Here is a 57,671-nt window from a genome sequence, read left to right as displayed (position 1 = left end):
GCCCTTAATCAAACTATCCAGACTTACATTAAACAACTCGCTCAGTTGAATTAACCGGTCAATGTCAGGATATGCGGTCGCCAATTCCCACTTTGAAATGGCTTGTGAGCTTACATTAATTTTTTCTGCCAAATCATCTTGTGTCCAATTCTGATTTTCACGCTCTTCTTTAATACGTTGTCCCAGCATCATCGTTAACACATCCTCTCTACACCCTAATTCTATTATATTAAGCGCTTTCAGTCACGATATATGCTGTTACAATTTCGCAACTACCAGTAGCATCAGGATAATAAAGTCAGACATAGAAAAAGCCGAAATCCAACTATTGGATTCGACCTTTTATTAATATTTTTGATCAGGATTTTGTTGCTAGTTCTTCAATTAATGCGTCAACTAATTTAATACGACTTGGTGCCCTGACTTATTCCTCCCTACTAAGAGCCTAATCAAATTTAACCTTGTTCCTATTATACTTAATTAGTCGGTTGAACTAGTCGCTAAAATAACCGTTATCGTGAAATTCCCCACAAAAAAACGATCCTAGGCTAATCCCCAGAATCGTTTGCTTTAACATCCTAAATAATTACATGTATTATTTACGACGCTTATTCTTTTTAATTCTCTTTTTCTTATTTTTCTTCATTCGACGAGCCATCGTGTTCATTGCCATTTTGCCCATTCGACCGCCTGGCATACTACCACCCATCAGGCCTTCCATGCCAGACATATTACCGTTAGATGCCTGTTGCATCATCTTTTTCATTTCACCAAACTGTTTAATCATACGGTTTACTTCGTGAATTGGCCGCCCTGATCCAGCAGCAATTCGACGACGGCGAGAAGGATTTAATATTTCGGGCCTCTCACGCTCAGCGGTAGTCATTGAATAAACAACCGCCTTTGTATGCTCAATGTCCTTAGGATCCATCTGAACGTTCTTCAATGCAGGATTATTTGCCATTCCAGGAATCATCTTAATCAGATCTTCCATTGGTCCCATGCTTTGAATCTGCGTCATCTGGTCAAGAAAATCATTGAAGTCAAACGTGTTTTCACGCATTTTTTCGGTTAATTCCTGCGCTTGCTTATCGTCAAACTTTTTCTGCGTTTTCTCAATCAGAGAAAGCATGTCGCCCATTCCTAGAATTCGAGAAGCCATTCGATCGGGATGGAAGACGTCTAAATCAGCCATCTTTTCGCCTTGGCCGACAAATTTAATTGGCTTGCCAGTTGCTGCACGAATAGAAAGGGCCGCACCACCACGTGTATCGCCATCTAACTTCGTTAAAACAACACCCGTAATATCAAGTTTCTTATCAAATCCTTCAGCTGTTGCAACGGCATTTTGACCAGTCATTGCATCAATCACAAGCAAGATTTCATCAGGATGTGCCAATTCTTTAATATCTGAAAGTTCCTGCATCAGTTGTTCATCAATTTGTAATCGACCAGCTGTATCAATAAAGACGTAATCATTGTGATCTTCGGCAGCTTTTTCAAGCCCTTTTCGTACAATTTCAACTGGATTAACATCAGTTCCCATTTCAAAAACGGGCACATCAATTTGTTCACCCACTTGCACCAACTGATCAATGGCAGCTGGTCGGTAAATATCGGCGGCAATCATCAATGGTCGCGCTTTCTCATCAGTTTTTAGCTTGTTTGCTAATTTCCCAACGGTAGTCGTTTTACCGGCACCTTGAAGACCTGACATCATGATAATCGTCGGAATTTTATCGGACTTATTAAGTGGGACGGCTTCCTCACCCATCGTCTTCGTCAATTCTTCATCGACAATTTTGACGATTTGTTGAGCCGGGTTCAGACCCTCTAAGACTTTAGTTCCAGAAGCACGGTCTCGAACTGTTTTAACGAAATTTTTCACCACGTCAAAATTAACGTCGGCCTCTAACAGAGCGAGTCGAATTTCACGCATTGTTTCTCGTAAATCAGCATCGGTTACTTTTCCTTTTCCCCGAATCTTCTTCATTGCATTTTGTAATCGTTCAGTTAAACCTTCAAATGCCATTATTACACCTATCCTTATTCTTCCAATGTTTCAAGATGATTGACTAATTCAGTTAGCGTTTTATCATCTGAATAATTTTCTTTTACATAACTTTGTATTCGATCTGCCTGATCATTTCGTGCATGATAAGCCTTTAGTAAGTGTAGCTTTGCCTCATACTCTTCTAGAATTTTTTCAGTCCGGCGAATATTGTCATAAACGGCTTGACGACTAATTTCGAATTCCTCAGCTATTTCGCCAAGTGAAAAGTCATCCGCATAATACAGTTGCATGTATTCATCCTGCTTTTTGGTTAGTAACGGTTGATAAAATGCTAACAACGAATTGATTCGATTATTTTTTTCAATTTCCAACCGCTATTCCTCCAATTTAATCCTAGACACCTTCTAAGATTACCGATTTTTAGCGTTCTAGTCAACTATCCGATTTTAAAAATAAAGCCAGTGTAGTTTACCTACACTGACTTTATCAGAATTTATGCTTCAATTAACCCTTTAAATAAACCGTAAACAAAATCTTGCGGCTTAAATGGCCGTAAATCATCCACTTGTTCGCCTAACCCAACGAACTTAACTGGCAAGTGAAGTTCATTTCGAATTGGGAGAACAATCCCACCTCGAGCAGTCCCATCCAGTTTAGTTAAGATAATGCCGGTGACATCAGTCGATTCTTTAAATAACTTTGCCTGGTTCAAAGCGTTTTGTCCCGTAGTTGCATCTAGAACCAGTAAAACCTCATGTGGTGCTTCTGGAATTTCCCGAGTAATAATTTTTTTCATTTTCGATAGTTCATTCATTAGGTTGACTTTATTTTGTAGTCGACCCGCTGTATCAACGAAGAGCACATCATAATTATCCGCTTTTGCCTTTTTAACACCATCAAAAACAACGGCAGCGGGATCGCCCCCCTCCTTGTGCTTAACAATGTCAACGCCGTCACGAACTGCCCACTCGTTCAATTGTTGAATTGCACCAGCTCTAAAGGTATCAGCTGCAGCAAGGAGCACTTTTTTACCTTGTTTCTTATACATAGCAGCCATTTTACCGATAGTCGTTGTTTTACCAACTCCATTTACCCCAACGAATAAAATTATAGTTGGTCCCTCAGGCGCAAATTCAATTTGATTGTTCTCGTTTTTTCCAGCTTCTTCGTAAATATCAACTAATTTCTCAATCACAACATTTTGAACATCTTGAGGGCGTTTCGCATTTTGAATCTTAACTTCTTCCCTCAAAGAGTCACTAATCTTCATTGCGGTTTCAAATCCAACGTCAGATTCGATGAGCGCTTCTTCCAAATCATCAAAAAAAGCTTCATCTACGTGGCGGAAGTTTGCAAGTAATCGGTTAAGGCGACTTCCAAACGTCGAACGCGATTTTTCTAAACCACGATCATACCGAGCTTCTTCATCAGTATCAGTTGTTTCATCAGCCTGTGATTCTGCTTTATCTTCCGTATTAGCTGGTTCAGTAACCGGCTCGTCATCCTCGCTCGTTTCTTCGGGAGTCGGTTCAGAGACCGGTTGGTCAACATGTGAAGGTTCTCCATCATCAGTATCTGATTCTGAAGCTGGTTCCGGTTTTTCAATACTCTCAGTTGATTCTTGATTGTCGTCAGTTTTTGATTCTTCAACCTCAGGAGACGTTTCTTTGTTTATCGTCTTTTCACTTTCATCAACAGTCGCTTGCGTAGATTCAACATTTACCTGCGCTGGTTCGTCACTTTTAGGTTCAGACTTTGGTTCATCTTTATGAGTTGATTTTTTCTTTAAGAAATCAAATAATCCCATTATTACTCTCCTTTAGCTAACAAGTTCATCTAAATTGACCGACACCATCTTAGAAACGCCTGACTCTTGCATCGTAACGCCATATAGAATGTCTGCATAAATCATCGTTTCTTTTCTGTGGGTAATCACAATAAATTGCGTCTCCCCGTTAAAGTTACTCAGGTAGTCGGCAAACCGCTCAACATTGGCTGGATCCAATGCCGCCTCTGCTTCATCCAAGATACAAAATGGAATTGGTCTAACATTTAGTATAGCAAACAATAGGGTGATTGCCGTTAACGAGCGTTCTCCACCGGAAAGCAGTCGCATATTTTGAAACTTCTTTCCAGGTGGTTGCGCCATAATATCAATGCCAGAAGTTAATAGGTGATCAGGCTCAGTTAAAATGAGCTTGGCCTTCCCGCCACCAAACATCTGAACAAAGGTTTTTTCAAATTGTGCCGCAACTTCATCAAAGCTTTTCTTAAACCGTTTTTGAACTTCAACATCCATTTTGTCCATGGTTGATAAAAGCTGCTGCTTCGACGCCAAAAGGTCATCTTGCTGCTTGATTAAAAAGTCATGTCGCTCTTTGACCCGTTTGTATTCCTCAATCGCACCAACATTGACCTCTCCAATTTCATCTAAGCCTCGTTTTAAAAGCTTCAGTTGGGCCATTACGGTCTCAATCGGTTCATCAGCGACTTGATTACGAATATCAGCATAACTGACATGGTAGGTCTCCGCCAATTTGTCCATTTGCTGATTGCTGACCATGTCTAACCTAGCCAGTTTTGTTTCAATTTTTTGGACCTCATCAGTCGATAATTGCGTTAATTGTTGGCGCTTTTCAAGTTCCGTATTCTGGGCAATTAATTCTAATTTCACTGTGTTAAGAGTTCGTTGACCATCGTCCAAATAGGCTTGAATTTCCATTTTTTGAGTTGCAGCCCGTTTAATAGCTAGCTCAATTTTACTAACTTCATCCTGATTAGTGCCGTCTTCCAATTGCTGAAGTTCGGTTTTTAAAAGCTTTGAATTTTTAATTGCATCCGCTAACTGATTACGTTCAGTGTCCCCAGTACGCTGCAACTGCTGATACTTTTCGTTAGCAATTGCGTATTCCTCATGTGCCGCCTGAAAATCATTGGTAACCTTATCGCTCAATGTCCGTTTCTCAGCTAATTGCGTTTTAAATTCAGTCATTTCCTGCTGGTTTTTACTTAGATTCAACTCAATTTGATCTAGTGCATGCTGATTTTTCTCAAGTTGTTCCTTTGTCGTTAAACTAGCGGATTGCTGTTCTTTTTCAAACGCATATGCCTTGGTTTGCCTATCTTGTTCATTGAGTCGCGATTCAAGCAATGCTTTTTGTGATACCAGATCCCGTTTGGAATTTTGAGTTTCATTATAATCTTTTTCCAGAAGGTCTAAGGACTTTTGTCCCTCATCTTGCTTGGCCTTTAATTCTTTTAAGTAATTTTCCTGCTCAGTTAATTTGGTGGACATCTGCTGGACACTGCTCTCGAGATCCGTCAGTTCCTGATTTTGTTCTAAAATTCCGGCCCGTTGTTTTCGATTTTGACCACCCGTAATCGACCCATTGGCGCTTAAAATATCCCCCGTTAAGGTCACAATTCGATTTTTGTAATGAATTTGCTTGGCTATAACGGTTGCGTGTGCCAACGTATCACAAATAATGGTTGTGCCTAACAAATGGTCAATGACTGTTTGATATCGAGGCTTAACACTAATTAACTGACTGGCAATTCCAATGAATCCACTCATGCTCTTTAATTGCGTTAATGTGCCTGTTGAAATTTGATAAGTTTTGATTGTCGTTAGGGGTAGAAACGTTGCTCGACCTAAATGATTTTTACTTAAATAGCTAATGATTCTTTGAGCGGCGCCGTCATCTTCAACTATGATTTGTTGGACTTGATTTCCCAAAGCAAACTCAACCGCAGTCGTGTATTGTTTATCAACCTTCAAGATTTCCGAGACGGGTCCAATTAATCCTGAAAATTTCTTCCGATTTTGTAAGACGCTTCTGACCCCTTGGTAAAATCCCGAGTACTCATTGGAAACCGTTCTCAAACTATTTAACTTGGCTTGAGCCTTTTGGTAAATCTCAAGTGCTGCAAGCCACTTATTTTGCAGATCGTTCCCCTTTTGATTGCTCGTTGAAATTGATGTACCCAATGAGTCTCGTTTTGTTTGCAACTCGGTCAATTTTTGACTGACTTGCTGTACTTTATCCTCAAGTCCTTTTAACTCTCCTTGGAGATCACGCATCAATTTTGTTGAGGTCGTTAAATTTTCATCAATTCGTTTTAATCGCTGGTCGGCCGTTTGCTGATTTTTAGTCAGATACTGTTGATCATTATGTAAACCTGCCCTTTGCTGCATCAAATCCACGTATTCGTTTCGTTTGTTTTCAATTTGCTTTTCCAAGTTCTGAATTTGCTTCTCAAAACTTGCTTTATCTGAGTTCTGTAAGTCAGACTTCATGTCATTAAGACGTTGCTTTTGAGTCAACAGATCCTTTTCAGTAATCGCAATTTCTTGCTTGAGTCCTGTCAGCTTAATGGTCTGTTCTTGAATTTGATCTTTTAATTTTGTTTTAGATTCCAAAAGATGTGAACTTCGCTCTTTTGAAATTTCCTTTTTCCCAACTAAACTTTCATATTCGCTTGTTGCATTGACCAGATCATCTTGGAGCTGGTCTTTTGTTTTAAGCAGCTTTGATTCTTTTCGAGATAATTCACTAATTGAATTTTTTGATTCAGCTACCTGAACAGAAATTTGCTTAAGGGTCTGCTTCGCCTGATTTTGCTGCTCAGTTAAAGTCGTCTTTTTTGATTCTGATTGATTAATCTCGAAAGCCAAACGTTCTTGATCGTATTTTTCATAGCGTTTCTGTTGATCTAAATAGTCCGTGGCTAGACTACTTTGTTCCTCTAAAGGTTTAATCTGGGAATTTAGTTCATTCAAAATATCATTAATTCTGTCCAAGTATTCGTCAGTATCTTGAAGTTCACGTTCTGCTTTTTGCTTATGCTTCTTGTATTTAAAAACACCAGCTACTTCCTCAATGATGACCCGACGATCTTCAGGTTTGCTGTTAAATATTGATTCAACCCGACCTTGAGAAATAATTGAAAATGAATCGCCACCCAAGCCAGAATCCATGAATAATTCTAAAACGTCCTTTAAGCGACAGGACTGTTCATTAATCAAGTATTCACTTTCACCTGTTCGGAATAGTTTTCTAGTAACGGTTAGTTCAGAAAAATCGCTATTCAAATAGTGATCAGAATTATCAAAAGTAATCCTTACCTGTGCCCGGTTTAATGGTTTTCTATCTGCAGAACCAGCAAAAATAACTTCCGGCATCTTATTTCCTCGTAAGCTTTTAGCTGACTGCTCACCAAGAACCCAACGAATGGCTTCACTAATGTTACTTTTGCCACTTCCGTTGGGTCCAACAATCCCGGTCATCCCTGGTAGAAATTCAATTTTAGTAAAATCAGCAAATGATTTGAATCCGCTTATTTCCAAGGACTTTAATTTCATTTTCCTGGCCCCTATCTAAAAATCTTACATTTTCCGTTTTAATTGATCCAATGCCACTTTGGCAGCTCGCTGCTCAGCATGTTTCTTGGAATGGGCTTCTCCTACTCCTAATTCCACTTTGTTCACTAGAACCGCAACTTTGAAAACGCGATCGTTCTCGGGTCCATTTTCGTCAAGTAACTGATAATCAATGCTGACGGGGCCGTTCTTTTGAACCATTTCTTGTAGCTCTGTTTTATGATCAAAATAGTCATCAAATCGGCCTTCATCCAGCTTAGGATAAATGACTTGTTCCGCAAAGGTGATGACCTTTTTAATTCCTTGGTCCATATAAACTGCTCCGACAAAGGATTCAAAAATATCACATAGCAATGAATCTCGCTCGCGCGCATTTGCCAATTCTTCTCCCTTACCTAGGCGAATATAATCATTGAAATGACATTCTCGCGCAAAACTGGCAAAGCTTTCTTCATTGACCATTGCTGCTCTAAGACGCGTTAGTCGTCCTTGGGGTAGCTGTGGATAACGTTTGAAAATATATTCAGAAACCACAAACTGCATAACGGCATCCCCTAAAAACTCAATCCGTTCATAAAATTTTAAATTTTGATTGGGATGCTCATTTACATACGATGCCTGAGTTAATGCTTCATCCAACAATGACTCATCTTTGAATACGATATTGAAATTTTCAGCAAGTGCTTTGTCAACTTTACTATCCACGCTTAAACCTCTTCCTTTATTTATAACAAAAAACGATTACTCTCATTGTTAGTAATCGCTCCAAATTTACGGTCCTTAATTGTTGTTCGCGATGTAATCAACGACTTCACCAATTGTATTTAAGTTCTCGGCGTCCTCATCTGATATTTCCGCATTAAACGTGTCCTCTAATTCTAGAACGAATTCAACGAAATCAATTGAATCAGCGTCTAAATCTTTTTTGAAATTCAATTGTTCAGTGATGGTACTTTGTTCGACTTCAAAACGATCCGCAATAATAGCGGCAATTTTATTGAAAATTTCTTCTCTTGACATTATTCATCCCTCATTCAACTTAATTCATAAATAGTCTAACATAAGTTAATCCTTTGTGATACCGCCTTAAGCGTTCTCTTCTTCATTTGCTGCCTTTTTTGCTTGGTCATCGAAGTAGGAAATGACGTTTTGAACACTTTGCGTATCGATCATGGATTTAATTTGCGAAATCGTATTAACAACCGTTTCCGCCTTACTTGAACCATGTGTTTTAACAACGGGCGCTTTAACACCTAATAACACTGCTCCGCCATATTTTGAGTAGTCCATTTGGTTTCTAACTTCATTAAAGGTTCCTTTTAGCATGGCTGCGCCAAGTTTGCCACCAACGCCACCGCTCATAATAGAGCCTTTAATCATCTTGAACATGGACAAGGCGGTTCCTTCAACAGTTTTCAAAACGGCATTGCCGGTAAATCCATCGGTAACAACAACGTCAGCTACACCGTTGAGCAATTCCCTAGATTCAACATTTCCAATAAAGTTAATATTTTCTGTTTCTAATAATAGATCATGAACTTCACGATGGACCTTATCGCCCTTATCAGCCTCGGTTCCATTATTCAGCAAACCGATTCTTGGATTGGTAATATTCATCACAGATTCAGCGTAATACTTACCCATTACGGCATATTGAACCAAATTAGCAGGCTTAGAGTCCGCATTTGCTCCGATATCAAGCATGACGAAACTATCCTGATCCTTTTTAGTAATAACCGGCAGTGTCGTTGTTAGTCCAGGTCTGTCAATTCCCTTAATCCGACCAATAATTAAAAGCCCTGCAGCCAAGACGGCACCTGTATTTCCTGCTGAAAAGAAAGCATCTGCTTTTCCTTCTTTAACGGCCTGTGCTGCCAAAACAATACTTGACTGTTTCTTGCGACGAATGGCACGAACGGGTTCATCTCCCATTTCAATGACTTCATCAGCTTGAACAATCGTAATATGCGAATTGTCTTTTAAAAATGGTGTGATTTTGTCAGTCTGACCAAATAGTAAAAATTCAATATCTGAATGTTGATCTCGCGCTAACTCAACACCTTTTACGATTTCCTCTGGGGCGTAGTCGCCACCCATTGCATCAATTGCAAGTTTCATCATTCAATCTCCCCTTTAATCAAAGGCCATGTGCCCTTTCCAGTTTTCATTCAAATAATTGCCAAGCACCTGGTTATCAGGTTCACGCTCCCAATTTTCATCATCGGTAATTTCATTAGCCTCTTCTTGCGCAATTGATAACATTTTCAAATCGGCTACTGGATCGCCCACGTTAAATTCAGGTAATCCGGATTGCTTGTTTCCAAGGATATCACCCGATCCTCGAAGTTCTAAGTCACGTTGTGAAAGGACAAAGCCATCATTCGTTTTCGTCATAACTTCCATTCGCTCGATTGCTTGTTGATTCTTGGGATCAGCAATTAACAAACAGTATGAAGCAAGATTTGAACGACCAACACGACCTCGTAACTGATGTAATTGAGCTAATCCAAAGTGATCGGCATCGTAGATCATCATTACGGTAGCATTTGGCACATCCACACCAACTTCAATGACGGTGGTTGCCACTAGTACCTGAAATTCGTTTGCTTTAAATGCGCGCATAACGTCTTCTTTTTCATTGCTCTTCATTCTACCATTAAGTAACCCAACCTTATACGCTGGTTCAAAATCAGTCCTTAACCGGTCGTAAATGGCTTGGGCATTTCGCATATCCATGACTTCAGATTCTTCAATTAAGGGTGTCACCACATATATTTGGCGGCCCAAAGTTAATTGGTCTCGAACGAAGCGTAGTGCTTTATCGGTTTCATTACTCCGCAACCAAGTTGTCTTAATCTTTTTCCGACCCGCTGGTAATTCATCAATGACCGAAATATCCATTTCACCATAACTTGTAATCTGGAGCGTTCTAGGAATCGGAGTCGCCGTCATCGCCAATACATTAGGGCGCTCGCCTTTTTCTCTCAATATTTGTCTTTGATGCACACCAAACCGGTGTTGTTCGTCAATGATGACCAGTCCCAGTTTATGGTACTGAACCTCATCTTGGATTAGCGCATGTGTCCCAATAATTAGGTTAACTTCACCATTTTTTATTCTGGGTAAAATCTGCTTTCGTACGGCAACCTTTGTAGAACCGGTTAATAGCACGATGTTTACTGGGAAGTCCTTAAACGTTTTTTGCAAATTTTCAGCATGTTGTTCAGCCAAAATTTCCGTTGGTGCCATTAGTGCCGTTTGGTACCCCGCCGTGATGGTGGCGTACACAGCTAGTGCAGCTACAATCGTTTTGCCACTCCCAACATCTCCTTGTAAAAGGCGGTTCATATGGGTTGGTCGCTTTAAATCCACACATATTTCATTCACGACCCGCTTTTGAGCATCGGTCAATTCAAACGGTAAACTCGCAATTAAGTCAGTAAGTTCAGAAATTTTATAATCAATTGAAAGTCCATCTTCGAGTCGATCTGCCTGCTTAACAAGCTGAAGTCGCATTTGAAAAATAAAAAATTCTTCAAACTTTGCTGTCCTTCTCGCTAATTTTGCTGCATATTGGCCATCGGGAAAATGCATGTCATGAATCATTAGTTTACGATCCATCAGCTTGTACCGTTGTCGAATTGCACTAGGAATAATTGTTTGAATTTCATTTTGATACTTATCCCAAGCCACTTCAATCAGATTTCTAATAGTTGACTGCCGAATTGATTTGGAAGCTGGATAAATGGAATCCATCCCCTCCGCTGCTTTAATAATCTTCATACCACTTAGCGTTTTTTTGTTACCATCAAATCGGCCGTAAACGGCAATTTCTTCGCCAACAACCACTTGCTTATCTAGCCAAGGTTGGTTAAAAAAAGTCACCGGAACGACATCATTTTTAATTAATAGGCGAAAAACAAGGCGATTTCTGTGGCGACCAAAGTATGAAACAACCGGTTCAGAGGCAACCGTTCCACTTAAAGTCACTTTTTCATCATTTTGAATTTCGGCAAGCTCTTTGCTTTTAAGGTCATCATATCGGTATGGAAAATAGGTCAATAAATCTTCAATTGTACTGATTCCTAAATCTTGCAGTGCTTCAAGACGTTTAGGCCCTACACTCGGCAAAACTTGTACTGAATCACTTAATGCCATCTCCATACCTCCTCATCAAATTAAAATGAAATGACCAATACTTCCGAATTATTCGGAAAAGTAATAGCCATTTAATTATACCGTATTTTTATAAGTAGAAGTTATTCAACTGAAATGACGAATGGATAGACGGGCTGATCTCCCTCATGAATCTCAACTTCGAGATCACCATCTATAGCCATAACAGCATCTTCAATTTTATTTGCTTCTTCTTCCGTTGCATCAGTTCCATAAATAATTGTGACAATTTCGCTATCTTCATCTAGCATGCTTTGAACCATTGCAACACTAGTATCAATCATATCTGGTCTAGTTACTTTAATTTTTCCATCAACGATTCCCATGAAGTCACCCTTTTTAATCTGGATGCCGTCTAATTCAGTATCGCGAATAGCGTGGGTCACCTCACCACTCTTCACGGTACTCAAATTCTCTTCCATCGAGGCCGTGTTACCATCCAAATCACTTTCGGGGTTAAATCCAAGAAGAGCAGTCATTCCTTGTGAAATACTTCTGCTGTGAACTACCTTTGTTGGAATATCTGCAACTTCAGCAGCCTGTTCAGCAGATAGGAAAATATTCTTGTTGTTTGGCAAAATAATAGCTTCTTTTGCTTGACTATCATTAATGGCATTAACAATATCTTCGGTACTTGGGTTCATGGTTTGACCCCCACTAATAATATGGGTAACGCCTAAGCTCTTAAATAGCGTTTGGATTCCTTCACCCGAAGCAACCGCAATGATAGCAGTCTCTGGAATATTCTCAGAAGCTTTAGCCTCAGAAGCGGCCTCTTCTGCATCATTTTCAATGATTGTTTCCTGTTGAAGTCGCATATTATCGACTTTAACCTTCGCTAAATCACCGAAACTTTGACCCCATGCCATCACTTTTCCAGGATGCTCAGTGTGAACATGGACCTTAACAACCTCATCGTCATTTACAACTAACAATGAATCTCCTAAATCGGCTAGATACTTATAGAACGTGTCGTAATCAAATTTATGATCGACTTCTTTACCTTTACCAATTCTGACCATAATTTCTGTACAGTAACCATAGACAATATCATCCGGATTAAGTTTTCCTTGAACACTTCGATGATGTTCTGCATCAATCATCTCATCCATTTCGGTATTATCGGGTTGATGTTGTTGGTCCTCGGAAATTTCTCGGCCGTTTAAGATGTCATCAAATGCACTTAGAACAAAGGCTAAACCTTGTCCACCAGAATCGACAACCCCGACTTGTTTTAAAACAGGGAGTAAATCTGGTGTAGAAGCTAACGCAACTTTTGCAGCCTCCGAAGCCTTGTCCATAACTGTGACAACACTACCGCCCTCGTTTGCTTCGTTTCTAGCCGCTTGAGCAGCCTCCCGAACAACTGTGAGGATAGTTCCCTCTGTAGGCTTCATAACCGCCTTATACGCAGTCTCAGCGCCTGCCGAAAGAGCTTCAGCTAAATCTTGGGCATCTAAAGAAGGTTTTTCTTCAATACTCTTCGAAAAGCCTCTAAAAATTTGTGAAAGAATCACGCCAGAATTACCACGTGCCCCCATCAACAGTCCCTTAGCTAACGCTACTGATAATTTACCTACAGAATCACTCGTCTCTTCGCGTTCGTACTTAAGACCGCTGGCGAGAGATAGACTCATATTAGTACCAGTGTCTCCATCCGGTACCGGAAAAACGTTTAATGAATTAATAAATTCGGCGTTCTGATTCAAAACTGTTGAAGCAGCTTGGACCATTTTACCGAATTCATGGTTTGTAATTTTCTCTGTTACTATCAACTAAATAATCCCCCTCGGTTTCCCAAAAAGCTTAATCGCTAATGACCTTTACACCTTGAACAATAACGTTTACTGAATTAGCGGTTACACCAAGCATCGTCTCTAAGTTATACTTAACTTTCGACTGAACTGCCTTGGAAACCTCAGATATTTTCGAGCCATAGCTTACAATTAAATTTACTTCAATCGAGATGCCATTATCTTCCTGATGGACGACAACACCTTTTGCATAATTTTCGCGGCGTAAAATAACGTTAACGTTATCGCGAATTTGATTCTTGCTTGCCATACCAACGACACCATAACTATCAGTCGCAGCGCCACCAACAACTGTCGCTATGACATCGTTTGTAATATTAATTGTTCCGTTTTGCGTTTTTATTTTAACGGCCATGAAAAACAGCCTCCTTGATTGATTTCAAAATGTATATCGATAGTAATGTTACTACAACCGTTTAGAAAAGAAAAATAAGTGAAACCCGCGTCATAAATTTCAATTAAAAATTCCTTTTGCCTGAATAAAATTCACTGTCAAGTAAAATTACTTGAAAGAATTCTATTGCATTACCAGCCTTTATATGCTAAATTATCTAAGTGAGCAAATTGAGATTTTATTTAAATCCGTAAAGGAGGATTCTTCAGTCATGGCTAAAGACTTTTTTAATGGCAAACGGACTCGTTTTGGTAACAAGCGTTCACACGCTTTGAACTCATCACGACGTGCGTGGAAGCCAAACTTACAAAAGGTTCAGATTTTAGTTGATGGTAAGCCTAAACGTGTTTGGGTTTCAGCTAGAACACTTAAATCAGGTAAAGTTACTCGAGTTTAATTTAAACTTGAGTCAAATAAAAAAGCGTCAGTACTTAATGTACTGGCGCTTTTTTTATTTAACATCTTTACTTTGAATGACACACATCACACCTGAGTCAAATTGGAAATGTCCCTTTTCCCCTACAAATTCATTACTTGCATAGGAAATTGGATATAGGACCTTTGCGTGCCCCAATCGATATTTTTCATCTACTAGGGTCAAGTGATTAATCGGCGTTAAGGGGATGAATGCTAAATACTTTTTATCTGGTTCCTTTAAAATTTCATATTCTCCGGGCAAATAAAAAGTAATGGTATTCGCTCTATCAATGAATCGAATCTTGGGTGCACTGCTGCGATACCGATCTTTCAATACAAGGAAGAGATTTGCAAGGAAGTGATCTAATCGGCCGCCCGTCGCCCCATAAATGTCCAATCGATCAGTTTCAAACTCATTAAGTGCCACCGTAACTGCTAATTCAGTATCGGTTTCGTCTTTTTCTGGAATCGCTCGGCGAATATCCTTTACCCGTTCCTTAACGGTCTGAAACTCTTGAGTCCCCATCGAATCATAATCACCAATCGCAACGATTGGCGTAATTCCACGTTCAAGCAAACGTAAACTACCACGATCCACACCAATCCAGGGACCTTCAATTGTGTTCTCTTTGAGTTCTTGAGGCCAATTCTCAATTGGTCCCCCAACTAATAAATTTAAAATTTTCATGCCAATTACTTCGTGGCGTCTTTAATTGCTTGAACTCTAGCAGCTGGATCTTCTGCGTTAAATACATATGAACCTGCTACGGCAACTGTTGCACCAGCTTTAGCACATTCAACAACCGTCTTATCGTTTACACCACCATCAATTTCGATATCGAAGTCGTAACCCTCAATTTGTTTCAATTGATCTAATTTGGCAATTTTCTTAATCGTTTCTGGTAGGAATTTCTGGCCACCAAATCCAGGATTCACGGTCATTACCAATACTTGGTCAACCATTGGTAATAGAGGTTCAATTAATGAAACTGGTGTCCCTGGATTAATAACAACTTCAGCTTTTACACCGGCGTTTTTAATCATTTGTAAAGCGCGATGAATATGGGCAGTGGCTTCAACGTGAACGCCAATGATATCGGCGCCGGCTTCGGCAAAATCGTCGATGTAACGTTCTGGGTTTTGAACCATCATGTGAACATCTAGGACCATTTTGCTAATGGGACGAATTGCTTTAACCCAACCAGGTCCATATGACAAAGCTGGCACGAACTGACCGTCCATAATATCGATATGCAAGACCTCTGCGCCCGCTTTTTCGACCTTTTCAATATCCTTTTGTAAATTAACATAATCTGCGCTTAAAATTGAAGGTGCTACCTTAATCATTATAATTCCTCATTTCTTATAATTTGGTTTTTGATTTTTTAACATTGTATAGAGTTGAAGATAATTATCATACCGACTTTGAACAATCTCACCCTCATCGACAGCGGCCTTAACAGCACAACCTGGTTCGTTCACGTGAACACAACCTCTGAAACGACAATTAGTACCAATTTCAACAAATTCCGGTAAGTATTTCGTCAGATCAATGGCGGAAGTCTTCATTAAATCATAGGAAGAGAATCCAGGTGTATCCGCGATCAAGCCTTCTCCAACCTGCAGTAATCCCACTTTACGGGTTGTATGTTTGCCTCGATTTAGAGCTTTAGAAATCTCACCAGTCTTCAACGCTAACTCAGGTGCTAAATGATTGAGTAGCGTTGATTTTCCTGCACCGGTTTGACCCATGATGACACTTTCCTTATTAGCTAACACCTTTATCAATTGATTTAGTTGATCTTTTTCAAATGGTGTCCGCGCTAAAAAGGTTGGATACCCAATCTTTCGATAGTATTCTGCCAAAATTGCAATGGCTTCATATTCCGAGTCATCGACTAAATCTGTCTTCGTGAAATAAATAACGGGACGAATGTTCGCAATTTCTAGGGTAATAAGTTGTCGATCTAAAAGATTGGTAGAAAATGCTGGTTGTGCAGCTGCAGTTGTCACAATGGCTTGGTCAATATTTGAGATAGGTGGACGAACTAAAGAATTTTTTCGTTCTCTAATTTTTAAAATATATTTACCAGTATCATCAAATTCAACCCAATCACCAACTAATGGTGTAATGTTCCTGTTTCTAAAGTTTCCGCGGGCTCTCGTTCGATGTAACGTGCCATTTTCGTCCATTACATCATAAAAGCCACTCAGAGACTGGTGAATCTGTCCTAGGTTCAAGCAGTCATCCCCTTCAATTTCGATTTACCTCTTAATTATAAAAGACTTTGACTATCTTTTCAGGATTAATTGCAACTAGTGGTTATCTTTAGTGACGCCATTATCACTCATAATGGTCTGTCCATCCCTAACCACCTTGTAACCACCTGATTTACCACTCTTAAGGGTAAAAGGTAACGTGATGGACGTGCTCTTGGTAATCGTTAACTGTCGATACACTGTCTTATAGGTATGGGTACTATCCTTTAAATAGACATAGATAATATTTTCCCCAATTGATTCAGCACTACTTGAATTATCAGAAGTGACGGATGAACTACTGTCGGTTCCTTTGAACGGAATCGTCAATTTTACATTAAATTGATCTGTAGAATCACTGTCATCAGTCTGTTTACCTCGTGATAGGCTGATTTTTACGTTTGATCCTTGTTTAATCGTCGTTCCAGCAATCGGATCTTGAGAAATTGCCTTATTTTTATCGACGGTATCACTATATTCGTAGCTATAGTAGACGTTGATTGAATTCTCACTTGCGTAATCATTAATCTGCTTCTTTGTTTTGCCGGTTAAATTTTCAAGCGTAATCTGCTTTTGACCAGTAGAAACAGTAAACGTCACGGTCGTATTTTTGGCAACGACCTTTTTCCCAGACGCAATGTCCTGCTCCATAATTTGACCCGCAGATAAGCTATCCGAGGAATTATTCTGTCTGATGACGGTAAATCCTTTTGCCCTTAAATTTCTAGCAACTGCCTTATACTGCATCCCACGATAGTTTCTAAAAGTGGTTTTCTTAACCCCTGAACTAATCATGAGGTTTACTTTATGATTCTTCTTAACCTTAAATCCGTATCTTGGATTGGTTTTGATAATTCGATCTTTCTTCACGGAATTGCTTGGTTTATGTGATACAGAGCCAACCGTCAAACTGGCAGCCTCAATTTTTCGTGTCGCTGTTTGCTCAGACATTTCGGTCACATCAGGTACCTCAATCATTTGGGTCTGATTGGCCCAAGTGATTAGACCAAACATTAAAACAAAAAGGAATCCAATCACTAGAAGGGCATATCGTAATTTTTGATGCTTTTTCTTTCGGGTTTTAGGCTTCTTATTTTTACTTTCTGAATCCTCATCAGGACTCGCCTGATTAATGCCATTTTTAATGTCCGCCATTGGCATTACTTTTGTTTCGCCTAAATCGTTAGAATGCGGAATAAATTTAGGTTCATTTGCTCGCTTATCAGAGAGCGATGTTAAGAGATCCTCTCCCATTTCTTGAGAACTTTCATAGCGATTTTCAGGTTGCTTTGCGGTTGCCTTCAACACGACATTTTCAAGTGCCTGAGGAATCCTTGGATCAACATCTCTAACCGATGGCACATCCTCTTGGTAATGTTTGATTGCAATTGAAACGGCAGTCTCGCCATCAAAAGGAACCTTGCCAGTCAGCATTTCGTAAAGAATTATTCCAAGTGAATAGATATCAGACTTTTTTGTGGCCATGCCACCATGAGCTTGCTCAGGTGATAAATAATGCACGGATCCTAAAACGGTGTTGGTTTGAGTTAGGGAGTGCTCAGAAAGTGCAATGGCAATCCCAAAATCGGTAATTTTTACTTGACCATTTTTATCCACTAAAATATTCTGAGGCTTCAAATCACGATGGATAATATCATGATCATGAGCCACTTGGACGGCAGACAAAACTTGTTCAAGAATATTGATAACTTCTTGATACGGAATTGGAAAATTCACCTTAATATAATTCTTCAAATCCATTCCGCTAACATATTCCATTACAAGGTAGTTCATGCCATTTTCTTCACCAACGTCATAAACACTCACAATGTTAGGATTTACAAGTTCAGTTGCTGCAAGTGCTTCCCGTTGAAATCGTTTATTTGTCTTGGGATCATCACGCAAATCAAGCCTTAGCAACTTCACCGCGACATCCCGATCCAAAATAAGATCATGCGCCAGATAAACGTTAGCCATTCCGCCTTCACCAAGTGAATGTAGAATTCGATAGCGACCATTTAATACATAATTTTCTCGCATTAATTAGTCACCTCCTCATCGTCTTGATAAATGAGGACGGTAATATTATCCAGGCCACCAGCTGTGTTTGCTTGATCGACTAGCTGTTGACATTTTTCGGTTGCTGAAATGTTTTGCAATAGTGTTTTCTGGATGTCAGCATCAGAAACCATGTTTGTTAGGCCATCCGTACAAAGCAAAATTTGATCCCCTGGTTCAAGGGGCAACGTGTATGTATCTAAGTCAGCATCTGAAGAAATCCCCAATGTACGAATAATCACGTTTTTTTGAGGATGATTGATTGCTTCTTTTTTGCTTAGCTCGCCACGTTTTACAAGCTCATTTACTAAGGAATGATCTTCCGTTATTTGATGCAGTTCAAAATCCCGAAGTAAATACCCACGACTATCACCAATATTAGCAAAAATCATTCGCTTCTTTAACAAAACGGTCAAAGCGATAGTTGTTCCCATCCCCTGCAAATCATCATATTGATGAGACTTTTCAATAATTGAATTATTCTCGTCCTGAACATTTTTTCTTAGCCATTTTTCAACATCTTGATATTCATCGAACTTAGTCGCTTCGAAAAGAAAGCCAATGTGTGAGACAGCCATAGCAGAAGCGACATCCCCACCACGATTTCCACCAATACCATCAGCAATAATCGCTAATTGTTGATCAGCTTGATTTCGAAATACACTGACATAATCTTGGTTTTCAGTTCGTTTTTTCCCTATCGCAGTTTGATATGCAACTTCCACAGGATCTCCCCCAATCATTTTACTTTTTGAAATGCACTAATGAAAAAACCGTCGGAATCAAAATCATCTGGGAATATTTCCAGATAGTCCGTTTTTCTATCGAGCTTAAGGTTCTTATCCGTCTTAACCTTCACTGATCTAAAATTAGAATTTTGGCGTAAAAATTCGGTATAAACGTCTTTATTTTCCTCATCTAAGATTGTACACGTACTGTACACTAAAATGCCATCTGTTTTTAACTTAGGCGCAACGCCGTTCAAAATATCTAACTGAACCTTTTGTAAGTGTTGACTGTCCGACAAACTTTTCTCATATCGAATTTCAGGCTTACGTCTGATCAAGCCTAGACCGGAGCATGGCGCATCTACTAAAATTCTATCAAAAGTTTCATCATCAAATTTTTCATCAACTTTTCTAGCATCCAGTTGAACGGCTTCAATTTGATCTTGAACGTGCAGCCGTTTGGCATTCTGATTAATCAACTTAATCTTGTGGGGATGAATGTCTAACGCAGTGACTTTTCCACCTTTTTCAGGGCTTAAATACGTGGCAATTTGAGTTGTTTTTCCGCCTGGTGCAGCACAAGCATCGAGAACCCACATCTGATCATCCAGTTGCATTGACTCTGCTGGCAGCATGGCACTTTCATCCTGAATCGTCACTTGACCGTTTTTGAATAAGGTCGACTGATTGGCAGGTTGTCCAGACACAACTAAACCTGTCCCCGAAACGATACTCTCTCTTACTTCAAAGCCCTCTTCCGTTAAACGACGAACTGCATCATCTAGAGAAAGTTCAACGGTATTCACCCGAATCGACTGGTTAGCAGGTTGATTAATTTTTGAAAGAATCGACAGCGCTTTTTCTTCTCCTCGCTGGTCGATTAGTGCATTAATAAACCATTTAGGAACCGAGTAGGTCACTACTAGCCGTTCAATTGGATCTTTTATCGTCGCAACATCTGGTAATCCGGTACGATCCATTTGGTGCAAAACGCCAGTTACAAATCGTCGAATACCCTCATGTCCTCGCTGTTTAGCAATTTCAATTGTTTCGTTAAAAATCGCCCGTTTAGGAATTCGATCTAGATAGAGCTCCTGAAATAACGCAGTGTAGAGTAATTCTCTGACCCAAGGTTCGACCTTATCGGGATTCTTAAGAAATGGTGCTAAGTAAAAGTCCAAAGTTAAACGATGCTGAACAACCCCATAAACGATTGTCGTTAGTAGGTTAACGTCAGCTGGAATTAGGGTATGATCATTGATGACATTATTAAGTTGGAGATTTGAATATGCGCCAGTTTTCACTTTCGAAAGAACTGTCACTGCTAAATTTCGTGGATTATTTTCGATATCCATTAATCAATCACCTTTTCATTTTCATTGAATTTATCTCTTGAGCCATTTAAGAAATCAGTGATACTTTGCTGAGGTTTCCCAGCTGGTTGGAGCTTTTTAAGACTAATCACACCATTTTGGCCGGTGGCAATCACAAGTTCATGTTTCGTTCGACGAACAACATGTCCGGGGTCCAAGCTTGTCGTTTCATCCAACACCTCGACCCCCCACAATTTAGTTCGAACGCCATCTAACATAACGTAAGAAACTGGAAATGGTCGAAGCCCTCTAACCTTGGCATCCACAAGCCTGGCTGGCAAGTTAATATCTACCTGCTCTTCTTCTGGCTTGATTGTTGGAGCAAAAGTAACCTTTTCTTCATCCTGAGGTTGGGGCGTAGCAGTGCCATCGATGAGGGATGGCATCGTCTGCAATAGTAAGTCTCTTCCCAACAAACTTAATTTATCAAACATACTTCCAACGTCATCCGTCTTTTCAATTGGAATTCGCGCCTGAGAAATCACATCCCCAGCATCCATTTTTTTAATCATATAGATGATTGAGACGCCCGTTTCCTGGTCACCCTTCAAAATAGCATAGTGGACGGGAGCGCCGCCTCGATACTTTGGCAAAAGTGAGGCATGGACATTAATAGCGGCCAATTTCACCGATTTCAATAATTTGGTTGGCAAAAATTGACCGAACGCTGCAGTCACAATGAAATCGGCGTTCAAACTCATTAATTCAGCCATTTCATCGCTACCACTAATTTTTTCTGGTTGATAAACTTTAACTCCTGCTTCAACAGCTGCTTGTTTGACAGGTGAACCAGTCAAAATGTGTTTCCTACCGACTTTTCGATCTGGTTGAGTCACTGCTGCAATCACATCGTAGTTGTCATTTGCTATTAAGCTTTTTAGAATTGGCACTGCGAACTCTGGTGTTCCCATGAATACAATGGACTTCATTTTACAAAACTTCTTTCCGTATTTAATTACATAAAGCTAACTGGGTTGGGATTAATACTAACCTTTGCGGCATTTCTACCTAATTTCTGTGAATTTTTAAGAACCTTCGTCAACAGTTCATTCAGTTGTGGTTCCTTTTTATACTTAATAATGAGTTGGTAATAATAGCGTTTTTTAATTCGAGCAATAGTTTGTGGTGTTGGACCAAGAACAATTGCCTGATCAGAAAGGACTTCTCTTGCCTGCTTTGCTATCTTAAACATTAGTTTAGCTGCTTCGGCCTCAGTTGCAGCATTTGTCGTGATTTGAACCGCATAATAGTATGGTGGATAGTTACTTTCATGACGAATTTTCATTTCATAGGCAAAGAATTGCTCGTAATTCTGAGATTTTGCCAATTGAATGGCATAATGGTCCGGATTAAACGTTTGAATAATGACCTGACCTGCTTTTTCCGCTCGGCCTGCTCGACCACTGACCTGAGTTAACAATTGGAAGGTTCGTTCACTTGAATGATAATCCGGAATCCCTAGCGACGTATCAGCATTTAATACGCCCACCAATGTCACGTTAGGAAAGTCCAGTCCTTTAGCAATCATCTGGGTGCCTAATAAGATATCCCCTTCATGGTTGCCAAATTCATCCAAAAGTTTTTCATGGGCACCCTTACGTCTAGTCGTATCAACATCCATCCGAATAACTCGTGCATCTGGTAGAAGTTCCTTTAATTCGGTTTCTACTTTTTGAGTGCCCGTTCCATAATACCGAATCTTGTGGCTCTGACAGTTTGGACAAATTTTTGGTATCGCCTCTTCATGTCCACAATAGTGACATTTCATTGAGTGCGTATCCATGTGAAGCGTCAACGAAATATCGCAGTTGGGACACATCAAAACAAAGCCGCAATCTCGACACATAATAAAGGACGAGTACCCTCGCCGATTCAACATCAGGACAATCTGCTCTTTACGCTGAATTCTCAGTTTAATCGCGTCCAGCAATTCCGTCGAAAAGTTGCTCTCTTTGTGCTGACTAATTTCATTCTTCATATCAACAACTGAAACTGCGGGTAAGGACTGATGGTTGATTCGATTTGGTAAAAGTAACCGAGTAACCAGACCCTTCTCAGCTCGAGCACGAGTTTCTAGGGATGGCGTTGCCGAACCTAGGACAACTGGGCAGCCATGGTATTTACCTCGCCACAAAGCAACATCGCGTGCATGATATCTTGGGCTCTCGTCTTGTTTATAACTTGTTTCATGCTCTTCATCCATGATAATAATCCCAATGTTATTAAGAGGTGCAAATACTGCCGAACGAGCGCCAACGACAACTTTTGCGTCCCCACGCTCAATTCGGCGCCATTCATCATACTTTTCACCATCTGAAAGACCACTGTGAAGAACTGCTACCTGATGCCCAAATCGCGCTTTCACTCGATTAACCATTTGTGGTGTTAACGATATTTCAGGGACCAGCATCAACGCGGTCTTATTCTCACTTAGTGCTTGAGCCATACTTTGAAGATAAACTTCGGTTTTACCACTACCAGTAACCCCTTCTAGCAAAAACGGTGAATACTCTGAATGATTAATTTTTTCAGAAATTGCATCAACAGCATTTTGTTGATCTGGTTGTAACTTAAGTGGTTGAGTACGAGTGACTTCGTGCTTAAAGGGATCTCGTAAGACTTCAACACGACTGCGAGTTAGCCACTTCTTTTTCTCGCCAGACTTAATAGTGGCACTCGAAACATCTGCTGCTTCAATCAGGTCAGATTGACTAACTTGTTTTTCCCCCATACTAACGAGGTAGTTCAAAAGACGTTCCTGCTGGACAGCCCCTTTTCGAATCGAATCAAATTCTTCTCTTAGAAAACTAACATTGGGAGTCCGCTTAATTTGAATTTCTGTTTTAGCTTTGGCCCGATCTTGAACGAGATAATTTATTTTTATTTGGTTTGCTTTTTTGAGTTTTAAAAGTCGGCTAAGTTGTTGTGTTGTTAATTGATCACTTTCAAAAAGTAATCGCTTTTGTCCACCAAAAATTTGTGCTTTATCAGCATCGTTTATTGTCGTAGCTGGAACCAATTCTTTTTCATATTTAACCTTTAATGCATTAGGTAAAATAGTCTGAATACAAGTAATTGCAAAGGAAAAGGTTGACTCTGCTAAATAACCTGACAACTTCAAGAGTTCAGTGTTTAACACCGGTTGTAAATCCATAATAGAATCAATCTCTTTTAATTTTCCATCAAAGCTTTTGTCATCATCAATGCCAACAACCATTCCTTGGACCTTCCGATTGCCCTTACCAAATGAGACAATTACTCGCATTCCGACTTGAATCTGGTTTAAAAATTCTTGAGGAATCAGATAGCTATATGGACTATTTGTCTGCATTGTTGGCACATCAACAATTACCTTTGCAATTTGTTCCATTAAATAACTCGTCTCCTACTCATTGAATAAATGTGAAATTTTATCAACTAACATATTTGCGATAGCGTGTTTGGTCATTATTGGTGTCTGTTCCGGCTCTTGTCCTGGTAGCAAAAAAGTGACCTGGTTGTCATCGCTGTTAAACCCGATTTTGTCATTTGAAACATTATTTGCAACTAGCATATCCATCCGTTTATCATTGAGTTTCTTGTTTGCATTATTTAAAAGATTTTGAGTTTCAGCAGCAAAGCCAACAACGATTTGACCAGCATGTTTTTGGCCACCAATTGTTTTAATAATGTCCACTGTTTTCTTTAATTTGAGTGTGAGGCCATCATCTTCGGCCTGTTTTTTTATTTTTTGATCCACATAATTTTCAGGCATAAAATCGGCAACTGCTGCAGCCATAATCAAAGCGTCTGACTGTTCGAAGTTCTCCGCCACTGCATCAGCCATTTCTTTGGTCGAAATGACATGAATAACCTTTGCGCCAAGTGGAGGTTGTAAATTCGTCTTTCCAGTTACCAACGTCACTTGGGCACCCGCATTAATTGCAGACTGCGCGATTGCATATCCCATTTTTCCAGATGATTTATTCCCAATAAACCGAACTGGATCAATTAATTCACGGGTACCTCCAGCAGTAATCAAAACTTTTTTATTTTTTAATCCTTGTTGAACAACACCCAGCCCAGCATCTACCGCGGCAAAAATTTGTTCCGGCTCAGCCATTCGGCCTTGACCTGAATAGCCTTCCGCCAAAAATCCATAACCAGAATCGACAAAAAGCGCACCATCATGATGCAATTGTCGAATATTTCTAACAGTCGCAGGATTATTCAGCATGTGTTCGTTCATAGCCGGCGCAATTATTTTAGGTGCCGTTGTAGCCAACAGTGTCAAACTTGCCATATCATCCGCTAACCCGTTTGCAAGTTTACCAATCAGATCCGCACTTGCTGGCGCAACAATTGCTAAGTCAGTCCAGTCAGCTAATTCGATGTGTGGCACAAAATCCTCTTGAGAATCAAAAGCATCCGTTATGACAGACTGCTTGCTTAATACTTCAAATGTTAACGGCGTGATAAATTTCTGGGCCGCTTCGGTTAGAACAACTCTCACTTCTGCGCCACTTTTAACCAGTAACCGAACTAACGTTGCAGATTTATAGGCAGCAATACTCCCTGATACGTACAAAGTAATGTGTTTGTTCTTTTGCATTTTAGTGCCCCCAAAAATTAGTTTCTTGCTTGCTCCATTGTACCAATTTTTATGTATTTAAACGAATAAAAAAGCAGCACCATTTTCATGGTCCTGCTTCAGTCATTATTTACTTTTGTTAGCTTTCGTTTTTTCTGCATCTATCGATACAACTCCGGCTGCAATTTCTTCAAGTGCACGACCAATAGTTTTGGGCGATTCGTAGCTTGAAAGTAATGGGGTAGCACCAGCATCAAGCTCATGTGCCCGCTTGCTTGCCAACATAATAAGTGAATATCTTGAGTTAACTTTTTTTAACAAATCATCTACTGATGGGTATAATAACATAATTAATCTTCTCCTAACATTTGTTCGTAATCTGGCATCACTCTTGTAACTCTCAACCGTTCACTATTAATAATTGAACGAATTCGGTCTACTGCATTTTGTACTTCATCGTTAACAACTGCGTAATCATAGTTCCGCATCATTCCGATTTCACCGACCGCCTTTTTAATACGCTTGTTGATAACTTCCATATCGTCCGTACCTCGTCCAACAAGACGATGTTTTAGTTCAACTAAATCAGGCGGCGTTAAGAAAACAAATACAGCATCTGGGCAATTTGCACGAACTTGCATCGCGCCATTTACCTCAATTTCTAGGAAAACATCTTTGCCCGAGTCAAGCGTCGCATTAACGTAATCAATTGGTGTCCCGTAATAATTGTCAACGTACTTAGCATATTCTAACATTTTTCCATTCTGAATGTTATCTTCGAACTGCTCCTTGGAAACAAAGAAATAATCAATGCCATCTTTTTCGCCATCGCGTGGCTTTCGAGTCGTCATGGAGATTGAATATTGAAAGTCTGTGTCACCTGCATCAAACAGTGCTTTTCTGACAGTTCCTTTACCAACTCCTGAAGGACCAGAAAGCACAATTAACATACCACGTTTTGCCATTTATGTTGAATCCCCTTTTAAGGTTTATAATAGTACATTCTGCGCCTTTTTATTCATTTCTGCAAGTCCCAACCAAATTTTAGCCATGCAAAAATAAAAAATAAAGGGTATTGCTTTTTGGAACATTTGTTCGTATAATAGAAATACAAACAAACGTTCGAGGTGATATTCAATGGCTGCACAAATTTCAGCAATAAAAAACTTAACGGAACAACTTACTAATCGATATCAACAATTCTTCAGTTTAACTCCGCAAGATTACCTATTAGAAAAGCAAACACGGATGCCAGCATTTCAACAAAAGTTGTTTATCAGTGCTTCTGTTACGAGTCGCAAACCCGTTACCTTATAAGTTGATGCTCAGAATGGCCAAATTGAAGTAGTTACCGGTGTTTTAAAAAACGGACCAGAGCATCAACTCCTCATTCAAAATCCGCAATCCAACCTTACTAAAATTATTTTTACGAATCGAATTCGATACATTTCTGCGCTTTAAAAAACTTCTACCTAACTGCGATGTAAAAAGGACCAGCAGTCATTGTTCTTACAATGATTACTAGTCCTTTATTTTGTCGCCTTTTTTTTGCTTGGATCAAATTTTTTCTCAAAGAAAGCTAATACTGCATCAGAAATGATGGCCATTAATGCAGTCGGTAATGCACCCGCTAATATAATGGCACCACCATTAGTCGCATTACTTCCTCGAATAATGATATCACCTAATCCACCAGCACCAACGAAAGAGCCAATGGCTGTGATCCCTATTCCTAGAACCAATGCATTTCGGATGCCGGCCATGATAACCGATAACGAAAGTGGTAATTCAACTAAATATAACAACTGAAAAGTTGTCATGCCCATGCCCTTCCCAGAATCGAGCACGTCCGGATCAACATTGACCATTCCCGTGTAAGTATTTTTAATAATTGGGAGTAACGCATACAGAAACACCGTCATAATCACGGTATTGACACCAAGTCCAAGACCCAACATGATGATTGATAACATTGCAAGGGATGGAACTGTTTGAATCACATTGGCAATTCCGATGACGATTGGACTTAGTTTCCGATATTTAGCCGTCCAAATGCCAATTGGAATTCCAATAACGGCTGCAAAAATCACACCATAAATTGCAATCAGGAAAGTTCGATTAAATTGATTTAAAACATAAAGTCCATTATGAGAAAAGTAGTAGATTAATTGATCCAATAAATTTAAGTTTTTCATCAACTATCACTCCCTTTGAAGTAGTCATGTGCTTTTAAATACTCATTTGCGACTGCTTGCGGTTCCTCTAAGTTATCATCAACTCGATAGTTCAACTTTTGGATTGTTTTTAGTGAAATTTTGCCCACCATCCGGTTCAATATTGGGCGTAATTCAGGATGCTTTTTTAAGATGGCATCAGTTGCAACTGGTGAAGCATCATATGGTGGGAAAAATTGTCGATCATCTTTTAATATTTTAAGATCGTAACTTCCAATTCGGCCGTCAGTCGAATATCCTAAAACCGAATCCATCTTTCCAGCCTGTAGTGCATCATAAACTAACCCAATCTGCATTGGATAAATTTTTCCAAAATCCATTTGATACTCTTTTTTAAAGCCTGAGTAGCCATCACCCTTACGATTCAACCAACTCTGATCAATCCCAACTGTCATTTCAGGAGCGATTTTTTTCAAATCACTAATGGTTTGCAGATTGTGTTCCTTCGCGTATTTTTGAGTAACCATGAATGCATAAGTGTCCGCGAATCCATAGCTCTTAAAATAGGTCATGTGAAATCGATCCTTAAATTCTTGTTTTACCTTCTTAGCAACGACCGTTGGATCTTTTTCGGCATTATTCCCCAAAACCGTTGTCAAATCAGTTCCGTTATAACGCACAGCAGAAATATCCGCATCGCCACGTTTCATTGCGTTTAAAGACACCGAAGCCGATCCTAAATTATTAACAATCTCAACGTTCAGATTTGAATAATGCTCAATCATGCCCTTTACCATGTAGGTCATGATCTGCTGCTCGGTGGTGGTCATTGAAGCAACTTTAACCGTTTCCTTTTGGTTTCCACCTAAGCCAGGGAATCCACAACCAGTCAGCAATAGAATCATGCCAGCACAAACAATTAAAAACTTGAAGAATCTTTTTGAAATTTTCAATTGAGTCCCTCCTATTCGCTTTCCGTTCGTGGCGTGACCAGAGCCTCCACTCTACCAAGTAAATAATCAGTGATCAGTGCGAGCATAATGACCGGAATAGAACCGCCAAAAATTAAGTCAGATTGATAAAGATTAAGTCCGTTGAAAATAAAATCTCCTAAACCGCCAGCCCCTATATAAGATGCTAGAGCGGCCCACGCAATGACGTAGGTTGCAGACAATCGTATTCCGGACATGATAACTGGCGCAGCCATTGGTAATTCAACCTTCATCATTGACTGAAAATTAGTCATACCCATTCCCTTTGCAGCATCTTTTATCGTGTCATTTACATTCATCATACCAAGATAAGTGTTCCGTAAAATGGGCAGTAACGAGTAGATAAAGAGTGCAACAATGGCGGGCTTTATACCGATTCCAAATACGGGAATCATCAGCGCAAGTAGTGCCATCGCAGGAACTGTTTGTAGAACACTTGCAAAACCAATGATTATGCCAGCCCCCTTTTTTAGACGTGTTAACAAAATACCTAGGGGAACCGCAACAATGGCACCTAACGCAAGCGAAATACCAGAAATATAGATATGCTGCCAAATTTTCAACAGTAGTTGACCGCCGTATTGTTGGAAGAACGCCATCATTCGTCATCACCAACCTTCTTCGAATCCGAAGTACCGGTAGATGGATGATTTTGCTCAGCATGAGCCTCCCCGTAAAGCGCGTCATACACGATGTCTACCAACGCTGCCCGGGTAACAATTCCAACCAATTTATGATTGTCATCAACAACGGGAATATTCTTAAAACCACGTTTCAAAATCCGACCGACAGTATCCCTAATCAGCGAATCTGAGTCCACCGTAAAGACATCCGTGTCCATAATATCTCCAACACTTGTTGCCGTGTTAAAGGAATAGTCGACACTTTCAACATCAATTCGGCCCTTCAATATTCCAGCGTCGTCTGTCACTAATAGTGAATCAACTCGGCGATCATGCATCAATTGAATTGCTTGAATTAATGATTTACCGGGGGTAATTGCAACTGGGTCTTTCAGCATAATTTGGCCAACCGTTGTAATGCTTGGTCGTGCTTGAATGAGGCGATCTTTTCCAATCAGCTCTTTGACAAATTCATTCGCCGGATGACGCAATATGTTATCTGGAGAATCAGTCTGAACCTGTTTACCATGGCTCATAATGACAATCCGCGTTGCTAATCTTAAAGCTTCATCCATATCGTGAGTCACAAAAATGAACGTTTTATTCAAACGAACCTGCAAGTCTTTAACTAGCGTTTGTAGTGAGTCACGGGTAATTGGATCCAAAGCACCAAAGGGCTCATCCATCAAAATGATATCTTGATCCGCTGCTAAAGCTCGCACAACGCCAATTCGTTGCTGCTGCCCACCAGATAGCTCGGACGGATATCTATCTAGCATTTCTTCCGGCATTTCGACAAGCTTAAGCATTTCCTTCGCGCGTTCATTACGTTTGTCTTCCGACCACTTAAGCAGTTTTGGCACTAATGTAATATTTTCCCGAATCGTCATATGCGGCATTAATCCGACATTTTGGATAACATAGCCAATTTTCCGGCGCAGTTTTACCGGATCCATTTTGCTAATATCCTCATCGTTAATCAAAATAGAACCTTCAGTTTGATTTAGCATTCTATTAATCATCCGCATAACTGTTGTCTTACCAGATCCCGATGTTCCAATCAAACATATAAATTCGCCCTTATTAACGTCAAGGTTAAAATCAGACAAAACTTCTTTTTTACCTGGATAAACTTTAGAAAGGTGCTCCATTTTTAATAGCAAGGCACATCACTCCTAACCCGCAAATGACTGCGATTTGACTTAATCACATTGTAACAGGACTCACAATAGACATAAACTTATATGCTACTTAGATTTAGCTTTTTCTCCCAAATCAAGCAGCTCCTTGGCATGCTGTTTGGCCAATTTGGTAATTTCAGCCCCTGCTAGCATTCTTGCTATTTCATCAATTCGATGTTGTGCCGTCAGCTTAGCCAGCGTTGTTTCGGTACGGCCTCCTGAAACGTGTTTTGCAATAAAGTAGTGATGGTCGCTCATTGCCGCAACCTGAGGTAAATGGGTAATGCAAAGAACCTGTGATTCACGTGAAATATCACTAATTTTTTCTGCGATTGCCTGTGCAACTCGGCCAGATACACCTGTATCTACTTCGTCAAAAATGATTGAGGTGACTCCTTGCGTCCTAGAAAAAATCATTTTTAGGGCAAGCATAATCCTAGAAAGTTCACCACCAGACGCTATCTTCGCTAATGGGCGCATCTCTTCTCCAGGATTGGGTTGAATATAAAATTCCAACTGATCGATACCATTTCGATAAAAAGTATTTTTCTTGGGTTCTGAAAATCGAACCTCGAAAACCGTTTTTTCCATATACAAATCTGCGAGCTGCTTATGAATGGCCTTGACCAGATCTTTTGAACAGGATTTTCTAATTTTAGATAATTCAATTCCGCGAGTCCATAAATCCTGTTGCTTTTTCATTAGGTCATTTTCTACGTCAGAATCACTAAGCTCGTTTTCTTCCATCTCAGCAAGTTCCTTAGAAATTTTTTCGAAGTAACTAATAACTTGGTCTTCAGAATCGCCATATTTATGCTTTAATTCTTGGATTGTTGCCAACCGTTTTTCAATTTCATTTAACCGATTGTCATCCCACTCTAACAGGTCAATTTGGCGTGAAATTCCCTGTGAGGCATCCTGTAATGCGTAAAATGCAGAATTTACGTTTCCGGAAAGCTCCTTAAATTCGGAATCCAGGTCCTCAATACTTGCGAGTGCATTCATCGCTTCCCCCACTGAATCAAGCGCACCCGAAATTTCATCATCCCCAGCAAGCGCAGAAAAACTTCTGTTCAACGACTCGTTTATTTTTTGAAAATTGTTCAACCGATCTCGTTCAGAATTAAGTTTCTCTTCTTCGCCGTGCTGAAGCTGTGCATCCTCAATTTCATTGACTTGAAATTTAAGCATGTCCAAACGTTGTGCCCATTCCTTTTCATTGGCTCGACGTTTATCAACGGCCTTTTTTAACTTTGAGTAGGCTTCATAGCTCTGTTTATATGCTTCTAGTTTAGTGGCAATCTGACCATTTGCATATTCATCAAGCATAAATATGTGTTTCTCTGGCTGCATAAGTTCTTGATGCTCATTTTGACCATGAATATCGACAAGTGTTTCGCCAATCCGTTTCAATGTTTGAATGTTAACCAGCATGCTGTTCACTCGACAAACATTCCGACCATTACGATGAATCTCCCGCTGGAGAATAATTTCGTGGTCATCATGATCAATGCCCAGTTCATCAAGGAGCGTAAAACTCACATTTCCCTTTGGAAGAACAAATGATCCTTGTAGAACCGCCTTATCAGCTCCCGTTCGAATAAAATGTTGAGAACCTCTGCCACCTGCAAGTAAACCCACCGCATCAATAATGATGGATTTTCCGGCACCTGTTTCTCCTGTCAGCACGGTCATTCCCTTATCAAATTCAACGTCCAATTTTTCAATAATTGCAAAATTTCTAATAGATAGTGCTTGTATCAAGTGGCTACCTCCGTTCTATAAATGTCTAAATAAATGGGCCAGATCTCACTAAGAGACCTGACCCAACATGCTTCACTCCAGTAGCAAGCTAATCGCTTCCTGAAACCTTACCGCATCGTCATCACTCTTACATATAGTAAATACGGTATTGTCATCACCAATCGTGCCAAAAACAAAATCATAATTCATTTGATAAATCAAAGCAGCGATTGCTGGTCCATTTCCAGGTAAAACTTTTAAAAATGTATTTTTATCTTGAATTGCAAAGGAAACAAAAGCATCCCTAAGCGTTCGTTTAAGTTTCTTTTCAGTGTCCAACTTCTTTTGAACAGGCATCGCATAATGATAGCCACCCGAAACAGACGGCACCTTTACAAGCTGCATTTCCTTAATATCTCGTGAAATGGTTGCTTGCGTCACTCGGATGTCTTGTCTTTCTAATAGCTCCACAAAATCTTCTTGACGCTCGACATCTTGATTACTCAACAATTGTCTAATTAATTTCTGACGATCTTGCTTCTTCATGCGATCATCCTTTCCAAAATAAGCTGTATATATACATAATAGCCCATTTGGTATTCATTTGAAAGCGGATTTTATACTAAAATTGAATTATTTATTCAAGTCTTGATAAGCACGTTCTAATGTCTTTTCAATCGAAACATTTGTGCCAACTACGGGATCAGTCGCAACCGATTTTAAATGAATTAAAAATTCGATGTTGCCTTCACCACCCTTAATGGGCGAATAATCCAAGTTTAGAACACTATATCCGAGTGAAATTGCGAGATTAACAATTTTTTCAATTACTTGCTCATGAACCCCTCGGTCACGTACAATTCCATGTTTTCCAACATTTTCGCGTCCTGCTTCAAATTGAGGTTTTATCAGCGCAACAACTTCGCCATCTTCCATTAAAATATCTTTCAATGGTGGCAAAATTAGACTTAAAGAAATAAAAGAAACATCGATTGACGCGAATTCAGGTTGGCCTTTGGTGAAATCAGCCAACTTACTGTAGCGAAAATTCGTGTGCTCCATGACAATCACGCGCTCATCCTCGCGCAGCTTCCACACAAGTTGATTACTTCCGACATCCAATGCATATGAAAGCTGGGCCCCGTTTTGAAGCATAACATCAGTAAAACCACCTGTTGATGAGCCAATATCCAAGACCACCTTGCCATCAACACTAATGTTAAATTGCTTTAGTGCTTTAGCTAACTTTAAGCCACCTCGGCTCACATAGGGCATAACCTTCCCTTTTAAATGTAATTTTGTATCGGCTGGAATTTTTACGCCCGGTTTGTCCAAACGCTCTTCATTCTTACCTAAAACTTCTCCAGCCATCACCGCTCGTTTTGCTTTTTCACGTGTATCAAAAAGGCCCTGATTCACTAATAGTACATCGACTCGTTGTTTTTCCATTTTATTCTCCACTCACATCAAAATAACTAAAGAAACTCGTTAGTAGTTGGTAATCAACACCCGTTTGCTGACCTAAATTAACGAGTGCCTGCTTGCCATTATCAATTGCGGTCGATAATGCCTTATAAGAACCTTCCATTCCTAATAAGCTAGGATATGTATTCTTATGCTGACTTGCATCTACATGGACTCGTTTGCCTAACTTCTCTTCTGATCCGACCACATCGTTAATATCATCATAAATTTGAAAAGCCAAGCCAAAACTATCTGCAAAGATCAGTAGTGACTCTTTTTCGGCAGCCTTTAAATCGCTCAAAATACATCCTGCTTCGACTGCATAGTGAATGAGAGCGCCCGTCTTGCGTAAATGTAAATTTCTTAACTCTTCAAAATTGTAATCTTTATTAACTCCCACAATATCAGTTGCTTGACCTGAAACCATCCCTCGAGGTCCCGCCGCAATTGAGAGAGCACTCACCAATTCAATCCGTTTCTCTGCAGAAATGGGAGCACTGCTTAGCCAGTCAAAGGCCAAGGTCAAAAGTCCATCACCCGCTAATGTTGCCATTCCTGCACCAAACTTAACATGGTTCGTTGGCTTACCTCGGCGTAAATCATCATTATCCATTGCAGGTAAATCATCATGAATAAGTGAGTAAGTATGCAAAAGTTCGAGTGCACCAGCTATTTGCAAAGAATCGGCATCAATATTCACCCCGTGAACGGATAGCACTGCTAAAGTCAGCAATGGTCTTAATCGTTTTCCGCCAGCTAAGACGGAGTAACTCATCGAATTTCGTAAGTCAGTTTGACTCACTGATGTGTCAATCTTTCGTTCTAATAAGCGATTGAGTTCAGGAACTAGTTTGCTTTCAAACGTTTTTAAACATTCTGCATCAGTCATGACTCTCATCACCAGCTGGCTTTTCAAATGCAACTTCCTTACCATCATCACTCATTAATTTAGCTAATGTTTGATCAGCATTTTCTAGCGTCTTCTGCAGGTCCTTGCTCAGATTTACTCCTTTTTGAAATTGGTCAAGGGCACTTTCCAATGGCACATCGCCTTGCTCTAATTGATTTACGATTGTTTCTAAATCTGCCAATTTTTCTTCAAACGTTGGCTGCTTTTCTTTTGACTGTTCACTCATTTTATTTTTCTCCTTTAGTGGTTTCAATTTGCTCAATTTTCGCTTTGGCAGTGCCGTCGATTAACTGAATGGTGACTTTTTGATTGAGTTTAAGGTCATTGGTTGTTTTTAAGACTTTACCATTTTCAGTTAGGTAGCCATACCCTCGACTCATTGTTCTCAAAGGACTTAACGCATCTAATCGAGATACTGAATCGGTAAATTTTCTTTTCTTATTTTCCAATTCCAATTTAATAGCTCTATTTTGTCTAAAGTTTAAATCTCGCAGCGTCTGATTTGCTCGACGTACAGAATCTGTAGGGCTCGCTGAATATAATCGCTGGTGTATTAATGAGATTTGGTGTTCCCACCCATTTAATTGCGTCTGCATTTTTCTTTTCAATCGGTCTCTCAATAAATCGACATTTTGACTATAGCCCTGATATAGTCGTTCAGGTTGCTGAAAAATATAAGAGCTACTTAATTTCGTCAAGCGCTGTTGTTCACTCGTTAGCCGACTTTGCATCACACTAACCAGCCGTGTCCGCATTTGTAATATATTGGCAACCAAATCACTTAAAACCGGAACGGCTAATTCGGCTGCAGCTGTGGGTGTTGCCGCTCGCACATCAGCTACAAGATCCGCTATCGTTGTATCAGTCTCATGGCCAACTGAAGAAATAACCGGAATTTTGCTATTAAAAATTGCCCTAGCAACTCGTTCTTCATTAAACGGCCATAAATCTTCAATTGAACCACCGCCTCGTCCAACAATCATTGTATCAAAAGTTCCGAGGTCATTGATTCGATTAATTTGCTGAACAAGGTTATCCGCTGCGTCATTTCCCTGCACAATTGCCGGAAAAAGAACAATCTGACTAATTGGAAACCGTCTTCGAGTCGTCGTGATAATATCACGGATGACGGCCCCACTCGGACTAGTAACAACCGCAATTCTTTTAGGAAATTGAACTAACGGTTTCTTTGGTGCAGTGAAAAGTCCTTCTGCATCCAGCTTCTTTTTTAACTGTTCATACGCTTGATAAAATTGGCCAACCCCATCTGGTTCCATGTGATCGACATAAATTTGATAGTTACCAGTCTGTTCGTATAAAGAAATTCGTCCAGTAACAAGAACTTTCATTCCCTCTTCTGGTTCAAATTTTATTTTTTCAAAAGCAGATTTAAACATAATTGCGCTGATCTTAGCATGATCATCTTTGATACTAAAATATTGATGCGCATTTCGGCGCAGTCTAAAGTTTGAAATTTCACCTGTCAAATAGACCCGATTAAGATAAGGATCTACATCAAATTTACGTTTTAAATATTGGGTTAGTGCACTAACTGTTAAATAATCATCTGCCACTTTAATCACTCCACTTAGCAAGTTCTACAATCTGTTGCATTAAAGTTGCAATCGTCATTGGTCCCACACCACCAGGGACTGGTGTAATGAAGCCGGCAACGTCCTTGACGTGGTCAAAATCAACATCTCCTGTCAACTTACCATTTTCATCGCGGTCCATGCCAACATCAATCACAGTTGCTCCTGGCTTAACTGCATCTGCTTTAATTAGATGGCGGACACCAGTTGCGACTACCAAAATATCGGCATTTTGTGTGTATTGTGATAAGTTGCTCGTAAATCGATGAGTTAGGGTAACGGTCGCATTGGCATTATTCAATAACGCCATCATTGGCCGACCAACAATGTTTGAACGTCCAACAACTACTGCATTTTTTCCCTCCATCGGAATTTCATAATGCTTTAACATCGTCATTATTCCTCTAGGCGTGCAAGCAATTGGATAATCGCCCTTCAAATTAGCGAAAAGTCGACCGACATTTACTGGATGAAACCCATCAACATCCTTTTCAGGTAAGATTGTTCGTGTCACTCGTGGCTCATCCATTGTCTTTGGCAACGGAGACTGAACTAAAATTCCATGAATCGCAGGGTCTTGATTATATTTCTGTACAATTCCAATCAGGTCTTCTTCACTAATTGTACTTGGTGCCTCTTCAACAACCGAGTAAATTCCCAACTGCTCAGCTTTTCGTTGCTTATTTCGGACATATATTTTACTTGCTGGATCCTCACCAACAATGATAACGACGAGGCCTGGTACAATGCCTTTTTTCTTAAGTTGCTCAACTTCTAATTTAGTTTTTTTATTTAACTCATTTGCTAAGGATTTACCATCGATAATTGTTGCCATAATTCTAGCCGTCCTTGCCTTTAATATAAATTCAATTTTAGCATAGTCCCACACCACAAAACAGTTCTCAAAGGTATAAAAAAAGTTCCTTCTCCAAAATTGGAGAAGAAACCTTTCAATTATTTAGTTGTTTCAATTGTATGCGACAAAACACCATTAATGAATCGTCGTGAACGATCATCACTAAACCTTTTTGCTAATTCAAGTGCCTCATCAACAGCAACTGGATTGGGAACATCCTCAACGAATTTCGTTTCAAAAAAAGCTAGTCGAAGAATCACTAAATCCGTTTTTGCGATTCGATTGATTGACCAACCCTCACTCAGGTACTTAGTGATTAAGTCATCAAGATCAGACTGATGTTCTAAAACACCATCAACCAACACATTAAGGTACGTCGGAACTGTAACTTGTTCTTCACCTTCATCACCTAATAATTGATCAAATATTGCCTGCTTATCGCCCTCTTTATTTGCATTCAAAGCAAATAATGTTTGAAAAGCACGTTCTCGAATTTGATGACGAGTCATTTCTTCACTCACTTAACTTCACCATTTTCCTTAGTTTCATCATCGAAAAGATGATTTGGATCGACACCTGCGTCAGCTTTTTCGGGAATGACGCCTTCCACGTGAACGTTAACTTGGCGAACTTTAAGATCCGTCATGAATAAAAGTCGCTCTTTGACATTCTCTTGAATTGCCATCGCAACTTTAGGAACTGCACTGCCGTAATCTAGATAAACATAGATATCGACATCAAGTTCATCATCATTGAGAACCAGCTTAACACCCTTACCATGTTCTTTACGACCAAAAAGTTCATTCACACTGTTAGCGAATGATCCACGCATACTAGCAACGCCGTCAACATCCGTTGCAGCTATGCCAGCAATAATTTCCAAAACTTGCGGTGCTAATTCTATTTGGCCTAACGTGGGTTCATCAGCCGTCAAGATAATATTAGTATCTTCTGCCATCGCATTTGCCTCCTTTTCAACAACTCGATTTCACGTAAACTAAGCTCGAGAAATGTAAGTACCATCCTGAGTATTGATTGAAATCTTATCGTCCTCATTAACAAAGAATGGAACTTGTACAACTAACCCTGTATCCATTGTAGCTGGTTTTGAGCCACCAGAAGCGGTACTACCCTTGATACCTGGTTCTGTTGCTTTAACAGTCAACACAACGGTATTAGGAATTTCAATTCCGATTGTTTCAGTACCGTACTGCACAACACTAACGGCCATGTTTTCTTGTAGATAGTTTAATTCTGACTTAATTTGATCATCTGGAATACTGATTTGCTCATAGTTATCATTATCCATAAAGACACGTGAATCGCCGTCTTCATAAAGATATTGCATTTTACGAGTCACAATTGGTGCTTGTTCCATCTTTGCACCGGCACGGAACGTCTTTTCTTGCACGGCTCCAGTACGTAGGTTCTTAAGCTTAGAACGAACAAACGCACCACCCTTACCAGGTTTAACGTGTTGGAATTCAATAATTCTCCAAATTGCGTTGTCAACTTCGATTGTTAATCCATTTTTAAAATCAGCTGTAGAAATAGCCATAGTTTTTCCTCCTAAAATATGTCCCTTATATCATAGCAATTCTTTGGTCTAAATTGCAAGATTTCATACGTATTTATCCATATTAAATGAAAACTCACCCTAAACTTGAAAGAATTTTGTAGCCAGAGCTTGTCACTAATACATCGTCTTCAAGTCTAACCCCACCGAAATTTTCGATATAAATTCCCGGTTCAATCGTAATAACGTTCCCAGATTTTAGGGGTTGTTCAAATCCACCGCCAATATTGGGGCCTTCATGAATATCAAGTCCAATTCCGTGACCCATTCCATGAATGAATTGAGCACCAAAACCAGCTTTTTCAATAATTTTTCGACCAATTTCGTCTAATTGAGCGCCAGTGATTCCAGGTTTGATGGCCGCAATAGTCGCATTCTTTGCCTCAGCTACGACTTTTAAAATTTCTTTCTGCTTTTCTGTACCTTCACCAACAATGAACGATCTCGTGACATCAGAGGTATAACCATCGAAATAGAATCCACAATCAATTGTCACTAAATCACCGTTTTCAACCAATTTGTCGCTTGCGATACCATGTGGAAAAGCGGAACGAATTCCGGTTGCCACAATCGTTGAAAAACTAGTCCCAGTGGATCCTTTTTTTGCCATAATGACTAGTAATTGATTCGCTAACTCTTTCTCAGTAACGCCTGGCTTCAAATTACCTTCTAATTCAGCTAAGCCCTCAACCGTCAGTCGACAAGCTCTTGCAATCTTATCAATTTCCCGTTGATCCTTTACCTCACGAATCTCATCAATTAACCCTGGCATGGGGACAATATCACTAACGACCAACTCGTCCAGTTGATCATAATCAGCATAGGAAAGTGTCGATTCAAATCCTAGTACTGTCACATCATTTATTTCAATTAGCTGACAGATGCCAGATAGATAATCACGCGTAATGACTGTTTTTAAATCTGGAAAATTTTGATTTAACTCAGAAACAAACCGAGCATCGGTTACATAAAATGCATCGTTCTCAGTAATTAATCCGTACCCATCACCAGCAGTAACATCTAGTCCGAAAAGATATCTTAAATTTAATCGATCACTCACGAGTAGCGCATCAATTCTATATTGATCAAATTTTTCTTGAACTTTAGTGATTTGAGAATTGATTTCAAACACCTCATTTTATATGCGTCACAAACTGCAATAAAAAAAGGACCCAACCGGATCCCCCTTCATTATTACTATTTAGCAGCAGCTTCAGCTACTGGATAAACGGAAACTTGGCGCTTGTCGCGACCTTTACGTTCGAAGCGAACAACACCATTAACCTTTGAGAACAAAGTATCATCATTACCACGGGCAACATTAACACCTGGGTAAATATGAGTTCCACGTTGACGGTAAAGAATTGAACCACTTGTTACTACTGAACCATCAGCAGCCTTTGTTCCTAAACGACGACCTGCTGAATCACGGCCGTTAGAAGTTGAACCTCCACCTTTATGGTGAGAGAAAAATTGTAAGTTCATCTTAAGCATCAGATACACCTCCAGTTATTATTTTTCTGTAATTTCTAATTTCATAAACGATTTATAATTTAAAGCAACATCACTAAGTCCATCCTCTAGGGATTGGGCAAGTGCATTAGCCACCAAATTTTTCTGAGAATCCGAATCCACTGGAATTTGCACCTTTAAAAGGCCCCCATTTTCATCATCACTCTCAACTTTTGGCTCAATCTTTGCGACACGAGTTAGACCATTTACCGTTGCGATTGAAAGAGCCGAAACCGCTGCACATACTATATCCATTCCATATGGTCCAGAGTCTGCATGTCCAGTTATTTCAAATCCACTAACTCGATTAGAGTTATTATGAACAAAAACTGCTTTAATCACGGTAAAAATCACCTCTATGCATTGATTGCGTCGATAACAACCTTAGTATAAGGTTGACGATGACCAACTTTAGAATGTTGACCCTTCTTTGCCTTGTACTTGAATGTAACAACCTTCTTTTCACGACCCTGCTTTTCAACAGTTCCTGAAACAGTTGCACCATCAACAAGTGGTGTTCCAACCTTCGTTGTGTCACCGCCTACAAAGACTACTTGATCAAAAGTAACCTTTTCGCCAGCATCAGCGCTTAGCTTTTCAACATAAACTGCTTCGCCCTTTTCAACTCGGTATTGCTTGCCACCTGTAACAATAATTGCGTACATATTTGTGCACCTCCTTATAATTTTAACTCAGACTCGCCGAAAATAAGTGTCGCAAGCGAACTTAGACTCATTTCGAGCGGTTGTAGCTGTGGAAGTCCACAATTACAACATTAAAATTATATCTAATTTCAGCAACGAAGTCAATGGCTGATTACAATTGACTGACAAAGAAACCTGAAACTGGGAACTGAGCTTCTATAGCATCATTTATTTGATCAACGCTCTTGGTCATGTATCGAGCTGTGTATTTCATGCCGCCTTGCAGCCAAAGCTGGATAATTCCAATATGAGCGGATACCAGATATGCAATCAAAATATCATCTGATAACGCATCGGTTGAAAATTTACTTCCATCTGTAGAATTAAGCATCGTTTTGGATTGATCAAAAAACTCAGTCAATAATTTTGATAGTTTGCTTTCAAATTCAGCTCGAAAATCATCATTCTCATATTTGTTCAATAAGACATCGAATGTTTTTGCATTTTCTTCAATATAATCAAAAGCTTTATTAATCGAAAACAATCTGAAGTTTCCATTTTCGCCGTACTGCCACTTATCATTTACATAATCTGCTCTAACAATGACTGCGTCAAAAAAACCAGTCATAATTTCTGCCAACGTTCGCGAAATGAAATCATTTTTATCTTCATAGTGTAAATAGAATGTGCCTCGAGTTACATGGGCAGTATCTGTTATTTTTTGAATACTAATTTCAGAAATCTTGTGCTCACCTAGAAGCTCAATTAATGCATTTTTTAAGTTTTTGCGAGTTTTAACCACTCGCGGGTCTGCTTTAGATTTAATGGTAAATCCCCCTCATTATTAAATTTCTCAATTATTAATGTCCACTGCATCATTAAATTTCACTTTTTTATAGTACTTTTTAAGCTAACGGCTATTATAAACCGTTCAAATTAAATAAACAGTAATCGGCTTTATTATTATAGACTTTTAAATATCTTCTGATTCATGCCTTACCTCGTCATTCATGTAAATTACCAATTCAGGGCTTTTTTATATTCAAAGCTTAAATTTATCACACATAGTAACCTTTATTGGCATAAAATAGTATACACCATAATCTAATTTTAAGGTACTTACATACCTGCTATTTATAATATTTATCTAATTAAATAAATTAGATAACATCATGTTGCGAAAACAGCACGACAAATGAGCCTCTTTTAAAAACAAAAAGACGCCTATTACGAATAATAGGCGCCTTAATCAGTTTGCAAAATGTCGCAAGAGAGATTCGAACCCTCGACCTACGGTTTAGAAGACCGTTGCTCTATCCAGCTGAGCTATTGCGACATAGCATCACGAACATTTACTATTATAAATTAGCCTATAGGGTAAAGTCAATCTACTATTTCATAAAAATTCATTGATTATCAAAAATATACGTTAAGTTTTAAGAAACCATTAAGAACACCAAAGCACAGAGTGTATTGTTTGAAATTATTTCGTAACATTACCATAATCAAAGTGTAACATGTTCTGATTCTGATTGGAGGAATTAGTATGATTTTTCTATTATTTATTATTTTTCTTATTATTGGTGCAGGTATTTGGCAATATTACTTGGACTACTCTAAGTCCGTCAAAAAGAACAGCAGACATTTTTCTGATAACCCCAAAATGAACCGAAACGCATAACGGGGGAATATTAAATAGAGGCAAGCAGGTATACAAACCCGCTTGCCTCTATTTTAGTTAGTACCCATTATTTTGGCGATCATAGTTGATTTGATTCTTTTTCAAATAGGCATTCTGAATTTCATCTTGAGTAAATTTAAAATCAACCAGGCCCCATTTAAGAAAAAGACGCCATGAGTGTCTGAATGATTCCTGTCTATGATTAAAGTGACTATCAAATAACTGTTCTTTCATCACTAGATAATGTTGATCCATGTTTTTGTCAGGACTATTTTGACTTAATTCTGTTAAATCAGCTGGATCAATCACAATTAGGTGAGACCAGGTTTGCTTAGCAGCAACAAGCAGATAGAAATCAAGCGCATCGACATATTCTTCCAATAAGGTTTGTCTGTGAGTTTTCCCTTCAGTTGCTTTCTTGCCGCGATTCTCTTTCCAAATTTTAAACCACTCAGCAGTGTTTGCAATCTCTGCCAACTCCACATCAAGTGAAACGTAGGCATTTTGAATTGCTAATTCTTTTTTCATATAAAGTGATTTTTGATCCGAAATACTTTGATCCAACTGAATGGACTTTTTTAGTAATGCACCTAAATCCAATGCCATTTATTAATATCGTCCCTTCTATTAGGCAAAAACGAGCGGATCAGATTTAATTTCCAACTCAGCCAAATCATTTAGATACCAAGCTTTTAGGAAATCATAATCAATTAATAATTTGAACCAGGAAACTTGTTGTAGTTTATCATGAACACTTAAAACCCAGTCTGGATCGCTTTGTGATCCTTTATTATAAACCTGAACGACTAAATCATCCTTTAAATGTAGCATTGCTCCGGTACCGGTCGCGCTATTTTCAAGCATGTACCCTTCGTGTGCAGCAGAAACGAAGAGTTTATCAACAATAGACTCGGATAAGTGCTCATTTTGGAATTCATAAACTTCACTATTATCTGTATCTAACATATTAAAGTCCACGCTAAAACCGAAATCCTTTTTGAGATAGTTCCCGAGATTAATAAAAACTTGAACAGCTTTTAAAATATCAGACTTTTCGACTTTATCTGCATACTGAATGATAAATAGTTGAGTAAATGCATGGCTGTTAAATCGCAGCATCTTTTTTTGCAAATTCAAATAGAACAAGGATTGGCCACTTGCCCGTTCCTGATAATAAACGCCACTATCATCAGACCCCGTATTACTGAAATTAAATGTACCTGAGTCATCTAGAACAGTAATTTGTTGATTTAGTTGTTCTTGATATTCTGATGATTCCAAAGTGATTGCGTCGCCTTCACCATGAAGTTCCCACATCCGGCTTACAAAAATCAGATAAAAATCGGCAAACGAATATTGATGTGGAAATGTCACATAATCGGAATTCAACGAATAAACCGATAAGGCATCCGCGGCCTGCAATAATAATTCAGGATCAGTTGTTTGGACTAGTTGATCCATTAATTTTGTGAATTTTTCACCCGTTTCGAGACCAGATTTAATAGCGTCGTTATACGCCAATAATCTACCACTCGTACTTAAGGTTGAAGGATCATTTTCATTAATCATCTGCGTTCACCCGCGCTTCCCCTACTAGGCTATTTAGATAATCGGTATATAGACTTTGATTTCGTTGATTAAATCGACTGAAGTCTTCAAAAGTCTTTTTTATACTTTGCATTTCATAGTTAATGATGGTGTCTTCTTTTGACAATGCTAAGATTTGTTCATCATTTTCTTTAATTGTATTATTGGCATCTAGAGCTGCTTCATCCTCGTCTGCCAATGTACTTAATTGATCAATAATTACTTGTCGCTCATCCTTAACTTTCCCTGAGTCCCAAGGTAATGTGCTCTTCTGCCCATTTTCTTTAAGCTGAGCCCTAAGTTGCTCTTTACGTTGATCACGATTCGTTTGATCATCGATAAGCTTTTGTAAATCAGTATTACTGGCAGATATTTCTTCGATTCGACTACTGTTATACCGCTTATTTTCCGTTTCTAATTCGAAACCTGTTTTTAATTTATCAAACTCATCTTCATCAAACTTGAAAGCAATATTTAAGACATCGAGGGTGCCAAACTGTCGACGATTCCACCAGTTTCCAAAATAAATTTGGAATTCTCCTAGTTTATATTCATCATAATAGAAAAATGGATATGTTTTCCCAAGATAGTCGATGAGATGGTGACTCAAGTAATGACTTAGTTCTGGGTGCAAATCATCTACCAATTTTTCCAGGCCGGTTGGTCTAGTAGACGTTCTGGTTTTCTTGATTAACTTACCAAATCGAGTTGTATCAAGAAGTTCATACGCCTTTAAATCATGTTTATCAGCAATTGCTGTTTGAAGTGTTGTTAAATATTCGATCTTTTGACTAATTTCTCCGTTCAACTGAACGTCTGATTGATTCGCATTATTTTCTGTTACTTGGCCCTGGTTATCCATAATATTCCCTCATTCTGTTATATAGATATGTACAATCACTAACTTCATGTTAACCAAAAACGTCACAATAATAAAGCTCTTTCATTAAAATTTTTTTGTAAATTAAAAAAGGCCGTTGCCAGTCTCTCAATTTATTCACAAATAAATTGATGAAATGGACAATAGTCTTCTCTTTTTTGTCTAATAGAGTTCCATGTATTGATCGCGTTCCCACTTAGAAACTTGGGTACGATAAGCGTTGTATTCCAGATTTTTAGCTTCAACAAAGCTTTGGAACAAATGTGATCCCATTGCCTTTCTCATTACTGTATCCGTTTCTAAATCCTTCAATGCATTATGAAGCGTGTCCGGTAGATTAGTGATATGGTTCTCTTCTCGTTCCTCTTCATCCATACGATAAATATTTCGGTCAACGCTTTCCGTTGGCTCAATCTTATTTCTCAAACCGTCTAGTCCTGCTTCAAGAATTGCAGCAATTGCCAAATATGGATTAGCAGTTGGGTCAACACTTCGCAGTTCAAGTCTAGTAGAAAGACCACGAGAACTTGGTACACGGATTAAAGGTGATCTATTTGAACCGGACCATGCAACATAAACAGGCGCTTCATAGCCAGGAACTAACCGTTTGTAGGAATTAACCGTTGGATTGCAAATAGCGGTAAAACTACGGGCATGAGTTAACAGTCCACCCAAGAAGTAATAGGCATCTTTGGAGAGCTCTAATTCACCCTTCTTATCATAAAATGCGTTTCCGTCATTATGGAACAGTGACATGTTAATGTGCATCCCGGAACCGTTAATACCTGCTAATGGTTTTGGCATGAAGGTTGCATATAAACCGTATTTACGTGCAACTGTTTTCACAACAAGTTTAAAGGTCTGAATATTATCAGCAGCCTCTAAAGCATCAGCATACTTAAAGTCGATTTCGTGTTGCCCTGGGGCAACTTCGTGATGCGCCGCCTCAACATCAAAGCCCATTTCCTCTAGTGTTAAAACAATTTCACGGCGACAATTTTCGCCAAGGTCCATTGGTGCCATATCAAAATAGGAACCTTGATCATTAAGCGTTGTCGTTGGTTTTCCATTTTCATCCATTTTGAATAAGAAGAACTCAGGTTCAGGTCCAATGTTAAAGCTGGTAAATCCTGCTTTTTTCATATCGTCAAGGACTCGAATTAAATTATTACGGGGATCGCCTTCAAATGGTTCTTTATCTGGTGTATAAACTTCGCAAATGACACGAGCAATTTTGCCTCGTTCACTACTCCAAGGAAAAATCATCCAAGTTGATAAATCAGGATAAAGATACATATCACTTTCTTCAATTCTAACAAAGCCATCAATTGAAGAACCATCAAACATTAGCTTATTATCAAGAAGTTTTTCCAATTGTGAAATTGGAACCTCAACATTCTTAATCGTTCCAAATAAATCCGTAAACATTAAGCGTAAAAATTTAACGTTCTCATCTTTAGCCATCTGTCTAATGTCATCTTTGTTGTAATCATGTTTTGCCATCGTCGACACTCCTCTATTTATTTTTCTAAAATCAAATTCAGCTACATCAAAGGATTATGTGTACGGAAGGACTGTTGATCTGGTGTATCCAAGCCTCCCAAATTCATAAACTCATCATGTAAGATTCGCCTCAAGTCGCTATCTGTTAACGGCTTATTTTCTTCATGACGTTTCGATGCTTGCTTTTGACGTCGCTGTCGATAAATTTCTTTGATGCCGGCCATATTAATGCCATCATCCAAATAGTCTTTAACCTCCAGTAAACGGTCAATATCATTTAATGAATATAAGCGTCGATTTCCCTCGCTCCTATCTGGTAAAACAAGTTCTTGTTCCTCATAATATCGAATTTGTCGCGCAGTTAAATTGGTCAATTTCATAACTGTACCAATTGGTAAAACTGAACGAGATCGTAACAGCTCTTTACCTTTCACAACAGTCACCTCCTTACTTATTCATAAGCTTACCACTTTAAAAATAAGTGTCAAGAGTTTCATGTTATGTTTTCTAACATGGCTACAACCAATCAGCAACCGTTTCCTTAATTTTTTGTATTTCATCAGGATTTTGGACGAGATTAAACCAGTTAACATCCAATTTGTTTCGAAACCAGGTTAACTGTCGTTTGGCATAGTGACGAGAATCCAGCTTGATATCATTAACTGCATCAATCAAGGGCGCTTTCCCTTCAAAATAAGGAAATAACTCCCGATAGCCAATTCCTTTACCCGCTTGAAAGTTGAAACCGCCTTCAGTAAAAAGGGTTCTCGCTTCCTGTTCAAGTCCCGCCTTCATCATCAGATCCACACGCTGATTAATCCTGTTATACAGCACTTCTCGTTCAGTATTAAGTCCTATGACGAGCGCATCATATCTCGAATCAGGTTTAATTTCTTGACTCGAAATCTTCTTTCCAGTTCTCTCGAAAACTTCTAGCGCTCTAATGATTCTGCGTTCATTACTAACTGGAATTTTGGCTGCTGCCTCGGGGTCAACTTTATGTAGTTTTTGCCATAATGCTTCATGACCATTTTGTGCAGCAAACTCCCGCCACTTATTTCGAACTGTCTCGTTCTGGTCATAAGAATCACCGCCCAAAGTCAAGCCATCAAGGAGCGCATTCAGATAGAAGCCGGTTCCTCCAACAATGATTGGCAAATGTGCCCGACGATTAATTTCTGAGATTAATTTTTGACTAAGTGAAACAAAATCTGCAACCGAAAATCGCTCATCAATATTCCGAATATCGATAAGATAATGGACAATTCCCTGCTTTTCCTGAGCGGTCACTTTTGCAGTGCCAATGTCGAGTCCCCGGTAAACTTGCATCGAATCTCCAGAAATAATTTCACCATGATACTTTTTTGCGAGTTCAATGGATAGCGCAGTTTTCCCTACCGCAGTTGGACCAACAATTGCCAAAACTTTTTCCATTTTAACCACCTTGAATGTCTTTCCGAAGCTCAATTGCACGTTTGGGATAATCCGTGATGAGACCTGCTAGCTTGTGCTTAAAGCAAAAAGCCATATCTGCCTCCGTGTTAACCGTCCAAGGCCTGATGAGAATGTGTGGTAAGAGCAATTTATGCCGTTTAACCCACTTAATATCTGGATGAATTCCCTGGATTAAATGACCTTTTTTTAGTAGCATAACTCGCTTAATACCTGTTTTAAACAACTTGGCATACTCAGAATCAGGATTCAATTCATGCATCTTTTTGATTGATTCTGAATTAAAACTGGAATAAATAATTTTGAAAGGCAGACGCCGATTTGACAATTGTTCCGTGACTAATTCTTCGATCCCAATGTAAGCAATCTTGTTAGTTTTTAACTCGAGATTAAAAACGCCATGGAAATCATTCTCAATTAAAAGATCGACTACCTCTTCAAGCGTCGGAACTTTGGTGCCACGATATTCCGAACCAAATTTGTATCCCGCATCAAGCTCTTTAATTTCGGCTAATGTTTTTTCAAGGATTAGTCCTGTCCCATCGGTTGTCCGATTTACTTTTTCGTCATGCATAATAATCAATTGTCGATCGGCAGACAGATGAACATCCGTCTCAATACCATCTGCTCCAGCATTTATCGCTTCTTGGAAAGAAGCTAGTGTATTTTCAGGTCGAGTTCCTTTGCTACCACGATGTGCAATTACTTGAGTATACTTTTCTTTCATTTTCTTACTCCAATTGGTTGAGAATAGTGAGTCAAACTGGTAATTTTTCAAAAAATCTTGCATAATAAGACTAACAAATTAAATAATAAACAATAAGGAGACGATGCTATATGAAAAATTTTTCAAAGGGATTCTTATTTGGCGCAGTTGCTACTATTGGCGCAGTTGCTGGTGCCCTCTTATCTTTTAAAAAGGCTGTTGTAGAGCCAATTGAATCTGAGGAGCAACGTTTCGAAGATAATCGCAAGAAGGCTATGCGCAAGAGCCGTGCTGCCCATCGTGGATAAATCAACTAAATAACAAAAATACCGGTAGTCCTTCATTATGAAGTCTAGCCGGTATTTTTTTATTCAGACTTCTTCGTCTTGCCTTCCCATCGTTGGTAACCACGTTTTAATATATAAATTTCTGAGTAACCGTGTTTAGCCAGCAATAGAGCAGCACGGGTGCTCAACGTTGTACTTTGATCATACAAGTAAACTGGTAGATCCTTACGAATTTGCATATAATATGCTTTCATTGTTGAGTATGGTACATTCCTTGCACCGAGAATATGGCCTTCATCAAATGGTTTCTTTTCTCGAACATCAATAACTTGAGCGTGATGCAATCCTGATTGAAATGCTGGCTCATCAATCATCTTTGCGACTTTGTTTCTTCGTAAAAGTGTGATTAGTTGCCATCCGGCGAAAACAACCAGAATTATTAACACAATAATTGTATAAATTGTCATATTAGACACGATTAAATCGTCCTTCCCTCTTCATAACTAATAATTACATTTTACTAGTTTTACGCTTATTTGACTAGTTCTATCAAAAAAACTCCCAAATGGGAGCTTTTTGCTAGGCAATAAATCTTAAAGCAAGTGATGCGGCACCTATGACACCGGCATCATTACCTAATTGCGCTAATCTAAGTTTAGTTGAGTCTCGCACTGATGGAAAACTATTCTCTTGGAAGTAACGTGTTGTTGGTTGAAGTAATGTGTTACCAGCTGCTGACACACCACCACCAATAATAATATTTGCTGGATTTAGTGTGTTAGCAACGTTAGCTAAAGCTAAGCCAAGATAGAAAGATACTCGATCAACAATCTGATTGGCAAGAATATCACCATTGTCAGCTAAGTAGACAACCATTTTTGAGGTAACTTCCTCTTGATTATCAAATAGTTCTTTTAATCGTGATTGTCCAGTAAACTCAGCAGCCATATCTTTAGCAACGTGAACGATTCCAGTTGCTGAAGAATACTGTTCAAGACAGCCATGCTTACCACATGTACATAAGTAGCCATTTGGCTGTACTGTAATATGGCCGAGCTCTCCAGCACCACCGTTAACGCCATGAAGTAAATGGCCACCGGCAATAACTCCGCCGCCAACACCTGTTCCAAGTGTCACGAATACGACGTCTTGGTCCTTTTCGCCTGCACCCTTCCAATATTCACCAAGGGATGCAACATTGGCATCGTTATCTAGTACAAACTGTAACCCAAGTGCCCCTTGAATTTGATCCCGAACGTTTTGTCGTTTTGACCAATTCAAGTTATAAGCACCAATAACGGTTCCGTTTTCGATGTCAACAGATCCTGGAGTACCCATTCCAATACCCGCAAAATCGCTGAGTTTGCTTCCAGAATCAGTCACGTGCTTTTTAATACTAGCAATGATATTAGGAACGATGTTCTTTCCTTCATCAGAAATATCAGTTGGAATACTCCACTTATCCGTTACTTCGCCATCCGTTTTAAGGAACGCAATTTTGGTTGTCGTACCTCCAAGATCAATTCCAATTAAGTTGCCTTTCATCAGTTCTTACCTCCACTAATTTCTTTTTCTCTCTCTTCTTCTATTCGATGCTCATGTGTCAATACTAGTTTTGCTTTCGCATACGTTGAATGATCAACTAAACTAGCTTCATGTAAATGATCAAGCTCAAGTGCCATGACTTCAATATCCCAAAGCCGTTTTCCAACGTATACATAGATGTCATACTTCTTTAGAAGTTGCTGTACATCGTATAACTTTCTCATTGTGCCACATCCTTTTTGAGATTGCACGAAGATTCAGTTGCTAAGCATTCATTCCCATTTCGTATAACCAAACAAACCCAACGATCAATACAACTACTGCAATAACTCGTTTTGCGACGCTGACTTTCCCTAAAATGTTCTTTGGCAAAGCAACAACATAGCCAATCAGGAAACCAGCGACTAAGCCGCCAATATGTCCAGAAAGGTCAATTCCAGGAGATAAAAGATCAAATCCTAAATTCAAAACAATAAAAAGTGCAAATGTTTTGGTCATTTGTCTAATGTAAGGATTTTCCCAAAAAGATTCTCCAAGCATTAAAAATGCACCAAACAGACCAAAGATTGCTGTACTAGCACCTGCAGATAGTGAATTAGGGCTGAATACAAAACTTGCTAAATTACCCCCAATTGCTGTCACCACAAAAATAATAAAATAGCGCCAGTGGCCAAAAATTCGTTCAATTTGAAGTCCTAAGAAATATAGGGTAATTCCATTTAAGAGAATATGCTCAAACCCAATGTGCAAAAAAACTGGTGTAAATAAGCGCCACCACTGTCCAGCTTGAATCAGGCTAGATACTTTTGCACCAAATTGAATCAGCACATACGTATTTGTACTCCCACCCATGACGGTCATCAGTAAGAATACGATTACCATGATACCAAGAAGTCCAATTGTTACATATGGAGAATTATCAATTCGCTTTAACTGACGATTCATTTGTCATCCTCCTCCCTATTAGCACACGTAATGATTGATTGGATTGGGATATCGTGCTCATAAGTCGGCCACTCAGGACTTTCAAACGTTTGCACAGGTAGAGCTAGAGAAATCGTCTTTCCGGAATACCTCGCTAAATAGCGATCATAATAGCCACCGCCAAATCCTAATCGAAAACCGTCCGAAGTGGAAAATCCTAGGCCAGGAACAATGATTAAGTCAATTTGGCTTGCATCAACGGCATCCCCACTTTTCGGCTCATCTATTCCGTGCGAATTTTTCTGAATAACGGTTTGTACCGTATACGGACTAAACTTCATCTGCCAGTCTGACAAGGTTGTCGGAACGAGAACAGTCTTACCACTCGCCCAAGCTTTTTCAATAATCGGCTGCGTATCAATTTCCATAGGCGTTGAAAGGGTAATCGCAATGGAATTGGCATTCTTCCAATCCTCAGCATTGAATAGTCGATCATATAAACAATTTGAAAGTTCTAGTTTTTCCGACCGCGAAATCGTTTGCATTTTCTCTATGATTAACTTCCTTTGACTTTTTTTACCGGTCATCCATTTTCCCCCTTCAAAAAAGTCTGGGCTGTCACTCACAATTCATCATCAATCAGTCATGTGGCTTCAAGCAATGTTTTCTAAAAGTATTTATCTTTTTGTCTCAAAGTCGTCTAACAACCCAATTATTTTTATATTTGTATCAAAAAAGAAAACTACCTAAAATAGTTTAACACACCTACTATGAATTGAAAAAGAGATTTTTCGCTTTTAATTTCTTCTTATAATTATTCAAATCAGACTAAAAATACTTACACTAATTAGGCCTTAAAATTAACCCCCTCAATTAGCGCATTTCCCATGTTTGCCAGTCAAATTATGGGGTAATTTTATGAGAATAAAAAAATAAGCAACCACAATTCCTTTAATAGCAAGGATTATAGCTGCTTATCTTCGTGTTACTTTGTTTCACGATGTAACGTTACTTTACGTTGACGTGGGCAATATTTGTTGAATTCTACCCGATCAGGATTGTTACGTCGGTTTTTACTTGATAAGTAATTTTGTTCATGACACTCAGTACATTCTAAAGTGATGTGTACACGCATGGTCGCTGACCTCCAAACTTGTTCATAACTCAGGCTTCTGCCCTAACTCGTAATATATTATCATTATTTAGCCTAAATTACCAGTCTTAAATAACAATTGTTAAGTAATTTTACTTAACACCCAATCATTAATCTGTTGGCTTTGCTTGCACCATGCTCCAATAAGCGGAATAAATCTTCTTAGCTAGTTGCATATTGTTGTCCTCAGCATCTTCACCTAAATTAGGCATTGCCAAGGCGACTACAACCTGTGGATGCTTCGATGGTGCATATGATGCCAAACTAAGCGTAACGGTTGATGTCCCCTTGTAGAAGGTTTCAGCTGTACCCGTTTTACCAGAGATTCCTGGTGAGATTGAGGACATTGATCCACCTGTCTTGTAGGTATTTGAACCGTGGACCACATCGTATAAGCCATCCGTTACAACTTTTCGTTCAGAAGCCGTCATATCAATTTGATTCAAAATATTTGGCGTGATTGAATCTTGAACTGCACCAAGTTTACCACTTGCACTCGTTCCCCTAATAGAAGAAAGAACGTGTGGCTGTAATCGGTAGCCCCCATTTGCAATGGTGGACATATACTGTGCTACCTGCATAACGGTATAAGCATCGTAGTTTCCAAATGAAAGGTCAAGTGCGCTACCAATATATTTCTTCGTACTTGATCCCTTTAGTCCTGTTGACTCACCAGGTAAGTCAACACCGGTTTTAACACCTAAACCAAATTGATTGAAGTAACCTCGTAGCTTATTAAAAATACTTGTCTTCATGTTCAGTGCGCTACCGGATACATAATTAAATTTAGCTTCCTTCATTGCTAATTGCATCATGTATGAGTTAGAAGAAACCTCCAATGCAGTTGACGCATCTAGCGCGATATTAGCAGAGCCTTTCTTATTGAACCATGAAGATTTTTTAACTCCCCCAACGTTGATAACTTCATCAGTCAGTGTTGAATTGGTTGGCGTGATGACTTTATCCATTAAAGCACCTGATACTGTTGCACCCTTAACAACGGATCCCATAACGATTGAACTATTGATAGTTCCAAGGGCGTTATCGGTTATTTTACCTGTAGAAGGATTTCGGTCAACACCCGCAATCCCAATAATTCCGCCAGTGTTAGGATTCATCACGACTGCATACGTACCTGTAGAATAGCCACCGGCACTGCCTTCAGCAGAACGCACTAAGGACTGTAATTTCTTTTGGAACCCAGCATTAATAGTAAGTTGTAGATTATCGCCCTTCTTACCACCATACTTTTTAACTTCTTTACTAATTTTGTCGTTACCAGTAACTTCAACCTCAGTCTGAGATTTAGTTCCACGTAAAACTGGTTCATATTGCTCTTCAAGGTAACTTTGACCAACTGAGTCATTTCGAGAATAACCCTCTGCCAAAAGTTCATTGACCCGATCACTTGGCAATCCAGTCTTTTCTGAAGAAACGGTTCCAATAATACTCTTTATGGAAGATCCATTTGGATAATTTCTCGACCAACTAGTTCCAACCTTCACACCTGGCATTGATGACAAATGTTCGCCAACTTCTGCAATTTCTTTGCTTGAAACGCTTGAAGCCTTAATATAAGTTGTCGATAATTGGTAAGCACTACTCATCTTTGCAAAAATAGTTGCATCGTTTCGTTGCTGTTTTGTATAGTGCATGTTATTTTTAAGCAAGTATGCTAGAGCCTTGTCATAGCGCGTATCAGAGGAATATTGACTGATATTTGGAATCTTTTTCTCAATCTGCCTTAATTGCGTTGTGTTTGACAAATAAAAATCAGCGGCCTGGCGTTTTGTTAATGAACTTGTGGGTACCGATAAATACTTACCCAAGGCAGTCGCCGTCGTGTAAATTTCTGAAGATAACGTATTAATGCCCTTTGTGTACGTAATTGCTTGATGGGCTTTGTTTCCAACCAGCACTTTACCAGTCGAATCAAAAACCATTCCACGTTGGACATTATTTGTCTCTGTCGTATTATCGGTGCTATTAACTTCCGCCTTAAACTTGGTACCGTACATAACTTGTAAATAGGCCAGCTGACCAATTAAAAGTGCAAAAAGAACGGCAACGATAATAAAAAGAAAGTTCAATCTGAACGGAATCTGTGACCCACTTTTTTTATTGCCATCTGGCTTACTTTTACTATTTCGTTTGAATAGGTTGGTAAAAAAATTCTTCAATGTCTTTCAAGCTCCTTATTTAACTTCACTATTCTAACAGATTTCCTTATTCAGAACTATGGAAGTACCTGAATTTTAAACTTTTTATGATATTCTAGAAAAGAAACGACAAAGCCTCTTTAAAATCGTAAAATAAAACTATTAATCTAATCAGAGAATTGGAGTGGTATCTTGCTTAATCAGAAACGCCCCACGCACCAACGGCGAAATTTACTTATATTTAGCTTCAGCATTCCAGCAATTATCATGTTGGGATATTTCATTTATCGAAAAATGGCGCCTTTTGGTGGTTCATCCCTTTTAACGGTGGATTTAGGCCAACAATACATTGATTTTTTTGCATACTTCAGACATTCTTTTTTAAATGATCCTAGTGGAATCCTTTATTCGTTTGGAAAGGCGCTAGGTGGTGAAATGACCGGAACTTGGTCATACTACTTAATGAGTCCACTTAATCTATTGCTCCTCTTTTTTCCAGATAAAATATTACCAAGCGGTATCTTAGTATTAACTGTATTAAAGTATGGATTGGCCGGACTTAGTTTTGGTTATCTTCTATTACAGACCAAATCGCAGTCGGGTTATCGTGTTCCACTTTTTGCCACTGCCTATGCGCTTTCTGGCTGGATGATTGCAAACCAATTAAATTTAATGTGGCTAGATGCCGTCATTATTTTGCCTTTAATTGTGTTAGGAATCGAGAAGCTTGAAACCTCAGGACGCTTAACGACCTATGTTCCCTGGCTGGCTGCCCTGCTAATTATTAATTACTATATGGCTTATATGGTTTGCCTCTTCATAATCGGGTACTATTTATGGGCAAGTGTCAGGCACTTCACCTCATGGCGCACTTTCTTTAAGACTACGTTGAAATTTATAGCGGGTTCATTGACGAGTGCACTTATTGCAGCTTTTATACTCCTGCCCACCTACTTTTCCTTACTCGGTAGTAAGGCTCAATATACTGTAACTAAATTTAAATTCAAATTTGATTTTTTCCCGCCAAAAATGATTGCAAAATTCTTCGTTGGTAGTTTCAATTTTGATCAAATGCCAAAAGGAACGGCCAATCTTTTTATTGGGTCATTTGTCCTAATTGGTGCTGTCTTATTCTTCGTCAGTCGCCAATTTAATATAGGAACTAAAATTGCGGCTGGCCTATTTACGCTCTTCCTAGCACTTTCCCTTTGTTTCCAGCCGCTAGACTTAATCTGGCATGCAATGCAATTTCCAATCTGGTACCCATACCGTTTTTCATTTGTAGTCTGTTTCTGGTTAGTCTGGATTGCGGCGTTGACTTTGCAACCTGATTTCGTTCCAAATTTACGTCAAATTTTGACCGTTGTTATTGTCTTTGCAATCGGTATTAGCTATGTTTGGTTAAATGAAAAGAAGTTTAGCTTCCTATCCACAAACCAGTTAGTATTTGGTTTGCTGTTCGCAACCTTGGCCCTTTGCCTAATTGCCACTCCTAGAAGTAAGTTTCTTCTCTACCCATTCGTCTTTTGCCTACTAATGTTGTCAGAACTTGGGCTCAATGCCATACTAAGCCTCAATAACATAAGTTACGTTTCCCAAAATGAGTATGAACTATATCGTAACAGTCTATCTGCCCAAACGGCAAAGGTTGCCAGTAAGAATCAATCCTTTTACCGGGTAGCGACCACTTTCATGCGAACTAAAAATGATCCCCTATCTAATCAATATTTTGGTGGATCCATCTTCTCATCTACTCTTGAAAAGAAAACACCCAACTTCTTTGGTAAGATTGGCCAACCAGACGGTGATGGTTTTGTTGCATACACAAACGGGACATTGGTATCAGACGCTATTCTTGATATGAAATACGTTTTTGCAGGACGGAAAACATCGCTTCCAAGTGCTAAAAGCTCTTACACGTTGCCACAAATCACCAATAAACCCGATGTTAATCAATATCGAAAGATTAACCAAACGGCAACGACGGAAACCTATAAGAACCAATTTGCTCTGCCTCTCGCCTTTCTTAGTTCCAGCAACTCAATTACCTATAAAAATAAAACGCTTGATCCAGTTCATTATCAGGCTAATTGGCTTGCTTCACTAACGGGGAATTCTAATGACCAAAATATTTTCACCGCTCAAAACTTTAACCATGTTCTGTTCCAAAATATTAAGCAGCAAACTAATTTGACGGGTGCGATTTTACAGAAACAGAGTATTCTCAAACCAGCAAGTATCACTTTATCATTCGTCCCAACAACAAATAATTCCTATTACTTAACATTGGGTCAAAACATTGATGAGGATAACGTCACAATGACGATTAATGGGAAAACAATGCATCAGTACCCCACCTTCCGCCACACAGTCATTACAAACGTGGCTAGCAACGCAAAAGGTAAAACAATCAATATTAAGATGCAGTTGAAACACAATAGTCTGTGGCTTCAAAACTTTACCCTGTATGAACTAAACAACAATCAATTTAAACAATCCATCAAGAAACTACAATCTCATCCGTTAAAGGTCACTAATCATAGCCAACGAAAAATCATTGGTAATGTTGACGTCACGAGCAACCAAGCAAAAACGCTCTCAACAACTATTCCATATGATAAAGGCTGGACGGCTCGAGTTGATGGTAAAAAGGTTAAAATTCAAAAATCTGCAAATTACATGATTGCCCTTTCATTAACAAAAGGGAATCATCACATTGTTCTTTCGTACTGGCCCCCATACTTCAATCTAGGTCTGATTATAAGTGGTTTAACGCTATTCGTTAGTTGTGGACTTGTTGCTTTACGAAAGTTATATAGTCGTAAAAATAGGAAAAGGTAATTGCCGATGGCAATTACCTTTTTTTATAATTCGTTATTTTGAATATAGTTATATTGAGGCCCATCGTGCTTTGCGTCATAGTCTACCTCTAAATCGTAGCCTTTAAAAAACCACTCATCAGCCTCAGTCACGTAATAATTAACGCCATCCTTTTCAGTTAGGGCATACGCATCAGACGTATCGCCATCAGGGGTCATTGCCAGTGAAAATCCATCGTGAACTGGGGTATTTCCATATACTTTACCATAGAATCTCAATGAACTTCCGTCATCCAAACCCATGTCATCTTTAAACCATTTGCTGGCCTTGTCAGTTACTGTAATTTTCATCATAAAAAAGCTCCTTTGTAAATAGTATGAAGCGCTTACATTGATACTTCATTTATAACACTCTTGACCACCATAGGGCAAGAAATTTAAAAAGAAAAGAACCAATCATTAAATGATTGGTTCTGAGTTTAGATGGCTTCAACCTTAATAATGGTTCTATACTTTTTCCTGTTG

At 39.1% G+C, this 57,671-nt stretch carries 60 protein-coding genes, 1 tRNA gene and 1 other annotated feature (1 of these 62 running past the window's edge); of the genes, 4 read left to right on the top strand and 57 right to left on the bottom strand.

Going from position 1 to position 57,671, the window contains the following annotated elements:
- From FD44_RS01590 to FD44_RS01540, 11 genes are all read right to left on the bottom strand, one after another.
- On the bottom strand, nucleotides 1–192 hold the 5' portion of the coding sequence (locus FD44_RS01590; protein ID WP_010619876.1) for a helix-turn-helix domain-containing protein. Its footprint begins 162 nt before the window's first position; the window shows 192 of its 354 coding nt (coding positions 1–192); it begins with the start codon at nucleotides 190–192; the stop codon falls past the left edge of the window.
- 403 nt (nucleotides 193–595) lie between these two features.
- The gene (gene ffh, locus FD44_RS01585) at nucleotides 596–2,032 is read right to left on the bottom strand and encodes a signal recognition particle protein (protein ID WP_010619877.1); all 1,437 of its coding nucleotides are present in this window, start codon (nucleotides 2,030–2,032) and stop codon (nucleotides 596–598) included.
- Between the two features lie 14 nt (nucleotides 2,033–2,046).
- Nucleotides 2,047–2,385 (bottom strand): putative DNA-binding protein, encoded by a 339-nt coding sequence (locus FD44_RS01580; protein ID WP_010619878.1) that lies wholly within the window; start codon nucleotides 2,383–2,385, stop codon nucleotides 2,047–2,049.
- 122 nt (nucleotides 2,386–2,507) lie between these two features.
- A complete protein-coding gene (gene ftsY / locus FD44_RS01575) occupies nucleotides 2,508–3,821 on the bottom strand; it encodes a signal recognition particle-docking protein FtsY (protein ID WP_010619879.1) in 1,314 nt (437 codons plus the stop codon).
- A gap of 12 nt (nucleotides 3,822–3,833) precedes the next feature.
- Nucleotides 3,834–7,376: a chromosome segregation protein SMC gene (gene smc / locus FD44_RS01570; RefSeq protein ID WP_010619880.1), complete on the bottom strand. Its 3,543-nt coding sequence runs from the start codon at nucleotides 7,374–7,376 to the stop codon at nucleotides 3,834–3,836.
- A 24-nt stretch (nucleotides 7,377–7,400) separates the two neighbouring features.
- Entirely contained in the window at nucleotides 7,401–8,099 is a 699-nt protein-coding gene (gene rnc, locus FD44_RS01565) for a ribonuclease III (protein WP_010619881.1), read from the bottom strand.
- 75 nt (nucleotides 8,100–8,174) lie between these two features.
- Nucleotides 8,175–8,414 (bottom strand): acyl carrier protein, encoded by a 240-nt coding sequence (acpP, locus tag FD44_RS01560; protein ID WP_010619882.1) that lies wholly within the window; start codon nucleotides 8,412–8,414, stop codon nucleotides 8,175–8,177.
- 66 nt (nucleotides 8,415–8,480) lie between these two features.
- Nucleotides 8,481–9,512 (bottom strand): phosphate acyltransferase PlsX, encoded by a 1,032-nt coding sequence (gene plsX, locus FD44_RS01555; protein ID WP_010619883.1) that lies wholly within the window; start codon nucleotides 9,510–9,512, stop codon nucleotides 8,481–8,483.
- 15 nt (nucleotides 9,513–9,527) lie between these two features.
- The gene (gene recG / locus FD44_RS01550) at nucleotides 9,528–11,558 is read right to left on the bottom strand and encodes an ATP-dependent DNA helicase RecG (protein WP_029327544.1); all 2,031 of its coding nucleotides are present in this window, start codon (nucleotides 11,556–11,558) and stop codon (nucleotides 9,528–9,530) included.
- 95 nt (nucleotides 11,559–11,653) lie between these two features.
- A complete protein-coding gene (locus tag FD44_RS01545) occupies nucleotides 11,654–13,342 on the bottom strand; it encodes a DAK2 domain-containing protein (protein WP_404814667.1) in 1,689 nt (562 codons plus the stop codon).
- Nucleotides 13,343–13,376: 34 nt separating this feature from the next.
- A complete protein-coding gene (locus FD44_RS01540) occupies nucleotides 13,377–13,739 on the bottom strand; it encodes an Asp23/Gls24 family envelope stress response protein (RefSeq protein ID WP_010619886.1) in 363 nt (120 codons plus the stop codon).
- A gap of 250 nt (nucleotides 13,740–13,989) precedes the next feature.
- Between FD44_RS01540 and rpmB the strand changes: the two genes are divergently transcribed.
- Entirely contained in the window at nucleotides 13,990–14,175 is a 186-nt protein-coding gene (gene rpmB / locus FD44_RS01535) for a 50S ribosomal protein L28 (RefSeq protein WP_010619887.1), read from the top strand.
- 54 nt (nucleotides 14,176–14,229) lie between these two features.
- Here rpmB and FD44_RS01530 read toward each other — a convergent pair whose 3' ends face one another.
- The 11 genes from FD44_RS01530 to gmk all read right to left on the bottom strand — a co-directional run bounded on the left by FD44_RS01530 (nucleotide 14,230) and on the right by gmk (nucleotide 26,148).
- The gene (locus FD44_RS01530) at nucleotides 14,230–14,883 is read right to left on the bottom strand and encodes a thiamine diphosphokinase (protein WP_010619888.1); all 654 of its coding nucleotides are present in this window, start codon (nucleotides 14,881–14,883) and stop codon (nucleotides 14,230–14,232) included.
- 5 nt (nucleotides 14,884–14,888) lie between these two features.
- Nucleotides 14,889–15,542: a ribulose-phosphate 3-epimerase gene (gene rpe, locus FD44_RS01525; RefSeq protein ID WP_010619889.1), complete on the bottom strand. Its 654-nt coding sequence runs from the start codon at nucleotides 15,540–15,542 to the stop codon at nucleotides 14,889–14,891.
- Between the two features lie 9 nt (nucleotides 15,543–15,551).
- On the bottom strand, nucleotides 15,552–16,436 hold the full coding sequence (rsgA, locus tag FD44_RS01520; protein WP_010619890.1) for a ribosome small subunit-dependent GTPase A: 885 nt from the start codon (nucleotides 16,434–16,436) through the stop codon (nucleotides 15,552–15,554).
- Between the two features lie 75 nt (nucleotides 16,437–16,511).
- Nucleotides 16,512–18,494, bottom strand: a complete 1,983-nt coding sequence (gene pknB, locus FD44_RS01515; RefSeq protein WP_010619891.1) for a Stk1 family PASTA domain-containing Ser/Thr kinase — start codon at nucleotides 18,492–18,494, stop codon at nucleotides 16,512–16,514.
- Nucleotides 18,494–19,237, bottom strand: a complete 744-nt coding sequence (locus FD44_RS01510; RefSeq protein ID WP_010619892.1) for a Stp1/IreP family PP2C-type Ser/Thr phosphatase — start codon at nucleotides 19,235–19,237, stop codon at nucleotides 18,494–18,496. The genes pknB and FD44_RS01510 overlap by 1 nt, the downstream gene beginning before the upstream one ends.
- A gap of 14 nt (nucleotides 19,238–19,251) precedes the next feature.
- Nucleotides 19,252–20,595, bottom strand: coding sequence for a 16S rRNA (cytosine(967)-C(5))-methyltransferase RsmB (gene rsmB / locus FD44_RS01505; RefSeq protein ID WP_010619893.1), 1,344 nt, complete (start codon nucleotides 20,593–20,595; stop codon nucleotides 19,252–19,254).
- Nucleotides 20,595–21,542: a methionyl-tRNA formyltransferase gene (gene fmt, locus FD44_RS01500; protein ID WP_010619894.1), complete on the bottom strand. Its 948-nt coding sequence runs from the start codon at nucleotides 21,540–21,542 to the stop codon at nucleotides 20,595–20,597. Before fmt ends, rsmB begins: the two co-directional genes overlap by 1 nt.
- 26 nt (nucleotides 21,543–21,568) lie before the next feature.
- Nucleotides 21,569–23,983, bottom strand: a complete 2,415-nt coding sequence (gene priA, locus FD44_RS01495) for a primosomal protein N' (RefSeq protein WP_010619895.1) — start codon at nucleotides 23,981–23,983, stop codon at nucleotides 21,569–21,571.
- 15 nt (nucleotides 23,984–23,998) lie between these two features.
- Nucleotides 23,999–25,204, bottom strand: coding sequence for a bifunctional phosphopantothenoylcysteine decarboxylase/phosphopantothenate--cysteine ligase CoaBC (coaBC, locus tag FD44_RS01490; RefSeq protein ID WP_010619896.1), 1,206 nt, complete (start codon nucleotides 25,202–25,204; stop codon nucleotides 23,999–24,001).
- Nucleotides 25,205–25,309: 105 nt separating this feature from the next.
- Nucleotides 25,310–25,531 (bottom strand): DNA-directed RNA polymerase subunit omega, encoded by a 222-nt coding sequence (gene rpoZ, locus FD44_RS01485; RefSeq protein ID WP_010619897.1) that lies wholly within the window; start codon nucleotides 25,529–25,531, stop codon nucleotides 25,310–25,312.
- Between the two features lie 2 nt (nucleotides 25,532–25,533).
- Nucleotides 25,534–26,148, bottom strand: coding sequence for a guanylate kinase (gmk, locus tag FD44_RS01480; RefSeq protein WP_010619898.1), 615 nt, complete (start codon nucleotides 26,146–26,148; stop codon nucleotides 25,534–25,536).
- Between the two features lie 172 nt (nucleotides 26,149–26,320).
- On the opposite strand from gmk, the gene FD44_RS01475 reads away from it, so the two are divergent.
- On the top strand, nucleotides 26,321–26,500 hold the full coding sequence (locus tag FD44_RS01475; protein WP_029327545.1) for a hypothetical protein: 180 nt from the start codon (nucleotides 26,321–26,323) through the stop codon (nucleotides 26,498–26,500).
- Nucleotides 26,501–26,712: 212 nt separating this feature from the next.
- Here the strand turns inward: FD44_RS01475 and FD44_RS01470 are convergent, their stop codons facing one another.
- From FD44_RS01470 to FD44_RS01340, 27 genes are all read right to left on the bottom strand, one after another.
- Entirely contained in the window at nucleotides 26,713–27,378 is a 666-nt protein-coding gene (locus FD44_RS01470; protein ID WP_010619899.1) for an ABC transporter permease, read from the bottom strand.
- A complete protein-coding gene (locus tag FD44_RS01465) occupies nucleotides 27,378–28,310 on the bottom strand; it encodes an osmoprotectant ABC transporter substrate-binding protein (protein ID WP_010619900.1) in 933 nt (310 codons plus the stop codon). Before FD44_RS01465 ends, FD44_RS01470 begins: the two co-directional genes overlap by 1 nt.
- A gap of 11 nt (nucleotides 28,311–28,321) precedes the next feature.
- Nucleotides 28,322–28,951, bottom strand: coding sequence for an ABC transporter permease (locus tag FD44_RS01460; protein WP_010619901.1), 630 nt, complete (start codon nucleotides 28,949–28,951; stop codon nucleotides 28,322–28,324).
- Nucleotides 28,948–30,135 carry a betaine/proline/choline family ABC transporter ATP-binding protein gene (locus FD44_RS01455; protein ID WP_010619902.1) on the bottom strand — a complete coding sequence of 396 codons (1,188 nt, stop codon included), beginning with the start codon at nucleotides 30,133–30,135 and terminating at the stop codon, nucleotides 28,948–28,950. The genes FD44_RS01460 and FD44_RS01455 overlap by 4 nt, the downstream gene beginning before the upstream one ends.
- Nucleotides 30,136–30,219: 84 nt before the next feature.
- The gene (gene recN, locus FD44_RS01450) at nucleotides 30,220–31,917 is read right to left on the bottom strand and encodes a DNA repair protein RecN (RefSeq protein WP_010619903.1); all 1,698 of its coding nucleotides are present in this window, start codon (nucleotides 31,915–31,917) and stop codon (nucleotides 30,220–30,222) included.
- A 72-nt stretch (nucleotides 31,918–31,989) separates the two neighbouring features.
- Nucleotides 31,990–32,442 carry an arginine repressor gene (locus tag FD44_RS01445; RefSeq protein WP_010619904.1) on the bottom strand — a complete coding sequence of 151 codons (453 nt, stop codon included), beginning with the start codon at nucleotides 32,440–32,442 and terminating at the stop codon, nucleotides 31,990–31,992.
- Nucleotides 32,443–32,529: 87 nt separating this feature from the next.
- Nucleotides 32,530–33,345: a TlyA family RNA methyltransferase gene (locus FD44_RS01440; protein WP_010619905.1), complete on the bottom strand. Its 816-nt coding sequence runs from the start codon at nucleotides 33,343–33,345 to the stop codon at nucleotides 32,530–32,532.
- 1 nt (nucleotide 33,346) lies between these two features.
- The gene (locus tag FD44_RS01435) at nucleotides 33,347–34,249 is read right to left on the bottom strand and encodes a polyprenyl synthetase family protein (protein WP_010619906.1); all 903 of its coding nucleotides are present in this window, start codon (nucleotides 34,247–34,249) and stop codon (nucleotides 33,347–33,349) included.
- Nucleotides 34,242–34,496, bottom strand: a complete 255-nt coding sequence (locus FD44_RS01430) for an exodeoxyribonuclease VII small subunit (RefSeq protein WP_010619907.1) — start codon at nucleotides 34,494–34,496, stop codon at nucleotides 34,242–34,244. Before FD44_RS01430 ends, FD44_RS01435 begins: the two co-directional genes overlap by 8 nt.
- Nucleotide 34,497: 1 nt before the next feature.
- Nucleotides 34,498–35,850, bottom strand: coding sequence for an exodeoxyribonuclease VII large subunit (gene xseA / locus FD44_RS01425; protein ID WP_404814668.1), 1,353 nt, complete (start codon nucleotides 35,848–35,850; stop codon nucleotides 34,498–34,500).
- Nucleotides 35,846–36,697, bottom strand: coding sequence for a bifunctional methylenetetrahydrofolate dehydrogenase/methenyltetrahydrofolate cyclohydrolase (locus FD44_RS01420; protein WP_010619909.1), 852 nt, complete (start codon nucleotides 36,695–36,697; stop codon nucleotides 35,846–35,848). The genes xseA and FD44_RS01420 overlap by 5 nt, the downstream gene beginning before the upstream one ends.
- Nucleotides 36,698–36,816: 119 nt before the next feature.
- A complete protein-coding gene (gene nusB, locus FD44_RS01415; protein ID WP_033445222.1) occupies nucleotides 36,817–37,227 on the bottom strand; it encodes a transcription antitermination factor NusB in 411 nt (136 codons plus the stop codon).
- Between the two features lie 8 nt (nucleotides 37,228–37,235).
- Complete coding sequence (locus FD44_RS01410) at nucleotides 37,236–37,676, bottom strand: Asp23/Gls24 family envelope stress response protein (protein ID WP_010619911.1); 441 nt, start codon at nucleotides 37,674–37,676, stop codon at nucleotides 37,236–37,238.
- 39 nt (nucleotides 37,677–37,715) lie between these two features.
- The gene (gene efp / locus FD44_RS01405; RefSeq protein ID WP_010619912.1) at nucleotides 37,716–38,276 is read right to left on the bottom strand and encodes an elongation factor P; all 561 of its coding nucleotides are present in this window, start codon (nucleotides 38,274–38,276) and stop codon (nucleotides 37,716–37,718) included.
- Between the two features lie 94 nt (nucleotides 38,277–38,370).
- Entirely contained in the window at nucleotides 38,371–39,426 is a 1,056-nt protein-coding gene (locus tag FD44_RS01400) for a M24 family metallopeptidase (protein ID WP_010619913.1), read from the bottom strand.
- 65 nt (nucleotides 39,427–39,491) lie between these two features.
- Nucleotides 39,492–39,788 (bottom strand): 50S ribosomal protein L27, encoded by a 297-nt coding sequence (rpmA, locus tag FD44_RS01395; RefSeq protein ID WP_010619914.1) that lies wholly within the window; start codon nucleotides 39,786–39,788, stop codon nucleotides 39,492–39,494.
- Nucleotides 39,789–39,806: 18 nt separating this feature from the next.
- On the bottom strand, nucleotides 39,807–40,148 hold the full coding sequence (locus FD44_RS01390) for a ribosomal-processing cysteine protease Prp (protein ID WP_010619915.1): 342 nt from the start codon (nucleotides 40,146–40,148) through the stop codon (nucleotides 39,807–39,809).
- Nucleotides 40,149–40,162: 14 nt separating this feature from the next.
- Nucleotides 40,163–40,471 (bottom strand): 50S ribosomal protein L21, encoded by a 309-nt coding sequence (gene rplU / locus FD44_RS01385; protein WP_010619916.1) that lies wholly within the window; start codon nucleotides 40,469–40,471, stop codon nucleotides 40,163–40,165.
- Nucleotides 40,472–40,490: 19 nt separating this feature from the next.
- Nucleotides 40,491–40,563 (bottom strand) — a sequence feature (ribosomal protein L21 leader region).
- 59 nt (nucleotides 40,564–40,622) lie between these two features.
- Nucleotides 40,623–41,252 (bottom strand): TetR/AcrR family transcriptional regulator, encoded by a 630-nt coding sequence (locus FD44_RS01380; protein WP_010619917.1) that lies wholly within the window; start codon nucleotides 41,250–41,252, stop codon nucleotides 40,623–40,625.
- Between the two features lie 460 nt (nucleotides 41,253–41,712).
- Nucleotides 41,713–41,786: transfer RNA gene (locus tag FD44_RS01375), tRNA-Arg, on the bottom strand.
- Between the two features lie 402 nt (nucleotides 41,787–42,188).
- On the bottom strand, nucleotides 42,189–42,737 hold the full coding sequence (locus tag FD44_RS01370) for a dUTP diphosphatase (RefSeq protein ID WP_010619918.1): 549 nt from the start codon (nucleotides 42,735–42,737) through the stop codon (nucleotides 42,189–42,191).
- 21 nt (nucleotides 42,738–42,758) lie between these two features.
- Nucleotides 42,759–43,700 carry a hypothetical protein gene (locus FD44_RS01365; protein ID WP_010619919.1) on the bottom strand — a complete coding sequence of 314 codons (942 nt, stop codon included), beginning with the start codon at nucleotides 43,698–43,700 and terminating at the stop codon, nucleotides 42,759–42,761.
- Entirely contained in the window at nucleotides 43,693–44,580 is an 888-nt protein-coding gene (locus FD44_RS01360; RefSeq protein ID WP_010619920.1) for a hypothetical protein, read from the bottom strand. The genes FD44_RS01365 and FD44_RS01360 overlap by 8 nt, the downstream gene beginning before the upstream one ends.
- A gap of 180 nt (nucleotides 44,581–44,760) precedes the next feature.
- The gene (gene glnA, locus FD44_RS01355; RefSeq protein ID WP_010619921.1) at nucleotides 44,761–46,101 is read right to left on the bottom strand and encodes a type I glutamate--ammonia ligase; all 1,341 of its coding nucleotides are present in this window, start codon (nucleotides 46,099–46,101) and stop codon (nucleotides 44,761–44,763) included.
- Between the two features lie 41 nt (nucleotides 46,102–46,142).
- Nucleotides 46,143–46,535: a MerR family transcriptional regulator gene (locus FD44_RS01350; RefSeq protein WP_010619922.1), complete on the bottom strand. Its 393-nt coding sequence runs from the start codon at nucleotides 46,533–46,535 to the stop codon at nucleotides 46,143–46,145.
- Nucleotides 46,536–46,617: 82 nt separating this feature from the next.
- Complete coding sequence (gene miaA, locus FD44_RS01345) at nucleotides 46,618–47,535, bottom strand: tRNA (adenosine(37)-N6)-dimethylallyltransferase MiaA (protein WP_010619923.1); 918 nt, start codon at nucleotides 47,533–47,535, stop codon at nucleotides 46,618–46,620.
- A gap of 1 nt (nucleotide 47,536) precedes the next feature.
- On the bottom strand, nucleotides 47,537–48,280 hold the full coding sequence (locus FD44_RS01340) for a glycerophosphodiester phosphodiesterase (protein WP_010619924.1): 744 nt from the start codon (nucleotides 48,278–48,280) through the stop codon (nucleotides 47,537–47,539).
- A gap of 110 nt (nucleotides 48,281–48,390) precedes the next feature.
- On the opposite strand from FD44_RS01340, the gene FD44_RS10275 reads away from it, so the two are divergent.
- Complete coding sequence (locus FD44_RS10275; RefSeq protein WP_010619925.1) at nucleotides 48,391–48,567, top strand: DUF3042 family protein; 177 nt, start codon at nucleotides 48,391–48,393, stop codon at nucleotides 48,565–48,567.
- Nucleotides 48,568–48,626: 59 nt separating this feature from the next.
- Here the strand turns inward: FD44_RS10275 and FD44_RS01335 are convergent, their stop codons facing one another.
- From FD44_RS01335 to FD44_RS01310, 7 genes are all read right to left on the bottom strand, one after another.
- Complete coding sequence (locus FD44_RS01335) at nucleotides 48,627–49,013, bottom strand: rhodanese-like domain-containing protein (RefSeq protein WP_033445219.1); 387 nt, start codon at nucleotides 49,011–49,013, stop codon at nucleotides 48,627–48,629.
- A gap of 112 nt (nucleotides 49,014–49,125) precedes the next feature.
- Nucleotides 49,126–50,091, bottom strand: coding sequence for an ROK family glucokinase (locus FD44_RS01330; RefSeq protein ID WP_010619927.1), 966 nt, complete (start codon nucleotides 50,089–50,091; stop codon nucleotides 49,126–49,128).
- The gene (locus FD44_RS01325) at nucleotides 50,091–50,315 is read right to left on the bottom strand and encodes a YqgQ family protein (RefSeq protein WP_010619928.1); all 225 of its coding nucleotides are present in this window, start codon (nucleotides 50,313–50,315) and stop codon (nucleotides 50,091–50,093) included. The genes FD44_RS01330 and FD44_RS01325 overlap by 1 nt, the downstream gene beginning before the upstream one ends.
- A gap of 40 nt (nucleotides 50,316–50,355) precedes the next feature.
- Nucleotides 50,356–51,036 carry a rhomboid family intramembrane serine protease gene (locus FD44_RS01320; protein WP_010619929.1) on the bottom strand — a complete coding sequence of 227 codons (681 nt, stop codon included), beginning with the start codon at nucleotides 51,034–51,036 and terminating at the stop codon, nucleotides 50,356–50,358.
- Nucleotides 51,033–51,602: a 5-formyltetrahydrofolate cyclo-ligase gene (locus FD44_RS01315; RefSeq protein ID WP_010619930.1), complete on the bottom strand. Its 570-nt coding sequence runs from the start codon at nucleotides 51,600–51,602 to the stop codon at nucleotides 51,033–51,035. The genes FD44_RS01320 and FD44_RS01315 overlap by 4 nt, the downstream gene beginning before the upstream one ends.
- A 398-nt stretch (nucleotides 51,603–52,000) precedes the next feature.
- On the bottom strand, nucleotides 52,001–52,150 hold the full coding sequence (gene rpmG / locus FD44_RS10270) for a 50S ribosomal protein L33 (RefSeq protein ID WP_010619931.1): 150 nt from the start codon (nucleotides 52,148–52,150) through the stop codon (nucleotides 52,001–52,003).
- 128 nt (nucleotides 52,151–52,278) lie between these two features.
- Entirely contained in the window at nucleotides 52,279–54,348 is a 2,070-nt protein-coding gene (locus FD44_RS01310) for a peptidoglycan D,D-transpeptidase FtsI family protein (RefSeq protein ID WP_010619932.1), read from the bottom strand.
- A gap of 171 nt (nucleotides 54,349–54,519) precedes the next feature.
- On the opposite strand from FD44_RS01310, the gene FD44_RS01305 reads away from it, so the two are divergent.
- A complete protein-coding gene (locus FD44_RS01305) occupies nucleotides 54,520–57,168 on the top strand; it encodes a YfhO family protein (protein WP_010619933.1) in 2,649 nt (882 codons plus the stop codon).
- A 23-nt stretch (nucleotides 57,169–57,191) separates the two neighbouring features.
- Here the strand turns inward: FD44_RS01305 and FD44_RS01300 are convergent, their stop codons facing one another.
- Nucleotides 57,192–57,497 carry a HesB/YadR/YfhF family protein gene (locus FD44_RS01300; protein ID WP_010619934.1) on the bottom strand — a complete coding sequence of 102 codons (306 nt, stop codon included), beginning with the start codon at nucleotides 57,495–57,497 and terminating at the stop codon, nucleotides 57,192–57,194.
- Nucleotides 57,498–57,671: the final 174 nt, after the last annotated feature.

Source organism: Secundilactobacillus malefermentans DSM 5705 = KCTC 3548, from assembly GCF_001436395.1.
Classification (GTDB): domain Bacteria; phylum Bacillota; class Bacilli; order Lactobacillales; family Lactobacillaceae; genus Secundilactobacillus; species Secundilactobacillus malefermentans.
This window is presented reverse-complemented; position numbering and strand designations above follow the sequence as displayed.

What these genes read in the sequence shown, in the direction of transcription:
- FD44_RS10275 (WP_010619925.1), top strand. Translation starts at nt 48,391, where the DNA reads ATGAAAAATTTTTCAAAGGGATTCTTATTTGGCGCAGTTGCTACTATT.
- FD44_RS01335 (WP_033445219.1), bottom strand. Translation starts at nt 49,013, where the DNA reads ATGACAATTTATACAATTATTGTGTTAATAATTCTGGTTGTTTTCGCC.
- rpmB (WP_010619887.1), top strand. Translation starts at nt 13,990, where the DNA reads ATGGCTAAAGACTTTTTTAATGGCAAACGGACTCGTTTTGGTAACAAG.
- ffh (WP_010619877.1), bottom strand. Translation starts at nt 2,032, where the DNA reads ATGGCATTTGAAGGTTTAACTGAACGATTACAAAATGCAATGAAGAAG.
- FD44_RS01440 (WP_010619905.1), bottom strand. Translation starts at nt 33,345, where the DNA reads ATGGAAAAACAACGAGTCGATGTACTATTAGTGAATCAGGGCCTTTTT.
- FD44_RS01445 (WP_010619904.1), bottom strand. Translation starts at nt 32,442, where the DNA reads ATGAAGAAGCAAGATCGTCAGAAATTAATTAGACAATTGTTGAGTAAT.
- FD44_RS01340 (WP_010619924.1), bottom strand. Translation starts at nt 48,280, where the DNA reads ATGAAAGAAAAGTATACTCAAGTAATTGCACATCGTGGTAGCAAAGGA.
- priA (WP_010619895.1), bottom strand. Translation starts at nt 23,983, where the DNA reads ATGGAACAAATTGCAAAGGTAATTGTTGATGTGCCAACAATGCAGACA.
- rpmG (WP_010619931.1), bottom strand. Translation starts at nt 52,150, where the DNA reads ATGCGTGTACACATCACTTTAGAATGTACTGAGTGTCATGAACAAAAT.
- gmk (WP_010619898.1), bottom strand. Translation starts at nt 26,148, where the DNA reads ATGGCAAAACGTGGTATGTTAATTGTGCTTTCTGGTCCTTCAGGAGTT.
- FD44_RS01460 (WP_010619901.1), bottom strand. Translation starts at nt 28,951, where the DNA reads ATGATGGCGTTCTTCCAACAATACGGCGGTCAACTACTGTTGAAAATT.
- coaBC (WP_010619896.1), bottom strand. Translation starts at nt 25,204, where the DNA reads ATGCAAAAGAACAAACACATTACTTTGTACGTATCAGGGAGTATTGCT.
- efp (WP_010619912.1), bottom strand. Translation starts at nt 38,276, where the DNA reads ATGGCTATTTCTACAGCTGATTTTAAAAATGGATTAACAATCGAAGTT.
- FD44_RS01540 (WP_010619886.1), bottom strand. Translation starts at nt 13,739, where the DNA reads ATGGCCGTTAAAATAAAAACGCAAAACGGAACAATTAATATTACAAAC.
- rpmA (WP_010619914.1), bottom strand. Translation starts at nt 39,788, where the DNA reads ATGCTTAAGATGAACTTACAATTTTTCTCTCACCATAAAGGTGGAGGT.
- fmt (WP_010619894.1), bottom strand. Translation starts at nt 21,542, where the DNA reads ATGAAGTCCATTGTATTCATGGGAACACCAGAGTTCGCAGTGCCAATT.
- FD44_RS01410 (WP_010619911.1), bottom strand. Translation starts at nt 37,676, where the DNA reads ATGGCAGAAGATACTAATATTATCTTGACGGCTGATGAACCCACGTTA.
- acpP (WP_010619882.1), bottom strand. Translation starts at nt 8,414, where the DNA reads ATGTCAAGAGAAGAAATTTTCAATAAAATTGCCGCTATTATTGCGGAT.
- nusB (WP_033445222.1), bottom strand. Translation starts at nt 37,227, where the DNA reads ATGACTCGTCATCAAATTCGAGAACGTGCTTTTCAAACATTATTTGCT.
- FD44_RS01430 (WP_010619907.1), bottom strand. Translation starts at nt 34,496, where the DNA reads ATGAGTGAACAGTCAAAAGAAAAGCAGCCAACGTTTGAAGAAAAATTG.
- FD44_RS01300 (WP_010619934.1), bottom strand. Translation starts at nt 57,497, where the DNA reads ATGAAAATTACAGTAACTGACAAGGCCAGCAAATGGTTTAAAGATGAC.
- FD44_RS01470 (WP_010619899.1), bottom strand. Translation starts at nt 27,378, where the DNA reads ATGAAAAACTTAAATTTATTGGATCAATTAATCTACTACTTTTCTCAT.
- FD44_RS01365 (WP_010619919.1), bottom strand. Translation starts at nt 43,700, where the DNA reads ATGATTAATGAAAATGATCCTTCAACCTTAAGTACGAGTGGTAGATTA.
- rsmB (WP_010619893.1), bottom strand. Translation starts at nt 20,595, where the DNA reads ATGGATATCGAAAATAATCCACGAAATTTAGCAGTGACAGTTCTTTCG.
- plsX (WP_010619883.1), bottom strand. Translation starts at nt 9,512, where the DNA reads ATGAAACTTGCAATTGATGCAATGGGTGGCGACTACGCCCCAGAGGAA.
- FD44_RS01325 (WP_010619928.1), bottom strand. Translation starts at nt 50,315, where the DNA reads ATGAGAAAGTTATACGATGTACAGCAACTTCTAAAGAAGTATGACATC.
- pknB (WP_010619891.1), bottom strand. Translation starts at nt 18,494, where the DNA reads ATGCGAGAAAATTATGTATTAAATGGTCGCTATCGAATTCTACATTCA.
- glnA (WP_010619921.1), bottom strand. Translation starts at nt 46,101, where the DNA reads ATGGCAAAACATGATTACAACAAAGATGACATTAGACAGATGGCTAAA.
- FD44_RS01475 (WP_029327545.1), top strand. Translation starts at nt 26,321, where the DNA reads ATGGCTGCACAAATTTCAGCAATAAAAAACTTAACGGAACAACTTACT.
- FD44_RS01530 (WP_010619888.1), bottom strand. Translation starts at nt 14,883, where the DNA reads ATGAAAATTTTAAATTTATTAGTTGGGGGACCAATTGAGAATTGGCCT.
- miaA (WP_010619923.1), bottom strand. Translation starts at nt 47,535, where the DNA reads ATGGAAAAAGTTTTGGCAATTGTTGGTCCAACTGCGGTAGGGAAAACT.
- ftsY (WP_010619879.1), bottom strand. Translation starts at nt 3,821, where the DNA reads ATGGGATTATTTGATTTCTTAAAGAAAAAATCAACTCATAAAGATGAA.
- rpoZ (WP_010619897.1), bottom strand. Translation starts at nt 25,531, where the DNA reads ATGTTATTATACCCATCAGTAGATGATTTGTTAAAAAAAGTTAACTCA.
- FD44_RS01315 (WP_010619930.1), bottom strand. Translation starts at nt 51,602, where the DNA reads ATGACCGGTAAAAAAAGTCAAAGGAAGTTAATCATAGAGAAAATGCAA.
- FD44_RS01420 (WP_010619909.1), bottom strand. Translation starts at nt 36,697, where the DNA reads ATGGCAACAATTATCGATGGTAAATCCTTAGCAAATGAGTTAAATAAA.
- recG (WP_029327544.1), bottom strand. Translation starts at nt 11,558, where the DNA reads ATGGAGATGGCATTAAGTGATTCAGTACAAGTTTTGCCGAGTGTAGGG.
- rpe (WP_010619889.1), bottom strand. Translation starts at nt 15,542, where the DNA reads ATGATTAAGGTAGCACCTTCAATTTTAAGCGCAGATTATGTTAATTTA.
- FD44_RS01435 (WP_010619906.1), bottom strand. Translation starts at nt 34,249, where the DNA reads ATGACTGATGCAGAATGTTTAAAAACGTTTGAAAGCAAACTAGTTCCT.
- FD44_RS01320 (WP_010619929.1), bottom strand. Translation starts at nt 51,036, where the DNA reads ATGAATCGTCAGTTAAAGCGAATTGATAATTCTCCATATGTAACAATT.
- rplU (WP_010619916.1), bottom strand. Translation starts at nt 40,471, where the DNA reads ATGTACGCAATTATTGTTACAGGTGGCAAGCAATACCGAGTTGAAAAG.
- FD44_RS01360 (WP_010619920.1), bottom strand. Translation starts at nt 44,580, where the DNA reads ATGGATAACCAGGGCCAAGTAACAGAAAATAATGCGAATCAATCAGAC.
- smc (WP_010619880.1), bottom strand. Translation starts at nt 7,376, where the DNA reads ATGAAATTAAAGTCCTTGGAAATAAGCGGATTCAAATCATTTGCTGAT.
- FD44_RS01370 (WP_010619918.1), bottom strand. Translation starts at nt 42,737, where the DNA reads ATGGCATTGGATTTAGGTGCATTACTAAAAAAGTCCATTCAGTTGGAT.
- FD44_RS01330 (WP_010619927.1), bottom strand. Translation starts at nt 50,091, where the DNA reads ATGAAAGGCAACTTAATTGGAATTGATCTTGGAGGTACGACAACCAAA.